The organism is Streptomyces sp. NPDC007901 (assembly GCF_042959465.1).
Taxonomy (GTDB): domain Bacteria; phylum Actinomycetota; class Actinomycetes; order Streptomycetales; family Streptomycetaceae; genus Streptomyces.
This window is the reverse complement of sequence record NZ_JBIBKW010000009.1, coordinates 228,938-285,228: the sequence shown is the minus strand read 5'-3', so window position 1 is coordinate 285,228 and position 56,291 is coordinate 228,938. Positions and strand designations below refer to the sequence as shown.

Annotated in this window: 53 protein-coding genes and 3 pseudogenes (2 of these 56 running past the window's edge); 40 read left to right on the top strand and 16 right to left on the bottom strand. The window is 70.7% G+C overall.

All coding sequences use genetic code 11. The annotated features are described in order from the left end of the window. From ACFZDK_RS28930 to ACFZDK_RS28905, 6 genes are all read left to right on the top strand, one after another. A protein-coding gene (locus ACFZDK_RS28930) for an ROK family glucokinase (protein ID WP_351729869.1) crosses the window boundary here: on the top strand, positions 1–508 show its 3' portion. It extends 638 nt beyond the left edge of the window; 508 of the gene's 1,146 nt are visible here — the last part of the coding sequence; its start codon lies off the left edge, out of view; its stop codon occupies positions 506–508. Further along, entirely contained in the window at positions 505–1,089 is a 585-nt protein-coding gene (locus ACFZDK_RS28925) for a sugar kinase (protein WP_390976836.1), read from the top strand. Before ACFZDK_RS28930 ends, ACFZDK_RS28925 begins: the two co-directional genes overlap by 4 nt. 109 nt (positions 1,090–1,198) lie before the next feature. Next, entirely contained in the window at positions 1,199–4,018 is a 2,820-nt protein-coding gene (locus ACFZDK_RS28920) for an SNF2-related protein (protein ID WP_390976835.1), read from the top strand. Beyond that, positions 4,015–6,252: an SWIM zinc finger family protein gene (locus tag ACFZDK_RS28915; RefSeq protein WP_390976834.1), complete on the top strand. Its 2,238-nt coding sequence runs from the start codon at positions 4,015–4,017 to the stop codon at positions 6,250–6,252. Before ACFZDK_RS28920 ends, ACFZDK_RS28915 begins: the two co-directional genes overlap by 4 nt. Before the next feature lie 55 nt (positions 6,253–6,307). Beyond that, on the top strand, positions 6,308–6,919 hold the full coding sequence (locus ACFZDK_RS28910; RefSeq protein WP_390976833.1) for a hypothetical protein: 612 nt from the start codon (positions 6,308–6,310) through the stop codon (positions 6,917–6,919). Between the two features lie 196 nt (positions 6,920–7,115). Beyond that, a complete protein-coding gene (locus ACFZDK_RS28905) occupies positions 7,116–7,454 on the top strand; it encodes a DUF4333 domain-containing protein (protein WP_390976832.1) in 339 nt (112 codons plus the stop codon). Positions 7,455–7,512: 58 nt separating this feature from the next. Here ACFZDK_RS28905 and ACFZDK_RS28900 read toward each other — a convergent pair whose 3' ends face one another. Together ACFZDK_RS28900 and ACFZDK_RS28895 are read right to left on the bottom strand one after the other, a co-directional pair. Continuing rightward, the gene (locus ACFZDK_RS28900; RefSeq protein WP_390976831.1) at positions 7,513–8,136 is read right to left on the bottom strand and encodes a response regulator; all 624 of its coding nucleotides are present in this window, start codon (positions 8,134–8,136) and stop codon (positions 7,513–7,515) included. An 86-nt stretch (positions 8,137–8,222) separates the two neighbouring features. Next, complete coding sequence (locus ACFZDK_RS28895; protein ID WP_390976830.1) at positions 8,223–9,476, bottom strand: histidine kinase; 1,254 nt, start codon at positions 9,474–9,476, stop codon at positions 8,223–8,225. A 119-nt stretch (positions 9,477–9,595) separates the two neighbouring features. Here ACFZDK_RS28895 and ACFZDK_RS28890 point away from each other — a divergent pair, with 119 nt between their 5' ends. The 3 genes from ACFZDK_RS28890 to ACFZDK_RS28880 all read left to right on the top strand — a co-directional run bounded on the left by ACFZDK_RS28890 (position 9,596) and on the right by ACFZDK_RS28880 (position 13,909). After that, positions 9,596–10,348: an ATP-binding cassette domain-containing protein gene (locus ACFZDK_RS28890; RefSeq protein ID WP_390976829.1), complete on the top strand. Its 753-nt coding sequence runs from the start codon at positions 9,596–9,598 to the stop codon at positions 10,346–10,348. Then, the gene (locus ACFZDK_RS28885; protein WP_390976828.1) at positions 10,345–12,348 is read left to right on the top strand and encodes an ABC transporter permease; all 2,004 of its coding nucleotides are present in this window, start codon (positions 10,345–10,347) and stop codon (positions 12,346–12,348) included. The genes ACFZDK_RS28890 and ACFZDK_RS28885 overlap by 4 nt, the downstream gene beginning before the upstream one ends. 112 nt (positions 12,349–12,460) lie before the next feature. Beyond that, positions 12,461–13,909, top strand: a complete 1,449-nt coding sequence (locus ACFZDK_RS28880; RefSeq protein WP_390976827.1) for an EamA family transporter — start codon at positions 12,461–12,463, stop codon at positions 13,907–13,909. Positions 13,910–13,912: 3 nt separating this feature from the next. On the opposite strand, the gene ACFZDK_RS28875 is transcribed toward ACFZDK_RS28880, so the two are convergent. From ACFZDK_RS28875 to ACFZDK_RS28865, 3 genes are all read right to left on the bottom strand, one after another. Beyond that, on the bottom strand, positions 13,913–14,716 hold the full coding sequence (locus ACFZDK_RS28875) for a LysR substrate-binding domain-containing protein (protein WP_390976826.1): 804 nt from the start codon (positions 14,714–14,716) through the stop codon (positions 13,913–13,915). After that, positions 14,676–14,843 (bottom strand): hypothetical protein, encoded by a 168-nt coding sequence (locus ACFZDK_RS28870; protein ID WP_390976825.1) that lies wholly within the window; start codon positions 14,841–14,843, stop codon positions 14,676–14,678. Before ACFZDK_RS28870 ends, ACFZDK_RS28875 begins: the two co-directional genes overlap by 41 nt. A 216-nt stretch (positions 14,844–15,059) precedes the next feature. Next, the gene (locus tag ACFZDK_RS28865; RefSeq protein ID WP_390976824.1) at positions 15,060–15,995 is read right to left on the bottom strand and encodes a helix-turn-helix domain-containing protein; all 936 of its coding nucleotides are present in this window, start codon (positions 15,993–15,995) and stop codon (positions 15,060–15,062) included. Between the two features lie 372 nt (positions 15,996–16,367). Here ACFZDK_RS28865 and ACFZDK_RS28860 point away from each other — a divergent pair, with 372 nt between their 5' ends. Further along, positions 16,368–16,793 carry an Ohr family peroxiredoxin gene (locus tag ACFZDK_RS28860; protein WP_390976823.1) on the top strand — a complete coding sequence of 142 codons (426 nt, stop codon included), beginning with the start codon at positions 16,368–16,370 and terminating at the stop codon, positions 16,791–16,793. A 601-nt stretch (positions 16,794–17,394) separates the two neighbouring features. Next, a complete protein-coding gene (locus tag ACFZDK_RS28855) occupies positions 17,395–18,621 on the top strand; it encodes an EamA family transporter (RefSeq protein ID WP_390976822.1) in 1,227 nt (408 codons plus the stop codon). A 275-nt stretch (positions 18,622–18,896) separates the two neighbouring features. Here ACFZDK_RS28855 and ACFZDK_RS28850 read toward each other — a convergent pair whose 3' ends face one another. Continuing rightward, positions 18,897–19,139 (bottom strand): hypothetical protein, encoded by a 243-nt coding sequence (locus ACFZDK_RS28850; protein ID WP_390976821.1) that lies wholly within the window; start codon positions 19,137–19,139, stop codon positions 18,897–18,899. A 168-nt stretch (positions 19,140–19,307) separates the two neighbouring features. Here ACFZDK_RS28850 and ACFZDK_RS28845 point away from each other — a divergent pair, with 168 nt between their 5' ends. From ACFZDK_RS28845 to ACFZDK_RS28835, 3 genes are all read left to right on the top strand, one after another. Beyond that, the gene (locus ACFZDK_RS28845; protein ID WP_390976820.1) at positions 19,308–20,582 is read left to right on the top strand and encodes a sensor domain-containing protein; all 1,275 of its coding nucleotides are present in this window, start codon (positions 19,308–19,310) and stop codon (positions 20,580–20,582) included. Between the two features lies 1 nt (position 20,583). Next, positions 20,584–21,243, top strand: a complete 660-nt coding sequence (locus tag ACFZDK_RS28840) for a response regulator (protein ID WP_390976989.1) — start codon at positions 20,584–20,586, stop codon at positions 21,241–21,243. A 73-nt stretch (positions 21,244–21,316) separates the two neighbouring features. Beyond that, positions 21,317–21,535: a hypothetical protein gene (locus ACFZDK_RS28835; RefSeq protein WP_390976819.1), complete on the top strand. Its 219-nt coding sequence runs from the start codon at positions 21,317–21,319 to the stop codon at positions 21,533–21,535. A 293-nt stretch (positions 21,536–21,828) separates the two neighbouring features. Here ACFZDK_RS28835 and ACFZDK_RS28830 read toward each other — a convergent pair whose 3' ends face one another. Beyond that, a complete protein-coding gene (locus ACFZDK_RS28830; RefSeq protein ID WP_390976818.1) occupies positions 21,829–22,548 on the bottom strand; it encodes a DUF4232 domain-containing protein in 720 nt (239 codons plus the stop codon). A gap of 330 nt (positions 22,549–22,878) precedes the next feature. Here ACFZDK_RS28830 and ACFZDK_RS28825 point away from each other — a divergent pair, with 330 nt between their 5' ends. The 4 genes from ACFZDK_RS28825 (at position 22,879) to ACFZDK_RS28810 (ending at position 25,781) form a co-directional block, all read left to right on the top strand. Continuing rightward, entirely contained in the window at positions 22,879–24,246 is a 1,368-nt protein-coding gene (locus ACFZDK_RS28825; RefSeq protein WP_390976817.1) for a DUF4166 domain-containing protein, read from the top strand. Beyond that, the gene (locus ACFZDK_RS28820) at positions 24,239–24,835 is read left to right on the top strand and encodes a hypothetical protein (RefSeq protein ID WP_390976816.1); all 597 of its coding nucleotides are present in this window, start codon (positions 24,239–24,241) and stop codon (positions 24,833–24,835) included. Before ACFZDK_RS28825 ends, ACFZDK_RS28820 begins: the two co-directional genes overlap by 8 nt. Next, the gene (locus tag ACFZDK_RS28815) at positions 24,832–25,260 is read left to right on the top strand and encodes a hypothetical protein (protein WP_390976815.1); all 429 of its coding nucleotides are present in this window, start codon (positions 24,832–24,834) and stop codon (positions 25,258–25,260) included. The genes ACFZDK_RS28820 and ACFZDK_RS28815 overlap by 4 nt, the downstream gene beginning before the upstream one ends. Before the next feature lie 269 nt (positions 25,261–25,529). Continuing rightward, positions 25,530–25,781, top strand: coding sequence for a hypothetical protein (locus ACFZDK_RS28810; protein ID WP_390976996.1), 252 nt, complete (start codon positions 25,530–25,532; stop codon positions 25,779–25,781). A 41-nt stretch (positions 25,782–25,822) separates the two neighbouring features. Here ACFZDK_RS28810 and ACFZDK_RS28805 read toward each other — a convergent pair whose 3' ends face one another. Together ACFZDK_RS28805 and ACFZDK_RS28800 are read right to left on the bottom strand one after the other, a co-directional pair. Next, a complete protein-coding gene (locus ACFZDK_RS28805) occupies positions 25,823–26,038 on the bottom strand; it encodes a transposase (RefSeq protein WP_390976988.1) in 216 nt (71 codons plus the stop codon). 247 nt (positions 26,039–26,285) lie between these two features. Further along, positions 26,286–26,606: pseudogene (locus tag ACFZDK_RS28800) on the bottom strand (transposase family protein); the annotation flags it as partial. 433 nt (positions 26,607–27,039) lie between these two features. Here ACFZDK_RS28800 and ACFZDK_RS28795 point away from each other — a divergent pair. The 6 genes from ACFZDK_RS28795 to ACFZDK_RS28770 all read left to right on the top strand — a co-directional run bounded on the left by ACFZDK_RS28795 (position 27,040) and on the right by ACFZDK_RS28770 (position 35,568). Next, positions 27,040–27,432 (top strand): hypothetical protein, encoded by a 393-nt coding sequence (locus ACFZDK_RS28795; protein WP_390976814.1) that lies wholly within the window; start codon positions 27,040–27,042, stop codon positions 27,430–27,432. 922 nt (positions 27,433–28,354) lie between these two features. Then, positions 28,355–29,527, top strand: a complete 1,173-nt coding sequence (locus tag ACFZDK_RS28790; protein ID WP_390976987.1) for a SpoIIE family protein phosphatase — start codon at positions 28,355–28,357, stop codon at positions 29,525–29,527. 614 nt (positions 29,528–30,141) lie between these two features. Beyond that, positions 30,142–31,497: a solute carrier family 23 protein gene (locus ACFZDK_RS28785; RefSeq protein ID WP_390976813.1), complete on the top strand. Its 1,356-nt coding sequence runs from the start codon at positions 30,142–30,144 to the stop codon at positions 31,495–31,497. Then, complete coding sequence (locus ACFZDK_RS28780) at positions 31,497–32,804, top strand: amidohydrolase family protein (RefSeq protein ID WP_390976812.1); 1,308 nt, start codon at positions 31,497–31,499, stop codon at positions 32,802–32,804. Before ACFZDK_RS28785 ends, ACFZDK_RS28780 begins: the two co-directional genes overlap by 1 nt. Positions 32,805–33,167: 363 nt before the next feature. Beyond that, a complete protein-coding gene (locus tag ACFZDK_RS28775; RefSeq protein WP_390976811.1) occupies positions 33,168–34,190 on the top strand; it encodes a 2OG-Fe(II) oxygenase family protein in 1,023 nt (340 codons plus the stop codon). A gap of 13 nt (positions 34,191–34,203) precedes the next feature. Continuing rightward, a complete protein-coding gene (locus ACFZDK_RS28770; protein WP_390976810.1) occupies positions 34,204–35,568 on the top strand; it encodes a solute carrier family 23 protein in 1,365 nt (454 codons plus the stop codon). A gap of 145 nt (positions 35,569–35,713) precedes the next feature. On the opposite strand, the gene ACFZDK_RS28765 is transcribed toward ACFZDK_RS28770, so the two are convergent. After that, complete coding sequence (locus ACFZDK_RS28765) at positions 35,714–36,307, bottom strand: helix-turn-helix domain-containing protein (protein ID WP_390976809.1); 594 nt, start codon at positions 36,305–36,307, stop codon at positions 35,714–35,716. A gap of 105 nt (positions 36,308–36,412) precedes the next feature. Here ACFZDK_RS28765 and ACFZDK_RS28760 point away from each other — a divergent pair, with 105 nt between their 5' ends. The 12 genes from ACFZDK_RS28760 to ACFZDK_RS28705 all read left to right on the top strand — a co-directional run bounded on the left by ACFZDK_RS28760 (position 36,413) and on the right by ACFZDK_RS28705 (position 48,161). Beyond that, the gene (locus ACFZDK_RS28760; RefSeq protein ID WP_390976808.1) at positions 36,413–36,916 is read left to right on the top strand and encodes a flavin reductase; all 504 of its coding nucleotides are present in this window, start codon (positions 36,413–36,415) and stop codon (positions 36,914–36,916) included. Beyond that, positions 36,913–37,800, top strand: a complete 888-nt coding sequence (locus ACFZDK_RS28755) for an MBL fold metallo-hydrolase (protein WP_390976807.1) — start codon at positions 36,913–36,915, stop codon at positions 37,798–37,800. Before ACFZDK_RS28760 ends, ACFZDK_RS28755 begins: the two co-directional genes overlap by 4 nt. Beyond that, positions 37,797–38,999: an amidohydrolase family protein gene (locus ACFZDK_RS28750; protein WP_390976806.1), complete on the top strand. Its 1,203-nt coding sequence runs from the start codon at positions 37,797–37,799 to the stop codon at positions 38,997–38,999. Before ACFZDK_RS28755 ends, ACFZDK_RS28750 begins: the two co-directional genes overlap by 4 nt. Before the next feature lie 100 nt (positions 39,000–39,099). After that, positions 39,100–39,846, top strand: coding sequence for an ATP-binding cassette domain-containing protein (locus ACFZDK_RS28745; protein WP_390976805.1), 747 nt, complete (start codon positions 39,100–39,102; stop codon positions 39,844–39,846). Then, the gene (locus ACFZDK_RS28740) at positions 39,843–40,853 is read left to right on the top strand and encodes an ABC transporter permease subunit (RefSeq protein ID WP_390976804.1); all 1,011 of its coding nucleotides are present in this window, start codon (positions 39,843–39,845) and stop codon (positions 40,851–40,853) included. Before ACFZDK_RS28745 ends, ACFZDK_RS28740 begins: the two co-directional genes overlap by 4 nt. A 54-nt stretch (positions 40,854–40,907) precedes the next feature. After that, positions 40,908–42,074: a hypothetical protein gene (locus tag ACFZDK_RS28735; RefSeq protein ID WP_390976803.1), complete on the top strand. Its 1,167-nt coding sequence runs from the start codon at positions 40,908–40,910 to the stop codon at positions 42,072–42,074. After that, positions 42,074–43,471: an FAD-binding protein gene (locus tag ACFZDK_RS28730; protein WP_390976802.1), complete on the top strand. Its 1,398-nt coding sequence runs from the start codon at positions 42,074–42,076 to the stop codon at positions 43,469–43,471. Before ACFZDK_RS28735 ends, ACFZDK_RS28730 begins: the two co-directional genes overlap by 1 nt. 2 nt (positions 43,472–43,473) lie before the next feature. Continuing rightward, positions 43,474–44,247, top strand: coding sequence for a creatininase family protein (locus ACFZDK_RS28725; RefSeq protein WP_390976801.1), 774 nt, complete (start codon positions 43,474–43,476; stop codon positions 44,245–44,247). 69 nt (positions 44,248–44,316) lie between these two features. Beyond that, the gene (locus ACFZDK_RS28720) at positions 44,317–44,745 is read left to right on the top strand and encodes a cupin domain-containing protein (RefSeq protein ID WP_390976800.1); all 429 of its coding nucleotides are present in this window, start codon (positions 44,317–44,319) and stop codon (positions 44,743–44,745) included. Further along, on the top strand, positions 44,742–46,358 hold the full coding sequence (locus ACFZDK_RS28715; RefSeq protein WP_390976799.1) for an amidase: 1,617 nt from the start codon (positions 44,742–44,744) through the stop codon (positions 46,356–46,358). Before ACFZDK_RS28720 ends, ACFZDK_RS28715 begins: the two co-directional genes overlap by 4 nt. Further along, positions 46,351–47,103: an isochorismatase family protein gene (locus ACFZDK_RS28710; protein WP_390976798.1), complete on the top strand. Its 753-nt coding sequence runs from the start codon at positions 46,351–46,353 to the stop codon at positions 47,101–47,103. The genes ACFZDK_RS28715 and ACFZDK_RS28710 overlap by 8 nt, the downstream gene beginning before the upstream one ends. Further along, positions 47,100–48,161, top strand: a complete 1,062-nt coding sequence (locus tag ACFZDK_RS28705; protein ID WP_390976797.1) for an acetamidase/formamidase family protein — start codon at positions 47,100–47,102, stop codon at positions 48,159–48,161. The genes ACFZDK_RS28710 and ACFZDK_RS28705 overlap by 4 nt, the downstream gene beginning before the upstream one ends. 431 nt (positions 48,162–48,592) lie before the next feature. Here the strand turns inward: ACFZDK_RS28705 and ACFZDK_RS28700 are convergent, their stop codons facing one another. The 4 genes from ACFZDK_RS28700 to ACFZDK_RS28685 all read right to left on the bottom strand — a co-directional run bounded on the left by ACFZDK_RS28700 (position 48,593) and on the right by ACFZDK_RS28685 (position 51,154). Then, entirely contained in the window at positions 48,593–48,943 is a 351-nt protein-coding gene (locus ACFZDK_RS28700; protein WP_390976796.1) for a hypothetical protein, read from the bottom strand. Between the two features lie 711 nt (positions 48,944–49,654). Beyond that, complete coding sequence (locus ACFZDK_RS28695; protein WP_390976795.1) at positions 49,655–50,278, bottom strand: transposase; 624 nt, start codon at positions 50,276–50,278, stop codon at positions 49,655–49,657. Next, positions 50,164–50,523 carry a transposase gene (locus tag ACFZDK_RS28690; protein ID WP_390976794.1) on the bottom strand — a complete coding sequence of 120 codons (360 nt, stop codon included), beginning with the start codon at positions 50,521–50,523 and terminating at the stop codon, positions 50,164–50,166. Before ACFZDK_RS28690 ends, ACFZDK_RS28695 begins: the two co-directional genes overlap by 115 nt. A gap of 46 nt (positions 50,524–50,569) precedes the next feature. Beyond that, the gene (locus ACFZDK_RS28685; protein ID WP_390976793.1) at positions 50,570–51,154 is read right to left on the bottom strand and encodes a DUF664 domain-containing protein; all 585 of its coding nucleotides are present in this window, start codon (positions 51,152–51,154) and stop codon (positions 50,570–50,572) included. A 281-nt stretch (positions 51,155–51,435) separates the two neighbouring features. Here ACFZDK_RS28685 and ACFZDK_RS28680 point away from each other — a divergent pair, with 281 nt between their 5' ends. Beyond that, positions 51,436–52,083 (top strand): hypothetical protein, encoded by a 648-nt coding sequence (locus ACFZDK_RS28680; RefSeq protein WP_390976792.1) that lies wholly within the window; start codon positions 51,436–51,438, stop codon positions 52,081–52,083. 30 nt (positions 52,084–52,113) lie between these two features. On the opposite strand, the pseudogene ACFZDK_RS28675 reads toward ACFZDK_RS28680, so the two are convergent. Next, a pseudogene (locus ACFZDK_RS28675) lies at positions 52,114–52,215 on the bottom strand (IS5/IS1182 family transposase); the annotation flags it as partial. Between the two features lie 72 nt (positions 52,216–52,287). Beyond that, the gene (locus tag ACFZDK_RS28670; RefSeq protein ID WP_390976986.1) at positions 52,288–53,514 is read right to left on the bottom strand and encodes a SpoIIE family protein phosphatase; all 1,227 of its coding nucleotides are present in this window, start codon (positions 53,512–53,514) and stop codon (positions 52,288–52,290) included. 251 nt (positions 53,515–53,765) lie between these two features. On the opposite strand from ACFZDK_RS28670, the pseudogene ACFZDK_RS28665 reads away from it, so the two are divergent. The 3 genes and pseudogenes from ACFZDK_RS28665 to pcaC all read left to right on the top strand — a co-directional run. Further along, a pseudogene (locus ACFZDK_RS28665) lies at positions 53,766–54,194 on the top strand (transcriptional regulator); the annotation flags it as partial. Positions 54,195–54,321: 127 nt separating this feature from the next. Beyond that, positions 54,322–54,708, top strand: a complete 387-nt coding sequence (locus ACFZDK_RS28660; RefSeq protein WP_390976791.1) for a hypothetical protein — start codon at positions 54,322–54,324, stop codon at positions 54,706–54,708. Positions 54,709–55,395: 687 nt separating this feature from the next. After that, positions 55,396–56,291 carry the 5' portion of a 4-carboxymuconolactone decarboxylase gene (gene pcaC, locus ACFZDK_RS28655; protein ID WP_390976790.1) on the top strand. 424 nt of this gene lie beyond the right edge of the window, so only the first 896 of its 1,320 coding nucleotides appear in the window; the start codon lies at positions 55,396–55,398; its stop codon lies beyond the right edge, outside the window.

Below are 56,291 nucleotides of genomic sequence, written 5' to 3'. Positions count from 1 at the left end.
GCAGTACAGCTCCGGCAACGCGCTGGTCCGCGAGGCCAAGGAGCTGGCGGCGGCCGACTCCCCGGTGGCGTACGGGATCATCGAGCACGTCAAGGGCAACATCAACGAGATCAGCGGCCCGATGATCACCGAGCTGGCCCGCGAGGGCGACGCGATGTGCATCGAGCTGCTCCAGGACATCGGCCAGTGGCTCGGCGTCGGCATCGCCAACCTCGCCGCCGCCCTGGACCCCTCCTGCTTCGTGATCGGCGGTGGCGTCAGCGCCGCCGACGACCTGCTGATCGGCCCCGCGCGGGACGCGTTCAAGCGCCAGCTCACCGGCCGCGGCTACCGCCCCGAGGCCCGGATCGCCCGCGCCCAGCTGGGCCCCGAGGCCGGCATGGTCGGCGCCGCCGACCTCGCCCGGCTCGTCGCCCGCCGGTTCCGGCGCGCCAACCGGCGCCGGGTGGAGCGGTACGAGCGCTACGAGCGGTACGCGGAGGCCCGCCGTACCCGGGACACCGCATGACCGCTTCGCTGCCCCGCCAGGCCGCGCCGCCCGACGAACCGCACCGCCGCCCCTCCGAGACCCCGGGCCACAAAGCCCGCCGCCGGGCGCTCACGCTGCTGATCATCGTGCTGCTCATCGGCGTACCGGCCGGCTATCTGGTGATCTCCGCCAACCAGAGCCGCAACAGCGGCAAGGACAAGGAGTCCAAGTACTCGGCGACCGGCCTCACCGAGGGCTGGCCGTCGAAGGTGCAGCGGCGCCTGTACCAGGTGCCGGTCCCGCACCCGGCCGACACGATCGCGTACTACGAGACGAACAACTGGAAGACCAGCCGTCTCTACGTCCAGTTCCGCACCAACAGCGCCGGCCTGGACAGCTTCCTGGCGGGCATGGGCGTCGACCGGGACGCCCTCAAGAAGGACGACATCAGCATCAGCGCCCGCGACCAGAAGATCACCGGCTGGAAGTTCACCGGTCCCGGCGTCTGGTCGGGCCTGACGCACAAGCAGAAGAACCCGGCGCCCACCCAGGACGTGGTCGTGAACACGGCCGACCCCGACTACCCGATGATCTACGTGGTCTCGCGCACCGTCCCGTAGCACGCGGCCGTGAATGTGACCGCGGCCGGTCGCCGGGGCCGATTGTCAGACCCCGCCCGTACAGTCGGAGACGTCTGATCCGACAACCGGGCGGGAGGTGGCAGAACGTATGAGCGGCACGGTGACCGAGACCCCTCACGGCGTGCCCGTACGCCTCGCCGCGATCTATCTGCCCGCCGACCTCCCACGCCACGGCCGGATGGCCTTCTGGGACCCGGAGGGCGACCCACTGCCCGCCGCCGCGACCGCCTCGACGACCGAGGACCTGACGGTGGTACGACGGCACGGTGCCGGTGTCCGCCGCCGGCAGGTGCCCGCGCTGACCCTGCCGCTCGCCGAGGCCCTCCCACTGCTCGTCCGGGCCCGCCGCGACCCGGCCGCCCACCCCGCCACCGCCTGCTGGGGAGCCGCCGCCCAGCACGCGCTGCGGCTCGCCGCCCGGGGCCGCCTGCTGCCCGGCCTGACCCCGGCCGGTCACGACGCCTGGCGGGCCGGCCCGCTGGAGCCCGCCGACATCGCCCACCTGCGCGCGGTCGCCGCCGCCCTGCCCGCCGAGGGCCACGCCGTCCCGCTGCCCGGCCCGGGCCCGCTGCTGCTGCCCCGGCCCGAGGCGCTGATCCGCTCCTTCCTGGACGCGGTCGCCGACACCCTGCCCCGCACCCCGGCCGCGCCCCACACCTCGGGCAGGCCCTTCGCCGCCCGCGAGGCACAGCGGCTGCCCGACGCCCGCGAGTGGGCCGCGGAGGTCGCCGCCGGCATGGACGCCGGCGTACGGATCTCCCTGCGCCTGGACCTGTCGGCGTACGACCTGTTCGACGACGGCGAGGGCGCGCCCCGCGCGGGAGCGGCGATCGTCCAGGTGCACAGCCTCGCCGACCCCACCCTGATGACCGACGCGGCAGCGCTGTGGGCGGGGCGGTCCGACGCCGCCTTCGGTCCCCGCGCGCGGGTGGACGCGGCGCTGGCCGTCCGCCGGGCCGCGCGGGTCTGGCCACCGCTGGACCGGCTCGCGGAACAGGACGTGCCGGACGTGCTCGCGCTCTCCGAGGAGGAGCTGGGGGAGCTGCTCGGGGTGGCGGCGACCCGGCTCTCGGCGGCCGGGGTCGCCGTGCACTGGCCCCGCGACCTGGCACAGGACCTGACCGCCTCGGCCGTCATCCGTCCCGCCCCCGGGTCCGCGACCGACGGCACCGGCTTCTTCGAGGGCGAGGAACTGCTCCAGTTCCGCTGGCAGCTGGCGATCGGCGGCGATCCGCTCAGCGAGGCCGAGATGGACGCGCTCGCCGAGGCACACCGTCCGGTGGTCCGGCTGCGGGACAGCTGGGTGCTGGTCGACCCGGCCCTGGTCCGCAAGGCCCGCAAACGCGAACTGGGCCTGCTCGACCCGGTCGACGCGCTCTCCGTGGCGCTCACCGGCGAGGCAGAGGTGGACGGCGAGACCGTCGAGGCGGTCCCCGTCGGCCTCCTCGCGGCCCTCCGCGACCGCCTCACCGCCGGCATCCACCCGGCGGAACCGCCCGCCGGACTGCACGCCACCCTGCGCGACTACCAGCTCCGGGGCCTGGCCTGGCTCGACCTCATGACCTCCCTCGGCCTCGGCGGCTGTCTCGCCGACGACATGGGCCTCGGCAAGACCATCACCGTCATCGCCCTGCACCTCAAGCGGGCCCGAACCGAACCGACCTTGGTGGTCTGCCCGGCCTCCCTGCTGGGCAACTGGCAGCGGGAGATCGCCCGGTTCGCGCCCGGCGTCCCGGTCCGCCGCTTCCACGGCCCCGACCGCACCCTGGACGGCCTCGGCGGCGGCTTCGTCCTCACGACCTACGGCACCATGCGCGCCACGGCCGCCCGGCTCGCCGAACAGCCCTGGGGCATGGTCGTCGCCGACGAGGCGCAGCACGTCAAGAACCCGTACTCGGCGACCGCCAAAGCCCTGCGCACGATTCCGTCCCCCGCGCGCGTGGCCCTCACCGGCACCCCCGTGGAGAACAACCTCTCCGAGCTCTGGGCCCTGCTCGACTGGACCACCCCCGGCCTCCTCGGCCCGCTGAAGTCCTTCCGCGCCCGGCACGCGCGTGCCGTCGAGAACGGCGAGGACGCGGAGGCCGTGACCCGGCTCGCCCGCCTGGTCCGCCCCTTCCTCCTCCGCCGCAAGAAGTCCGACCCCGGGATCGTCCCCGAGCTCCCGCCCAAGACCGAGACCGACCACCCGGTCCCGCTCACCCGCGAACAGGCCGCCCTGTACGAGGCGGTGGTGCGCGAGTCACTGCTCGCCATCGAGACCGCGGAGGGCATCGCGCGGCGCGGCCTGGTGCTCAAGCTCCTCGGCGCCCTGAAGCAGATCTGCGACCACCCCGCGCTGTATCTGAAGGAGGACGGCCGCCCGGACACCCTGGCCGCCCGCTCCGGCAAACTCACCCTGCTCGACGAGCTGTTGGACACCGTCCTCGCCGAGGACGGCTCGGCGCTGGTCTTCACCCAGTACGTCGGCATGGCCCGGATGATCACCGCGCATCTCCAGGCCCGCGCGGTCCCGGTCGACCTGTTGCACGGCGGCACACCGGTGCCGGAGCGGGAGCGCATGGTCGACCGCTTCCAGGCCGGCGCGACCCCGGTCCTCGTCCTCTCCCTGAAGGCCGCGGGCACCGGGCTGAACCTCACCCGCGCGGGCCATGTCGTCCACTTCGACCGCTGGTGGAACCCGGCCGTGGAGGAACAGGCCACCGACCGCGCGTACCGCATCGGCCAGACCCAGCCGGTCCAGGTCCACCGCCTCGTCACCGAGGGCACCGTCGAGGACCGCATCGCCGAGATGCTGGAGTCCAAGCGGGCCCTCGCCGACGCGATCCTCGGCTCCGGCGAGGCCGCCCTGACCGAACTGACCGACCGCGAGCTGTCCGACCTGGTCTCGCTGCGGAGGACGTCATGAGCGGGGGCGGCGAGCAGCGGCCCGGGGACGCGGCACGACGGGCACTGCGGGCGGCGCGGGAGCGCGGGGCCACCGGGGCGGCGTCGGACGAGGGCTTGGTGGACGGTGCGGAGCAGGCGCAGGGTGCGGCCGGATCCGGAGAACAGGCGTCCGGTGCCGGCTCGCCGGGGAGCGGAGCCATGTCCCCGGGACCGGCGCCGAGGCAGGGAGACGCCGCGCGTCTGGCACTGCGGACGGCTGCCGCCGCGAAGGGCGTGGCGAGAGCGGAGGGAGCGGAGGACGGGGCCGCCGGCTCCGGCGGCCTCGGCTCCGGGCCGCACGAGACCGACGCCGAGGAGAACGCCACGGACACCACTCCGGGCGCCGCTCCCGGCGCAGCCCGGACCGAGTCCGGTTCCGGCGGCACCCGCCCCGGCCTCGACACCCGTCCCGGCCCCGGCCCCGGTACCCGCCCCGGTGACATCGCCCGGGAGGCGTTGCGTGCGGCCCGCGAGGAGCGGCGGCGGGCCGCAGAGGCCGCGGCAGAGGCGTCCTCGGCGGCTCCGGCCCGTGCGGCGCGCCCGCTGCCGTCGCCGCATGCGCCCGCCGCGACCCGCCACAGCACCGCGCGTGACCTGAAGCAGTTCCTGGCCACCGCGTTCCGGATGCCCCCGGCCGAGGACGAGCCCGAGGCCACCGCGGAGGCCGACCTCCCGCCCACCACCGGCACACTCACCGGCGATCCGGCGGCCACGAGCGCCTCCGCGTCCCCACTGCCGACCGGCGACCCGGCGGCCACGACTACCCCCGTCTCCCCACCGCCCGCCACCTCCCGCCCTCCGGAGACCGACACTCCGAACACCTCCGCGCCCTACGCCACCCCCGCCTCCCCACCGCCCACTACGACCCGCCCCCCGGAGACCGACCCCCCGAACACCCCCGCCACCTATGCCACTCCGGCCACCCCCGCCGCTCCCCACCTCCCCCGCACCATGGCCACCCCCCACCGCGACACCGAACTCCGCCGCACCTTTCCCTCCCTCCCGTCCCGCGCTCGGGCCTCCGCCTCCGGAGCCGACTTCGCCGAAACCTGGTGGGGCAACGCCTGGGTCCGGGCGCTCGAAGAGGGCGCGTTGGACGTCAAGCGGCTCGCGCGGGGCCGGAGTTACGCCGAGCAGGGGCATGTGGACGCCATCACGGTGACCCCGGGACTGGTGCTGGCGTATGTGCAGGGGAGCCGGCCCCGGCCGTACCGCGTGCAGCTTCGCCTGCGCACCTTCGGCGAGGACGAGTGGGAGCGGTTCCTGGAGGCCGCCGCCGACCGCCCCGGAGACATCGCGGCGCTGCTCGACAAGGAGCTGCCGCAGGCCCTCGCCGGCAGCGGGGTCCCGCTGCTCCCGGGCCCCGGCGAACTCGAACCCCGGTGCAGCTGCCCGGACTTCGGCCACCCCTGCAAGCACGCGGCCGCCCTCTGCTACCAGACCGCGCGGCTGCTGGACGCCGACCCGTTCGTGCTGCTTCTGCTGCGCGGCCGAGGGGAGCGCGAGGTGCTCGACGCGCTGTCCCGCCGCAACGCCGCCCGCGCCGCCCGGGAACGGCAGCCGGTGTCCCTGCCCGGCGTCCGCGCCACCGAGGCTCTCCTGCCCCGCAACCTCCCGCCGCTGCCGCCTCCGTTGCCCGTTCCGCCGCACCCCGAGCAGCCCCCGGTCTATCCGGGGGTGCCCGGCGGCCCCGACCCCTTCGCGCTGGACCAGCTCGCCACCGACGCCGCCGCCCGCGCCCACGCCCTGCTCGCCACCGGACGCGACCCGGTCGGCGAACTGACCCTCTGGCAGGACGCGGTGCGGCTCGCCGCCGCCCGCCCCGGTTCCGGCCTGACCGCGTCCACCCGCGCCCTGTACGCGTCCCTCGCGGACGCCGTCGGCCGCACCCCGGGCGACCTGGCGCGCGCGGTCGCCGCCTGGCGCCAGGGCGGCCTGGCGGGGCTGGCCGTCCTGGAGGAGCCCTGGGATCCGCCGGCCGGCCGCTTCGACCGGGCCCGGCCACTGCTGCTCGCCGCCGACCTGCCGGTGTTCCGCCCCTGGCACAACCACCTCACCCACCCCGGCGGCCACCTCCAGCTCCGTCTGGGCCGGGACGGCCTCTGGTATGCCTACGAGTCGGAACCGGGCCACGACGACTGGTGGCCCAGAGGCACCCCGGACCTGGACCCGGTGGGCGCGCTCACCGGCCTCGGCGCGTCGGACGACCTGTAGGAGCAGGACCACAGGAGCAGGACTGATCACGGGTCCGCCGGCGCACATATTGAATGTGGCCGGTTCTCTGCTCCTCTCCTTCATGGGAATGATCGGAACCCTGATCGGCAGTGGTCTGACGGGTCTCCTCGCCCTGCGGTCCGAGCGCGCCAAACAACAGGCTCTGGAACAGCAGGAGGAACGCCAGTCACGGCAGCGCGAGCGGCTCCAGGAACTCGATCTCCGCCTGGAGCACCACCGTTGGCGTCGGGAGCACCGGAAGGCGATCTACGAGGACTTCGCCGAGAAGTCGCAGACCGCCTGGATCGCGGCCCTCGACTATCACCGAAGCTGTCTGTCCGGTGCGTCGGATGCCGCGCAGCGGGAGGAGAGCCGGCTGCGCGGCAGAATGGCGTACCGGGAGGCCCTGCAGACGTCCTACGCGGTCGAGTTGCAGGGGCCCGACGAGGTGGCCGCACGGGTGGGCGACTGCATATCCAGCCTGCGGTCCCTGCTGACCTGCGCCGAGGAGCAGGAGGAGAAGGTCGCGGCGGGGCCGCTGAGCCAGGACGACGCGGTGGAGATGGACCGGCGGATCAATGTGTGCCTCGACGACACACAGCACCGGCTGCGGCTCTTCACCCGCACCGGACGGGACGCACTGGACCGCCCCACGCCGCCCGCCTGACCCGGTGCGGGAGATCTTCGCAAGGCTTCCACAACCTGGTACGGCTTGCACGGGGTTGCGACGCCGTCGTCCTTTCGGCCGGGACCCGGTGGCCACAACCGGCCGTTATGCCGAGGCAGTTGAGCACGCGGGAGAGGAATCTCTGAGGGGAACAGCCGGTAGGGTCCGGCCGTCACGGGAATCGAAGGAGCACCCCATGAAGCGCATTGTCATAGCCCTGGCCGCGGCCGCCGTGCTGGCGGCAGGCGTGGTGACGGCGTGGAACGTCTTCGACAACTCGTCGGTCGCCACCGCGGGCGGAGCGGATCACACGGTTTCGCGTACGGAGGTCGAGAAGCTGGCCAAGGAGAACTACGGCATCCCCTTCGTCCAGGACGGCCCGCAGTCCGTGAGCTGCCCGAGCGGGCTGCACGCGAAGATGGACTACACAGTGAAGTGCACCGCTGTATTCAAGGGCGAGAAGAAGACGATGCTGATCTCCGTGACCGGGGTGAACGGCGACCGGGTGAGCTTCGACTACGGACTGGCGAAGTAGTCGAAGTAGCGGGAAGCGAGGCAAAGTTGGAGATCGGACGGCGTGGTGCGGCGACGGTTCAGCGGTCGCCGACCACGCCGCAGCGCCATGCCCAGGCGGCGATCTCCACGCGGTTCCGCAGCTCCAACTTGACCTGGATGTTGGTCAGATGGGACTTGACGGTGGAGAGCGAGACGCAGAGCTCGTCGCAGATCTCCTGGTTGGTCCGCCCGTCGGCGACCAGCCGGACCACATCCAACTCCCGTTCCGTCAGCGGACCCGAGGACACCTCGCCGGTGGAGGCGGGCCGCTGTTCGCCGATCCGCTTCAGCAGCCGTACGGTCACGGAGGGGGAGATCAGCGCATCGCCGCGCGCCGCCGCGCGGACGGCCTCCACCAGCAGTCCGGGACCCGCGTCCTTCAGCAGGAACCCGCAGGCACCGTTGCTCAACGCCCCGTACACGTAGTCGTCCTGGTCGAAGGTGGTCACGACCACCACGCGCAGCGGATCGACGGCCTTCGGGCCCGCCAGCAGCCGGGTCACTTCCAGCCCGTCGAGTTTCGGCATCCGAATGTCGACCAGGCACACGTCGGGCCGCAGCCGCCGGGCCAGCTCCACGCACTCCGCACCGTCGGCCGCCTCGCCCACGACCTCGACACCGGGCTGTGTCTGGAGGATCAACCGGAAGCCCGTGCGCACCATTTCCTGGTCGTCGGCGATCAGGACCCGTATCGCTGATCCGCCTGATCCGCCTGATCCGCCTGATGCGCTTGATCCGCTGGCGTTGGTCATGCGGGGAATCCTGCCACAGCCCCTCTCACCGGGAATTCCGCCGTCAGCCTCCAGCCGCCGTCCTCGGCCCGGCTCGCGTGGAGCGTGCCGCCGACCGCCTGGGCGCGTTCGGTCAGTCCGATGAGGCCGAGGCCGCCGCGGCCGCCGAGAGGTTCGGCGTTCGGAGTCGCCGGCCGGGGCGGCGGTGCGTTGTGCACCTCGACCCGAAGCCGCCGAGTGGCCACGCTGTCGACCTCACCACCGTCGTCGTCCGACAGGGCGACTCGTACGGAGACGGACGGAGATCCCGGCGCATGGCGGCGTACGTTCGTCAGCGCCTCGCGCACGACGTTCCGCACGGAGGTCTCCACCTCGGGGGCCGGCCGCGCCTGCCGGGCCTCGGCGGCGACCTGGAGGGTGGCGGGGGCGTCGCGTTCGGAGAACGTGGCGACCAGTTCGCCCAGTTCGGCGTACAGCTCTCCCGGCCGCACCACCCGAGTGGTGTCGTCGCGCAGCACGCGCACCAGCTTGCGCATCGACTGCAGCGTCTCGCCCCCGGCCTTCTCGATACCGCGCAGCAGCGGCTCCACCTGATCGGGCGCGATCTCGCGGATCGCTTGGGCCGCCTGGGCCTGGACGACGATGCCCGTGACGTGGTGGGCAACGAAGTCGTGCAGTTCGCGGGCGAGTTCCAGGCGTTCATTCTGGCGTGTGTCGGCGACGGCGCGGCTTCTGCGGTCGTCGAGGCTGCGGAGGTAGGAGCCGATGCCCACGGCGCCGCCAGTGAAGAAGATCAGGAGGAAGGAGAAGTAGACGTTGCCGCTGTCAAGCATCCGCATCGGTGCCGCGATCACGGCGGAGGCGAGTGCGGTGCCCAGCGTGGCGGTCAGCCAGGGCTGCGGTGTGTCTCTCATGGTGCGCACCAGCAGGAGCAGCAGGGACAGCGTCTCCAGCAGGCCCCAGTCGGCGATCAGCCACGGCTTCACGGACGTGAAGAGGGCGAGCGTCACCGTCCAGGAGAGGAGCACCGCGGCACCCGTGCCCCAGGCCGTCGCGAGACGTCTGCCGGGCAACAGCAGCACGACGGCCGCCACGAGGCCCGGGGCAAGCCTGAACCATGCGCTGCCGCCTTCGAGTCCGGCGTCGGACGCGACGCCGGTCACGTCGACCACCCACAACAGCGCCATGACCACCCCTAGTGCGGTGAGGGCGGTGCTGTGGGGCAGCGGGGAGTTCCGGGTGTGACCGTCTGTGTCTCTCGCGTCTCGCACATCCCGCAGCGTAGAGGCGTCCCCGGCCGTGCGGCCTCGGTCAAAAGGACGACGCGGTGGCTCCCAACCGGTCGGCCGGCCGAGGCGACGGGCCCTCACAGAGGCGGAAGTTGGAGCACATGACCAACAACATCTCCTCTTCGCCGCCCGTGTTGAGCGGCATCGGACTGTCCAAGTCCTTCGGGTCCACCCACGCGCTCGACGGTGTGGACATCGCCGTGCGAGCGGGCGAGTCGCTGGCCGTGATGGGCCCCTCCGGGTCCGGCAAGTCGACGTTGCTGCACTGCCTGGCGAACATCGAGCGCCCGGACAGCGGCCAGGTGCTGCTGAACGGCGAGCGCATCGACCAGTTGCGCGAGCCGCACCGCAGCGAGCTGCGCCGTACCCGCTTCGGGTTCGTCTTCCAGTTCGGGCAGCTGCTGCCCGAACTGCCGGCGGTGGAGAACGTGGCGCTCCCGCTGATGCTCGGCGGTACCTCGCGCCGTGAGGCGGAGCGGCGCGCACGCCGGTGGTTCGCGCCGCTGGGCCTGGAGGGCAAGGAGGACAGCCGTCCCGGCCAGCTGTCCGGCGGCCAGGCACAACGGGTGGCGCTCGCACGGGCGTTGGTCGCAGGTGCCCAGGTCGTCTTCGCCGACGAGCCGACCGGTGCGCTCGACCAGGCCACCGGGCAGGACGTGATCCGGATGCTGACGAAGGTCACCAGGACGCAGAACACGGCGTTGGTCGTGGTCACCCACGACCGGACGGTGGCCCGCTGGTGCGACCGTACGGTGCAGGTTCGGGACGGGCGGATCGTACCGGACGCGGAGGCTGACGCGGGCCCGGCCTGGACCGGCGCAACGGCCGACGTGACCGGCGGAGTTGCACGATGAGGACTGCGAGGACCCTGGACCGCACCACCTGGACACTGACCTGGCGGCTGCTGCGCGGCGGCGGCAGGCATGGCCGGCTCGGCGCCGGACTGTCCGTCGGCGCCGCGGCGATCTGCACCACGCTGCTGCTCCTGTGCGTCGGCGCCAACCTCGGCTTCGGCTCACGCGCCGCGCACGCCGACTGGCGTACCCCCGTCAAGGCCGAACTCTCGCGCGCGGTGGCCGTCGAGGCGGTGGGCACCACCTTCATCGGCGGTGAGCCCGTGACCGTCGTCGATGTCGCGGCGCTGCCGGGCCGGAGCGGCGAGGCACCCGCGCCTCCCGGTATGCCGCACTTCCCGAAGCCGGGCGAGGTGTGGACGTCGCCCGCGCTCGGCAGGCTGCCCGGCAGCAGGAACACCACCGGCACGCTCGGCCGCGCCGCGCTGGTCAGGCCCGGCGAGAAGGTGGCCGTCGTCGGGCACCGCGCCCATGACCCGGCGATGACGGTGAAGCGCGGCACCGACCCGCGCCGTCCGGGGGACATCGTCACGCCCACGCCCGTCGCGGGCTTCGCGGGCAAGCGCACGGCGGACGGCCTCGGTGCGCAGTACCAGGCTCTGGTGAAGATCGCCACGGTGCTGCTGATCGTGCCGCTGCTCGTGCTCGGCGCCTCCTCGGCCCGCCTGTCCGTCTCGCGTCGCGACACACGGCTGGCCACGCTGCGGCTGCTGGGCGCGGCGCCGGGCTGGATCGCGGGGATCGCGGTGGCCGAGGCGACGCTGACCGGCACGGCGGGCGCCGTCGCGGGTGCGCTGGGTTATGCGCTCCTCCTGCCCCTCGCGGCCAAGGTCCCTCTGGCAGGCGGTACTTGGTATGTCTCCGACCTCTGGGTCGGTACGGGAGTCCTGCTCGCCGTACTCGCCGGCGTAGTGCTGATGGTGGCGGCCAGCGCGCTGGCGGGACTGCGGCAGGTGGTCGTGGGCCCGCTCGGCGTCGTACGCCGCTCGCGCACACCCCGTCTGAAGGCCGTACGCGCCCTGCTGTTCGTGGCCGTGCTGGTCGGCTACGGGCAGCTCTCCAAGGGCAGGCCGATGGACATCGACGCGGTGGTGTACTGCTGTGCCGCCGTCTTCGCCGCGCTGTCCGTCATCGGCCCCTGGGTGGTCGGCGTGCTCGGCGCTCTCGTCACCGGGTCGGCGCGGCGACCGGCGACGCTCCTTGCGGGGCGCCGCCTGCTCGACGATCCCAAGTCCGTGTGGCGGGCGGTGTCGGCGCTGACGCTGGCGGCCTTCGTGGCCGGTTTCTTCGCGTTGTTCAGCCTCGGTGGCGACTCGCCATGGGGCAGCGCGGACCAGCTCGCGCTGTCCGTACCGAAGGAGCACGTCGCCGCCGTACGACAGGAGGCCACCGCCCGCCTGGAACGCGCCGGCATCCACGCCACCGTCGGCGCGAACGACGACTGGGTCGCCACCGGCACGGGCGGAGGCGGCGAGCGCCAGGTCACCGCGACCGTCACGGACCCGGGCCGACTGGACGCGGCGCGCGGTGTGCTCACCGGCCTCGTGCCCGGCCAGTACCCGGTCACGGGCCCGGACGTCGACTGGCAGTCGCGGCAGTTCGACCGCGACTTCCACCTCGTGACGCTGACCGTGCTCGGAGCGAGCTTCGCCATCGCCATCGCCTCTACGGCCATCACGGCCGCCTCCTCCGTCCTGGACCGCCGCCGCACGTACGGCCTGCTGCATCTCGCGGGCACCCCGCTGCGGGTCCTGGACGCGGCCAGGCGCACGGAGTCGGTCCTGCCCGCCGCCGTGCTCGCGGGCGGTGCGGTGCTCACGGGGCTGTTCTGCGCGGCGCCGCTGACGCTCGCCGGGGGTGCCCCGCAGTTCGACGGCCGCGGCACCGCGCTCCTCGCCGGCTGCCTGGCGCTGGGCTTCGCGGGCCTGGCCGGTGCGAGCGCGGCGAGCCGCCCGCTGCTGCGCACGGTCGCGAGGGAAGCGGGCCCACGCCCGGACTAGCCGGGCCTGTATCGCCGACCTCGACCTCGACCTCGCCCTCGACCTCGCTGAAGCCAATCCACCTGTCGTGGACAGGTGTTGAACCCCTATCACCAGAAGGTTCCTCCGCGCCATGCGCACCAAGCTTGACGCCATCTCCATCACCGCCGTGCTGGTGACGGTCGGCGCGTTCTCCGCGACCGCGCCGCTCACCGCGTTCGCCACCGGCTCCGCGCTCGCGCTGGCGCTGGGCCGCAACGCGCTGGGGCTCCTGACCCTCGGGCCCGTGGTGGCGCTGATCCGCCGGCGCGAGTTCAGGAAGGTCTTCCGCGGCGAGCGCTTCCTCGTACGCAAGGAGCAACGCCGAGGCGCTCTCCTGGGCGCTCTCGCCGGAACGGCGCTGGCCGCACACTTCGCCACCTTCATGTCCAGTACCCGGATGACCGGTGTCGCCATGGCGACCGCCCTGGTCGCCACCCAGCCCGTCTGGCAGGCTCTCATCTCGACGCTGCAGGGCCACCGGCTGCCGCGCGCGACCTGGGCCGGCCTCGGGGTCTCCGTGGCCGGCGCGGCGATCGCCAGCGGCATGGACGGGCGGGCGGGCACCGAAGCGGTCGTCGGTGACGCGCTCGCCCTCGCGGGCGCGATCGCACTCGCCGGCTACACGGCGCTCAGCGAACAGGCCCGCCCCGATGTCAGCACGATGGTGTACTCGGTGCTGTGCTCCTCGGTGTGCACGGTGGAGCTGCTGATCCTCTGCCTCGTCACCGGAACGCCTCTGTTCGCCTTCAACGCCGGCACCTGGCTCGCCCTGCTGGGTCTGCTGCTCTTTCCTCAGCTGCTCGGCCTGTTCTCCCTCAACTTCGTCCTCGGCCGGGCGCCGGCCACGGCGGTGAGCATATTGCTGCTGCTGGAGGCACCCGTGGCCGCGCTCATCGCCTGGCTGTGGCTCGGCCAGCTGCCCGCCGCGACAGCATGGCCCGGACTGCTCATGATCATGCTGGGAGTGACCGCGGTGGTGGTCGCGGACGCGCGACGCGCGAATCCGGCGACACACACGGACACTGTCACGGACATGGACACCACAGGCGAGATACGTGGTCTCGTCGCCTTCCCGCAGCATCCGCTCCTCGCCCTGAACCACATACCCGGCGGCGACATCCACGCCTTTCTGTGGCGCGAAGCGCACAGGGGACGCTTCAGGGCGGTCGAGGACACCATAAGAAGGCTGGAGAGCGAGGCCGTCCGCGTCCACGGCGCCAAGTCCGCCGAGGCCACGCACTGGATCGAGGTACGCGCCGTCGTCGCCCGTATCGCCGCGGACCACGCCCTCTCCGCCCGGCTGTGGCTGACCGCCGCCCGGTTCCACTCCTCTTCGGCGCGCCGGGATCTCCCCAGTACGCGCACCTGCCTCGACCACGCCTACCAGGAGTGGTGCGGCGTGGCGGACGAAGACGTCATCGACGAACTGGCCCCAGCTCTACAGGCGTTGTGCCGGGAGGATCCGTACTACAGCACGGAGATGCTTGCCACCCTGGACAGACGCCTGCTGCACAAGACCGCTCACTTTTCTCAGGAGTGAGCGTCATGGCGCCGCACGAAGGTGTGCGGCCTCGTGGCGCAGTGCCCCCACGGTGGCCGTCACCTCGGGGGAGCGGTCGCGGACCGTGACGGCGACGACGGCCCGGCCGAGCCAGGCGGGGTCGTCGGCCTGGACGGTGCGGACTGCGGTGGGGACCGCGGCCGCGGCCACTTCGGGGAGTACGGCGATGCCGAGGCCGGTGGCGACAAGGCCGAGTCGAGTGGGCCATTCGCGGGCGGCGTAGGCGATCCGCGGGTGGTCGAGGGTCGGCCAGGCGCCGAACTGGGGGTCGTCACGCAGGCCCTTGCCGACGATCCAGGGTTCGTCCCTCAGTTCGGTCACCGGGATGGTTCCGCGGCCGGCGAACCGGTGGTCGGCGGGGACGGCGAGGAGAAGGCCGCCGTCGAGGAGCAGGTCGCGGCGCAGGCCCTCGACATCGTAGGCGGGCAGGTCCGGTCCCATGCCGATCACCGCGATGTCGATGCGGTGGGCGCGGAGTTGGCGAAGCTGCGTGGGCGAGGACGCCTCGCCGAACTCGACGATCAGCCCCGGGTGGTCGTTGCCGAGGCGGGCCAGTGTCCTGGGGACGAGCTGACCGAGACGGCCTATCGAGAGCGCGCCGCGGAGCCGGCGGCGGAGTACGCCGGCACGACGCGCTGACCGCGATCCACGAAACCGTGACCGAACTCGGCCGGCAGACGGAGCGTTTTCAGCACGGCCACTGATCGCGGTGCCGGAGATCCGCAGCGGACTACCTACGACACGATCACCTGCCCACGGAGAACGCGAACGGATGAGCGACGACACCGGCGGCGGACCGGGAGCCGGAGTCCATGGCCGAGGCCGGCGCGGTGGTGGCGAGGGCGGCAGACGCGCCTACGCTGCTGGAGAGGACGCCGAGGGTCAGCGGTGCCGTGGCGGTTGCACCGGCCATGAGGATGCGGCGGTTGATTGTGCGGCGCGGTCATCACTTCCGCGACAGGCGCCTAGTGCTGTGACCGGAAAGGTTTGCCGGGAAGCTTGCGGCGTCCGGTGCGGTGCATCGCAAGGCGGAGCATCGCCCGCGTACTGGACGTACTCGGGTGATGCGACAACGCGGCGAGGTGCCGTGCCGGGCGTCGCGAGCCGGTGAACCTTTCCGGTCGCAGCACTAGCTCCGGCTGTCCGCCCCGTCCCGTGAGGATCCCGGCGCCTCGGTGCGCCCCGCCTGCCGCGAGGTCGGAACAGCGGTCGGAACGCCGGCCTGGGCGAGGAGACACAGCGCCGCCGCTGACGTGGTACCGGCGTCGGCGGTCGCCACGACGATGCGCTGGCCCTCCTCCTGTGGGACGTTCAGGGTCTGGAGGTTGAGCTGCATGCGGCCTACCAGCGGATGGTGCATGCGGTACGTCGCGAGGTCCCACTTCCTGACCCGGTGCTCGGACCACATCGTGGTGAACTCCTCGCTCTTCATGGCCAGTTCACCGATCAGCGCGGCCAGCCGGGGATCGTCCGGATGCTGTCCGGCGGCGAGCCGCAGCTTCCCCACCACGTCCCTGGCCTTCTTCGGCCAGTCCACGTCGTACAGGTCCCGGGTGTGCGCGTCCAGGAAGACCAGGCGGGCCGTGTTCGGGCGCTGGTCGGGCTGATCGGGGATGTGCGGGTCCAGGTGCCCGGCGAACAGTGCGTGTCCCGTGCGGTTCCAGGCCAGTACGTCGCTGCGGCGCCCGAGCACGACCGCGGGTGCGTCGCCGAACGCGCCGAGCAGCTGCCGGGTCGTGTCACCCGCCCGCTCCGGCGCGGGTCTGCGCCGGGTGCCGGTGCGGCGCGAGGCGCGGGCCAGGTCGTGCAGATGGGCCCGCTCCACCTCGTCAAGACCCAGGGCACGGGCCAGCGCGTCCAGTACCTCCGGAGACGCGTTGAGCGAGAGCCCCTGTTCCAGCCGCGTGTAGTAGGACAGGCCCACCCCGGCGAGCTGTGCCAGCTCGTCGCGGCGCAGACCCGGCACGCGACGGCGCTCTCCGAAATCCGGGAGTCCCACGTCCGCCGGCTGCAACTGCGACCGGCGGGTCTTGAGGAACTCCCCCAACCGCGGCTTCTTGTCCATGCGTCGAGTATCGAGCACCGGGATGCCACGCAGCCTGCCCCTGGCAAGGGCAGGCTACGAGCGGACGGCGCCAGCACACTCGGAGCCACGAGCAGGGCGCAGGGCGGGCCCCGGACCGGAACACGGGCGGGGACCGCGACGGCGTCACCGGCCCGGAACCCGGTACGGCGGCTTCGCCGTCCACGCGGCGCCGGCTCCGACTCGGCCCGACTCAGCTGGACACGGCATCCCCGCCCACCACGTCCCGGACGCGCTGTCCGGCGTACCAGCCGGACAGCGACTTGGAAGGAAGCGCTACCCGGGCGGGCCCGCCGAGTCGGCGCCTCTCTCCCCGTGCCGATTTCGAAGAAACACCCATGAAAGGGAAACAACATGACCGCGCTCTACACCACCGAGGCCCTGTCGACCGGTGACGGCCGCAACGGCGAAGTCCGGTCCCTCGACGGCGTCCTGGACGAAGCCCTGGCGGTCCCGAAGGAGATGGGCGGTCCCGGCGGTGACAGGACCAACCCGGAGCAGCTCTTCGCCGCCGGATACGCCGCCTGCTTCCACAACGGGCTCCGCCTGATCGCGAGCGGGCAGGGGGTCGAACTGCGCGCCTCGACCGTGCAGTCGAAGGTGAGCCTGCTGACGCGGGAGGCCGGCGGTTTCACCCTGGCCGTGTCGCTGACCGCGCACCTGCCGGGCCTGGAGCAGTCCACCGCCGATCAGTTGATGAAGGCCACCCATGAAGTGTGCCCGTACTCCAACGCCACCCGGGGGAACATCGAGGTGACCCTCACGGCCACGGTCCAGTAAGGGACGTCCCGAAGACACTCAGCCGTGCCCACCGGTCCCGTTGGACACCACGATCGGAGGCCGTTCGACCGGTGGGACTCTCCCCGTCGGGCCACCGCCATGGTCCCGGCGGGCATGATCCCTGTCCTGCGGGGCGCCTTCGCCCGCTGGTGCTTGCGCGACTCCAGTACAGGCCGTGGAGTGGGACCTGCGTCGCGTGACCTCGTGGAACGTGGTGCAACTGCGCCGCTCGCGTTCCGTGGCACAGAAGGTCCCCCACAGATCGAGCCGCTCGGCAACCCCGGCACTTCACTCTCCCTGCCGCGCTCCTGGCACCTACAGCCTGCCCGAACGACGAGGACACGTCGGCGCCGAACGATCTCACCTCAGCGGGCGAAGCCCTGAGCCGCCCGCCGCCCCCACCTCCCAGCACAGAAACCGCGTATCCAGTGACCAATATCGGATATACCGCCGACGTCGTCGATCGCGGCCGCGGCGGGACGGACGCCGCGGAGTACCGCCGTGCGAACGCCCCTGTTCCGCGGCCGCGTTCCCCGCGCGACGGCATCGGAACCCAGGCATCCGCCGTCGCCCGGTCGACCGTGAACGGCGGTACGAACGCGTGAAGTTCAAGCTCGATCCGCTGTCCACTGCGGCGATGGCGGTCACCGTGGTCTCTGTCTCGGCCACCGCGCCGCTCACCGCCGCCGCCTCCGCCTCGCCGCTCGCCATGGCCTTCTGGCGCAACTGCCTGGGCTTCGCCGTACTCGGGCCGCTCCTGCTGTTGCTGCGCCGCCGCGAGGTGGTGCGCGTCGCCCGGGGCGAGCGCGGCATCCTGCGCCGGGAGCAGTGGCGGCCCCTGGTCTTCGGCTTCCTCGCGGCCACTGCGCTCGCCGTGCACTTCGCGGCCTTCATGACGAGCACCCGACTGACCTCGGTCGCCATGTCCACGGCACTCGTTGCCACCCAGCCCGTCTGGCAGGCCCTCATCGCCGCGGGCCAGGGTGTCCGGGCGCCCCGCCGGACCTGGGCGGGTCTCGTGCTCGCCGTGGTGGGAGCGGCCGCGGCGGGCGGTCTCGACATCAGATCCGGCGGTACGGCGCTGCTGGGGGACCTGCTCGCCCTCGTCGGGGCCGTCGCCCAGGCCGGGTACACCGCGTTGAGCGAACGGTCGCGCGCGGATGTGAGCACACCGCTGTACTCGACGTTCACTTCGCTGGTCTGCGGTCTGGAACTCCTCGCCGTCTGCCTGCTGGCCCACATCCCGCTGACGGGCTTCGACAGATCCACGCAACTGTCGCTGCTCGGGCTGCTCGTCCTTCCCCAGATCCTGGGACTCGGCTCGCTGAACTTCGCCCTCGGCAGGACATCGGCGACGACGATGAGCGTCCTGCTCCTGCTGGAGACCCCCGTGGCGGCGCTGGCCGCGTGGTGGTTCATGGGGCAGGGCATCAAGCCCGCGACCATACCCGGGCTCCTGTTGATCATCGTCGGCGTCACGGTCGTGGTGACCAGCGGCAGCGCGGCACAAGCCACGGCAGAACAGGGCAGGCACCCCAGTACGGGCACTGCGGAAATACCGCCGTACCCGTCCTACGCCCCGTACACGCCCCAACCCCTGCCCATACGGCGGCGCCTGACGTTCCCGGACCCCGCCGGACGAGATCCCAGAGTGGACTGGGCGAGGCACACCGGGGACGACAGCCCTACGGTCACCCTCGCCCTCCCCACCTATCACGGTGCGGGGGCGTTCGACACCCTGTTCTTGCGCGTGCCACGCATGGAGGAAGGGGAGCCGAACCCCGACAGTCCCGCTGAGGCATTGGCGGACCGCGGTCCGCGGCGGTAGACCGCCCATCCGATCGCGGCCCGAGCACAGTCGTGTTCCGGACCCCGCCCCGGCCATCGTTCTTTTGGCCGAGGTTCGGGAGTCGCTACCGGCCGTTGTGCCGAGGCAGTGGAGCAGGGCGCGAGAGGAAGCTCTGACGAGAACAGCCGGTAGTGACCGGGCGGCGGGGCATGGGGGATGTCGACATGGCAGTCACGGCGGACGGCGGACTGCGCCTGGTCGGCCCGCTGCCCCCGCCCGCGGGCCGTCGGTCGGCGCGCCGGCGAAGGCGGACCTCATCGACGGCCCCGCAGGTTGCGCACGACGAGGATTCCGCCGCAGAGCACGGTGACCGCGCCGCAGGCCAGGTGCACCCAGGTGTTCGCGTCGCCGTAGGAGGCCGCCATGTTGGCGACCGCGCTGATCACCACCAGGATCCAGAGCAGCGAGCGGGCGATCTCCCCGCGGGTGAGGGCGGGCGACGGTGTGCCGGGGGCGGCGTCGGCACCGGTCAGGCGGTAGGGGTCGTTGTTCGGCATGGGTTCCTCCCGAGGTCGGCTGTCGTCACCGACGCTATGGATCGCGGCCCCCCTCGGCCGATCCCGTAGCCCGCCCGGTTCGAGGTACAGCAGGCTGTACTCCTCGGCCCCCGGGCGGACGGCGAACGGGCCTCCGGCATAAGGTCCTTCGCGACGAAGGGAGGACGTATGGCCATCCACCAGGACGCCGCGGCCGGTGACCGGAGTACGGGGCTCAAGGACAACGTCGTACGGGCCCTGAGCGCCGCCGGCATCGCGATCGCGCAGCTCGCATCCGGACTCAATACCGCGTTCCTGGCCGTTCTCGTGCTGCTCTGGCTGGCCGTCACCGCCATGACGAGCCTGGTCGGCGTGGGGCTGCTCATGGTGCCCGCCGTGCTGCGCGCCCTGCACTCCCTGGCCGGACAGGAGCGCGAACGGCTCGGCCGCTGGGGCCCCGAGGTCGTCGCCCCCGAGCCTCCGCCGACGCAGCTGCGGGCCGCACTCGTCGACCCCACCACTCGGCGGAACCTGCGCTGGCTGGTCCGGCACGCCACCCTGGGGTTCCTGCTGGGGCTGCTCGGCGTCGTCCTGCCGATCTCCGCCGTGCGCGACAGCGCCTTTCCGCTGTACTGGAAGCTCCTGCCCGCGGACACGACCGCCTCGTCCGTGGGGATAGGCCACGCGCACTCCTGGCCGGACGCCCTCGCCGTCGCCCTGCTCGGCGTGGGCTGGATCGCGATCATCCTGGGGCTCGCCCCTGGCATGGCGCGCCTGCAGGCCGGGCCCGGACGCCGGCTCCTCGCCGCCGGCCCCGACACCGATCTCTCCTTGCGGGTCGCGGAGCTCACCGCCACCCGTGCCGCCGCCCTCGACGCCCACGCCACCGAACTGCGCCGCATCGAGCGCTCGTTGCACGACGGCACCCAGAACCGGATCGTCAGCGTCACCGTCCTGCTCGGTGCCGCCCGCCGCATGGTGGCCCGCGACCCGGCCGGCGCCGACGAACTCCTCGAACGCGCCCAGTCCGCCGCCGAGCAGGCCCTGTCCGAGCTGCGTACGGTCTCCCGGAGCATCCTGCCCCCGGTGCTGGACGACCGCGGGCTCGCCGGAGCGCTGTCCGGGCTGGCCGCGGAGTGCGCGGTGCCCTGCCGCGTCGACGTGGACGTACCCGAGCGGTGCGCCGCCTCCGTCGAGGCGACCGCCTACTTCGTCGTCGCCGAGGCCCTGACCAACATCGCCAAGCACAGCGCCGCCGGGCAGGCCGCGGTGACCGTCCGCGCCCGCGGGGGCCGTCTCCACCTGTGCGTCGAGGACGACGGCCGGGGCGGGGCCGACGAGGACGGCGGATCCGGCCTGACCGGCATCCGCCGCCGGATCGCCGCGCACGACGGCGCCCTCTCCCTGTCCAGCCCGCCCGGCGGCCCGACAACCCTGAAGGTGGATCTTCCCTGTGGATCGTGAACTGCGCCTCGTGATAGCCGAGGACGACCCGTTGCTGCGCGAGGGGCTCGCCCTGCTGCTGCGCGCCGAGGGGCTCGACGTGGTGGCGACCGCGGGCACCCCCGAGGAGGCACTGGACGCCATCGACGCACACAGACCGGACGTCGCCATCCTCGACGTCCGGATGCCGCCGACCCACACCGACGAGGGGATCGTCGCGGCGGTCGAGGCCCGGCGCCGCCGCCCCGACCTCGCCGTCCTGGTGCTGTCCGCGTACGTCGAGCAGAGCTTCGCGACCGAACTGCTCGGCGGCGGCGTCGGCGGCCTCGGCTATCTGCTCAAGGAACGGGTCGGCCGAGTCGAGGAGTTCCTCGACGCGCTGCACCGGGTGGCGTCCGGAGGCACCGCCATCGACCCCGAGGTCGTCGCCCAGCTCTTCACCCGCTCCCGCCAGGACACCCGCCTCGAACGGCTCAGCCCGCGCGAACGGGACGTCCTCGCCCTGATGGCCGAGGGACTGGGCAACGGCGCCATCGCCGAACGGCTCGTCGTCACCGACGGCGCCGTCCACAAACACATCCGCAGCATCTTCGCCAAGCTCGACCTGTCCCCCGCCGACCAGGTGGACCGGCGGGTCGCCGCCGTCCTGCGCTACCTGGAAGACCTGCGCCGACTGGCTTGAGGACGGCGCCGCGGAGCGCTCAACGGCGTCGAGCAGCGCGGCATCAAGAGACGGGTCCCCGGCGCGGGCGGCGATGACGCGGGAGGACCATCAACGGGCGTTCACCACGTTCGCGACATCGTTGATGACGGATTTCGGCCGCTATCTCGCCTACGAGGATGCCGATCCCCACTCTGACGGCGTGGTCTACCGGCAGGCAGCGGTGTGGCTGACCAAGGAAGAACACGGTGTGATGGTCGAGGAGATCGAGCGCGCTGTCCTCGCGCGGGTCGGCCACGACCGGGATGACTGACTGAACTGTTCCAGAGCCGCTCGCCGAACTGCGGGCCGCTGCCCACCGTATGCGTGGGGATGAACGGGTGCGGTGGGGCTGGGTGACAACAACTGACCCGGTCGGCGATACGTGATCGCCGTCCGGCCGTGTGTGCAATGTCCTACGAGCTCGCCCGGCCCCTCAGTTCCTCGGCGCGGGGTTTGATCAGGCGGTTCGCCACTCCGGGCCTACGCGTCTGCGTGTAGATCATGATGGTTCTTCAGGAATTCCGAAGGACCATCGTGATCCGCACAGACCCGTGGCTGCTCGGTCTACTTGCCGTAGCCGACGTGGTAGCCGACGGGGTCGACGATGACGTCCGGCACGCTGCCACTGGTGGCGGAGACGGTGATGGTCAGGTCGTTGAGGTTCGCGATCTGGGAGATCGTCTCGTTGGGCGGGGTGACGTCGAGGCGGGTGTAGGTCTTGCCGGAGCCGCTGGTGTCGGGGCTGAAGTGGAGCAGGAAGCGGGTCTCCTCGCCGGGGCCGACGGTGACGGTGGAGGGCGTGGCGTCGGAGCGGGCGGCGTCGGGGCCCGTGTCGCCCAGTCCGTCGGGGCCCACGAGCTGGACGCCGGGGAAGCCGTGCATGCTGCACGTGCGGGAACCGACGTTCTTCATGTTGACGACTATCTCGTCCTTCACTCCGGAGGCGGTGACGCTGTAGGCGAGATGGTCGGTCGTGCACTTGGAGCCCGACGACGAGGACTGGGCCTGGGTGGTGGTTCCGCTGCCCTTGCTGGAGCCGCTGGAGCCGCTGGAGCCGCTGGAGCCGGACGAGGAGGAACCCGAGGTCGAGCCCTGGCCGCTGGTGGAGGTGGCGGCGGTGGTGGAGCTGCTCGCGCCGGTGGAGCTGCTCGCGGCGATGGAAGCGCTGGTGGACGGGCTGGTGCCGGCGGAAGCGCTCGATCCGTCGCTGCTGCTGCATGCGGTCAGCGAGAGGCCGGCGGCAGCGACGACGAGGGCGAGGGCGGACATCTTCTTGACGCGCATCGGTACTCCTGGGAAGCGGTGTCGTATCGGCCGCTCGCTCCGGCTGAGCGGCCACGGTTGATTCATAGGAGGCCGGTGCCGGGCCATGCGTTGCCGTAGGAGTTGCACCAAGACACCGCTGTGACATGGGAGTTGACGCGCCGTTACGGCAGGGCGGAGAAACGCGGGCAGACGGGGCGTACTGCAACGGCCGGCCGGGCCCTGACGGCACACGCGGTGAAGTGCGCGACATCCCACGGGTTCATCCTGGCTTCATCTCCAGTTACCGCAGGCCGGTCCGGTAGACGGGGGTGGCGGGTCCGTGCGGATCACGATGGTCCTTCGGATGAGGTGCTGGATGCGCTCGCCCGAGCCCTGCGCCCGGCGGGTGTGGAGCGACTGCATCCGCACGACCTCGCCAGTGCCACCCAAGCAAACTGGTGCATGCACGCCTTCGGTGACGCCCCTGCGGTCGTGCTGGCCGCCGCAGCGAGGTACTGGCCTGGAGCCGCGTCGGGCACGCTCTGTTCGCCGGACACGTCGAGCCCGACAGCGCTGCACATCCGGGGCGGCGCCCGCACACCACCGCACGTGGTGTTCCAGGACGCCCCCCGCGGCCTCTTCGTGCGCCGGCACAAGAAAGCCCGCGACGTGGCGGGCAGACTGCGCCTGGCCGCCAGCCGGCACCCGGAGGACCCGGACCTGGCCGCCCTCATCGGCGAACTGACCATGAAGAGCCCGGAATTCGCCGCGATGTCGTCCGAGCACAAGGTCAGGAAGCGGGACTTCGCGACCTACCGGATGCACCACCCGCTGCTCGGCCCGATGTACCCGACCCCGCCGATCCCGCAGGAACCGGACCAGCGCATCGTGGTCGCAACTGCCGAAGCCGACTCGCCCTTCCAGGCCGCACTACTCCCGGAAGAATTCGCCGTAGCCACAGTGGTTTTGGTGCATGTGCGTGAGGACCTTCTCGGCGCCGTCGCGTTGGGCGAGGCCGGCGCCCATGCCAGAGAACGGGGGCATCAGGTGCGAGGCGTCGCCGAGGAGGGTGATTACCCTTGGCCGAGGCCACCGGGAGGCGTGGTGAAGGAGCGGTCCGATTGGGTTCTCCGGTTCCACCTCGGTGACCACGGCGTCCGCGGTCGCGGTGTTTTCGACGTCCACCGCGGGGAGCGGTGGACAGGCCGGGTGGCCGGCAGGCTGATGCGACTACCGGCGACGGCGGCGTGCGTACCGGTTCAGGTAGAAGTACTGCGCGACTGCGAGCCCCGTGAAATCGAGTACCGACGTACCAGTGACCCGAGACCGGGATCTGCCGCGGGATCGTGCCGCGACCCCGGATGGGGTCCGGGACAAGGCCGGGAGGAGAGGTGGATCCGGCAGATCGGGCGGCGGCGGGTGACAAGCCTGGTAAGCCGCCACTCGCGCGACGCGGACCGCGTCAAAGAGCGTTTCGGGCCGTTTGAACTGCGCATGCGGTTGCTTGCTGACGACACTGAGCTTCGATGGGCCCCCGATGGTGCGGCGCTGTGCCTGGGCCGACATCGGCTGCGCCTTCCCGCCCGGCTCGCACCACAGGCGTCCGCGTCGGCCCGCAGCGAGCAGGACGACGGCACGGGAGCGCCGCGGTTTCGTCTGCGGGTGTGCATACGGGCGCCGTTGACGGGCCTGCTGCTTTCCTACACCGGCTATATCGAGGAGTACGTCGATGGCTGACGCTCTGTGGCTGCTGGCTGTACTGGGCCTGCTGGGCGGCTTTGACACCGTCTACTTTCACGAGATCCGCGGCCGGCTGCCGGCGCACCTGCCCGGCCTGCAACCGGAACTGACACTGCACGCGGGACGCAGCTTCATCTACGTCGCGGTGTTCGGCACCCTGCCGTGGATCGCGTGGCGGGGCGCATGGGCGGTCGTCCTCGCCGCGCTGCTCCTGTGCGAGATCGCGATCACCCTGGCCGACTTCGTCGTCGAGGACCAGGTGCGCAAACCGATGGGCGGACTGCTGCCCGGCGAGCGTGTCACCCACACGATCATGGCGATCGTCTACGGGGCGATGCTGGCCCATCTCATCCCGGTGATCCTGCAGTGGCGGCACCTGCCGAGCAGGCTGGCCATCGACTTGGCGCCGGTGCCGTCGTGGCTGCGACTGGGCCTGTCGGCACTCGCTGTGGGCACCTTCGTCTCGGCGACACGCGACGCGTACGCCGTCATCGGATTTCCGCGCCCGCTGGCGCGCTGGCCGTGGCACGCACCCGGGGTAGGCCCACGCACGCCCGGGCCGCCGCAGAGCGGGGCCGCCGAGTGAAGTCCGCACGGCTGCACCGGACGACCTTCGTCGCGGCGGGGATATACAACATCGCATGGGGCTGCTACGCCGTGTACGACCCGCAGTGGTTCTTCCACCTCACCGGCATGGCCGCATCGAACACCCCCCAGATCTTCGCGACGCTCGGCATGGTCCTCGGACTGTACGGAATCCTGTATCTGGAGGTGGCCCGCGTTCCGGCCCGCGGCTGGCTCATCGCGGCGGTCGGGATGACCGGCAAGGTCCTCGGCCCCATCGGTCTGCTCTGGCTGATCGTCACGGGAAAGTGGCCGGTGGACTCGGTCGTCCTCGTCTCGACGAACGACCTGATCTGGTGGATACCATTCGGTCTCTACCTCAAAGACGCCTGGCCGTGGTTCCGCCGCGATCTCCGGACACCTGAGCGGGATTCCTCAGCAGCGTGACCCGGGTGGGCAGGATCGAACGCACGGGAAGGGGATCGTTGCGGTAACGGGCTTGGCCGCTGCGGACGTATCGCGGGCCACGGCCCGGGCCCGTCGACGATGGCGGTCCAGCTGGCCGACGCCGCTCGCGCGTGCTCCTACGCGCTGCTGCAGCACGTCGCCAGGAGCCGGCCCGGCACTGCGGGAGGGCAGCTACCGGCCTCTTCCGGCACGCCGGGTGTTCATGGCCGCAGCTGGGAGGCGTGCTCGGCGAAGGTGGTGTCGCGGACATGGTGCAGGGCCTCGAACTTCCAGTGGTCGCGGGCGAGTTCGGCGAGCTGGGCCGTGGTGCCCGCACGGCGGTCAGGCTGGTGACGGCGTGGACCGCCTTGACGGTGGTCCTGCCGGTCTTGCGGTCGGTGCGGCGGCGCTTGATCTGGATGGCCTTGCGGGCTCCGGGGAAGAGGAAGCTGTTCACGCCGGCGGCCTTGGTCCGGCGGATCTCCGAGCGGCCGTGGCCGATGCCCCAGGTGCGTCCCTGAAGCGGGATGTCCTTCCAGGGAAGGAACTTGAGCTGGCGGCGCTACTTCTTCTGGTTGCCCTTGACGATCACGATGTAGTGGGCGCAGCGGACCAGAAGGTGGTCGGCGTGCTCGCGCTGGGTGTGCATCGCGTCGCTGATGACGACAGTTCCTGCCAGGTCGGCGACGGTGTCCAGCAGCGGCCGGAAGCAGATGATCTCGTTGGTCTTCTCGCCCATGTCCAGCCGGGCCAGGACCAGGCCGGTGGCGTGCTCCAGTGCGGCGACCAGATGGATCTTGCGGCCCTCGCCCTGGCCGCGCCGCGCAGGCTTTTGCCGTCCACTGCGAGGCCGTGCAGCCCGGTCGCTTCCGGTCGGCGGTCGGCGTCCGACCGCTCGGTCCAGCGCGTCGCCGTCGATATGGGCCAGCGGCCGCCGGACCGTCGTTTCCGCAGGCAGGAGCCGCTTCGGGAACAGTGGGCCGAGGCGTGCCGAGGCGTTCCAGGATGTGCGGCGGGGCGTCGGCGATCCACTCGCTGATTGCCGGCACAGAGGCCGCCCCCGTCGGAACCGCGCACGCGGTCAGTGCGAGCACGGTGACCAGAGCGTGCCGTACGCCGCGTGGGTCTCGCGGGTCGGGCACCTCGACCAGCTGCTCCAGCAGGCGCGGGACCTCTTCGGATACCACCTCGGGATGCTTGCGGAGCTGGTCAAGGGCGCACGGGAGCAGCGACGGTGCGTCGGCAGGCACGGTCTTCCACTCGGATTTCGGGACGTGGAGAACTCCATGATCTTGGAAGCCGTGCCTGTCACGTTCCGGGCACCGCCGGAACCGGCAGACCGCCATGAACCGGGCACCACGTGACTACGCCGAAGCCCTGGGCTGATGGCCGGGGTGTCGACGCTTGCCAGGGCGCGGGGCAGAGTTCCGGCGCGGGTGCGGGTGTTGTCTTCGCCCATCGCTGATGCCGAGGTCATCGCCGGGTGCGTCCGGCAGCCAGTGGGGTACTGGAACCCCGCACCACATCCGTGACGTCACCTACCTCGCGGGGCGTGCCCAGTGCACTCGCGTGCCGGAACTCAGATCCTCGGGACAGGTTCCGGAATGCGGTCGGGCACCCCGGCCGACGGGAGCCACCAAGCTGCAGCGTTCAGCCACGTGCGGCAGGCGGCTCGTCGCCGACAGCTACCCGCCCGGAGGGCTCATGTTCTCGCTTATTCGCACGCGCCGGTTCGCCTTCGCTGCTGCCACCGCTGTCGGGGTCGCCGTGCTCGGAGGCGTGGCCCTGGCGGTGACGCCCGTCTACGGCCACGGCGATCCGGATCCTCAAGCAGACAGTGATGTCGCCGTCTGCTCGGACGTCCCGGTCCACGCGTGGGTCACCATGGACGTCGGGACCGGGACCCGACCTGACAACAGGAAAGTCGACTACGAGGTCGAGTCCACCGGCCATGATCATGATCCATTCGGGCTTACCGCGGCCCGAGGTTGCGAGATAGCCGGCGGAGCCTTCGGGTCCCGGGTGGACTTCAAGGCGCCCGGCCTGAACGACGGTCAGCCGTTCTCGGTGACCGCGCCGGCCGATCGCAAGCACGTCCTGGTCGTCCGTTTTGCAAAGAACGCCGACGACACGGTCACCGGGACGCAGAAAGTGGTCCTTGCGCATGGATGAGCACGACCATTGAGGCAGGGCCGATGCGTTCTCGAGCTTCCACGATAATGATCTTGAGGTCTATGAGGAGATGGAGCATGCTCTGGGCCGTGGATCCGCGTGGGTGGGTGGGTCCAGTACGCATGGATTCCGAAGTCGGCGGCCGCCTATTCGATCGGTGAGGTAGCCGACGAGGGCGGCGCCATTGTGCTCGGCCGGGATCAGGTTCGGGGGGTTGGTTGAAGGGGATTGAGCATGTCCTGCGGTTCCCGGGCGGTGGCGAGACGGGGGCGGGAGGATGGGCGGGTGCTGTCCCGGGCCCATGGTCTGACTCATGATCTTTCTGACCCAAGTTTCTGAGTCATACGGTGTCGGCCGGTGGCCGGGGATGGTGCGTTGCCGGTGCCGGGCCGGCGGGGTGTGTCCCGATAGGGGCCTGTCGATAGTTGTGGCGTCCTCACGATCCTGACCGTCTGACGCGGCCCGGTACCGGCAACGCGACGAGCGCCGGATCAAGGAGGGCAAGCCCCGACGTGAAATCGTCCGTTGCCTCAAGCGCTACGCGGCCCGGGAGGTCTTCCACCTGGTCGAACAGCTACAGCCAGACCCCCGCTCATAGGGGCTGTGTGACAGGACAGGCGATGCCGAGCCCCGGCTGGCGCGCGTCAGCCGGGGCTCTGCCGCGTGATGAGCCGCGGTGGGCCCAGCGCATCAACGAGCGACTCCGCATCCAGGGCGGGGCGCAGCCGAAGACCTCAGCCTGACTCGAGCACGCCGGAACGAGGCCGTCGCCTGATCGCGGTGGTGCAGTCGAAGCATGGCCCGTGATGGGCCGCGGTTGACGCTCGGCGTGGCAGCTTTCACCCTGATAGGGGGCGGTGAAAGGACCGCGGTCGTGAGTGGTGGGCGCAGTGGGTATCCCGAGCTGCTGACGGCTGCGGAGATGGCGGCGCCGGTGGAGGCCGTCGACGTGTTCGCGGAGGAGCTGCGGCGGCGCTTCGGCGCCACGAAGGTGTCGTTCCTCATCGTCGATCTGACGGGGAAGGCAGTGGCGCGGCTCTCCACAGCCGGGGCGGTGGAGGACGGGCGGGAAGCGGAGCGGATCCCTCTCTTCGGCAGCGTCTACGAGGTCGTGATCCGGACCCAGCGGCCGTATCAAAGGGCGACAGACCAGGGGCAGCAGGTGATCGTGCCGGTCACCAACCGCGGAGACGCCATCGGACTGCTGGAACTGCTCCTGCAGGCCACCCCCGACCCGGACGTCCTGGAAGCGGTCGGGGAAGCCGCCCACGTGCTGGCGTACGTCGTGATCGCCAACGGGCGCTTCACCGATCTGTACACCTGGGGCAAACGCTCCCGGCCACCCACCCTGGCAGCGGAGATCCAGTACCAGCTGCTGCCGCCGTCGCTCTCGTGCGAGGCCGCCCAGTTCACTCTGTGCGGGAGTCTGGAGCCCTCCGCAGCCCTCAGCGGCGACACCTTCGACTACGCCCTGGACCGCGGCACCCTGCACATATCGGTGACCGATCCCATGGGCCACGACATCGACGCCGCCCTGGCCGCCACGGTCCTGGTGGGCGCCCTGCGCGGCGCCCGCCGCGCAGGAGCCGGTCTCGCGGAGCAGGCCCACCTGGCCGACCACAACCGCGGCCACGCCACTGGGCAGCTGCTGCGCATCAACCTCCACACTGGGCGGGCCAAGCTCGTCAACGCCGGCCACCCCTGGCCCCTGCGCATGCGCGACGGGATCGCGGAGACGATCACCTGCGAGGTGGACCACCCCTTCGGGCTGTCCGTGCGCGTACCCCACCCCTACCGCGTCCAGGACATCGATCTGCGCCCCGGTGACCGTCTGCTCATGCTGACCGACGGCATGCTCGAACATCACGGAGCCAAGGTCGACCTTGCCGACCTGCTGGAGAGGACCCGGGATCTGCACCCGCGGGAGACCGCGCTGATGTTGACCTCCGCAGTCCTCGACGCGGCGGGCGGCCGCCTGAAGGACGACGCCACCGTGATGTGCCTGGACTGGCACGGCCCCCAGCACACCCAGCGACACGTCAGCTCCGGCGCGGACACCCGGCAAGCCTCAGCCGCCCGTACGAAGCATCCGTGACCGCGGGCGCTCTCGGGGAGGCCGCATGGTGGCCGCGGACCCGAATGACGTGAGGGCCGGTCAACGCTCTGTCGAAGTCTGAGGCGGTCTCAGCCTGGCCGAAGCATTGGTGATCAGGGCATGAGACTACCTGGCCCAACCTCACCTGCTGATCTCCTACGACGGCCGGCGCGGCATCGTCGACGACCTCCTGGAAGCACGCGGACTCGACCGCCGGGTGATCGCCTCCACCACCCACTTCGCCGGAGCCGCACTCCAGGTCGCGACCCTGCCCGCCCTGGCCACCCTCCCCCGCCCACGCGGCCACCGTCTACGCCGACACCGTGGGCCTGACGGCCGTCGCGCCGCCCCTGCCGATGCCCGAGTACACCGTCAGCTCGATCTGGCATGCCACTGTGACCGACGACCCCGCTCACGTCTGGCTCCGCAACCTGGTCGCTGCGCGGCCGTAGACACGGGCCCGAAGGGCACCCCCGGTCGTAGCCTGGCCGACATTCCTGCGAAACATACCCTCCCTAGGGTCGCCCGCACGTCGGTCATGGCTGCAACGGCCGACGGGTGACCGGCAGTCCGGCGCTAACCAGCCACCTTTCACCGCGTTCTGAGGAGGAAGGATGGCTGTGCAGCCTCCTGCCGACACGCGCGCCCCAGAAGCCGCCACACACCCCGTCGACGTACGACCGCCCCTGCACCGCATGGTGCCGCTGAGCCTGCAGCATGTGCTCGTCGCTTACTCGGGCCTGGCCACCATGCCGCTGCTCGTGGGCGTCGCGCTGCATCTGCCGGACGACCGGATCCGGCTGCTGATCAGCGCGAACCTTCTGGTCAGCGGTCTGGCGACGCTGCTGCAGACACTCGGTTTCAAGTGGTTCGGGGCGCGGTTGCCGATCGTGATGGGGTCGACGTTCACCGCGATCACTCCGGCCGTGCTCATCGGCCAGGACTACGGCCTGGCCGCAGTGTTCGGGGCGACCATCGTCGCCGGGCTCGTGACGGTGGCGGTCGCACCATGGTTCGGGCGGATCCTGCATCTGTTTCCGCCGCTCGTCACCGGCTCGGTCATCGCGGTCATCGGGTTCTCCCTGGTGCCGTCGGCGGCCGGGCTCATCACCGGAAGCGGGAACGAGGACGGCAGCGGCGCGCGAGGGCTCGCCGTCGCCGCCGTCACCGTCGTCCTCGTCGTCCTCGTCGAACGGCTGGCGCCCCCCGCCATGGCCCGCTTCTCCGTGCTGGTCGCGATGGCCGCTGGAGCGCTTCTGGCCGTACCCCTGGGCCTGTTCGACGGTTCGGCCATCGGTGAGGCGCAGGCCCTGTCGGTGCCGGATCCGACCGCGTTCGGGGCGCCCACGTTCGTCGTGCCGGCGATCGTCGCCCTGCTCGTCGTGCAGGTGGTCAACATGGTCGAGTCGGTGGGCGACACCCTGGCCGTGGGACAGATCGTGGAGCGCGGCGACGACCCGGGGACCGTGGTGAGGGCACTGCGCGCCGATGGGGCGGCCACCGTGCTCTCCGGCGGTTTCTCGTCCTTCCCGATCGTGACGTTCGGGCAGTCCGTCGGTCTGTTGAGCGTGACGCGGATGATGAGCCGTCATGTCGTTGCGCTGTCCGGCGCGTTGATGGTGCTGCTCGCCTTCGTTCCCGTGCTCGGGGCGGCGGTTGCGGCGGTACCGGGACCTGTGCTCGGCGGGGTGTCACTCGTGACGTTCGGCACCGTCGGCGCGGTCGGGCTGCGGATCCTGAGCCGCGCCGACCTCTCCGACGGGCGCAATCTGCTGACGGCGGCACTCGCGTTCGGCCTCGGCATGATCCCGGTCGGCGCGCCCGACTTCTACGGGCCGCTGCCGTCGTACCTGCGCACCGTCCTGGACAGCGGCATCGCGGTGACCGGGATCGTCGCCTTCACGCTGAATCTGCTGTTCCACCACACGAGCCACACCCGTCGCGTCCTTCGTGGCAAGGAGCAAGCCTGATGTACATCGACACGATCACCGACGTCTGTGTGTGGAGCGGCGGGCGGTGGCTGGACACCCGGGACGTGCACGTGGCGGACGGGCGGGTGACGGCAGTCGTCGGGGCCCGCGAACTGCCCCGTGGACAGCGGGTATTGGCGGCGGCGGGCGGGCATCTGATCCCGGGTCTCGTCAACACGCATACCCACCTCCACCAGGCGCGCATGCGCGGCATCGGCGAAGGCGAGCCGCTGTTGTCCTGGCTGCGAACCGTCGGCGAGGAGACCGTCGCGCTCACTCCCGAGCGCGCCTACGCAGCGGCCGCCGCCGCGGCGACGGAAGCCCTGCGCAGCGGCACCACCACCCTGGTGGACCACATGTGGCCGAACCCGTCCGCCGAGATCCACGACGCGGTGCTGCGCGCCCTTCATGACTCGGGGATCCGCGCGGTGCTGTGCCGCGGCGTGGCCGACCGGGCGGACCCGTCCCGCAAGTGGGGCTTCGACCCACGTCTCATGCAGCAGCTGGACAGCGCCCTCGCTCACACCGACGAGTTGGTGGACGCCACGGCGGGCAGCCGCGTCTCGGTGGGGCTCGCCGTGCCCAATCCGCGCAGTCTCACTCCTGCGGGAATGCGGCAGGTACGGATGTACGCCGAAGAGCGGGACCTGCCGGTGTCGATCCACCTCCTGGAGACGGCGACGGACGACTTGATGTGCCGGGAGCACACCGGTCAAGGAGCCGTGGAATATCTGGAGGCGGCCGGATTCCTGTGGGAGCGGCTGCTCGCCGTGCACTGTGTGGAGCTGGACGCGGCGGGCCGTGCGGCGCTCGCCCGGCACGGAGTCGGCGTCTCCTACAACCCGCTCAGCAATATGCGGCTGGGCAGCGGCATCGCCCCCGTGATCTCCATGCGGGAGGCGGGACTTCGGGTAGGGCTCGGGGTGGACGGGGCCGCCAGCAACGACACCCAGGACATTCTGGAGGCCATGCGGATCGGGGCATATCTGCAGCGTGCCGCGCACCGGCAGGCCGATCTGCTCGGTTTCGCGGAGATGCTGGCCATCGCTGCCGGCGGCGCCAACGAGGTGCTCGGGCTCGATTCCCGGGCGGACGGTGTGGTGCCCGGTGCCAGGGCCGACCTCGTGCTGCACCGCTTCGAGCGGGACTACGCGTGCCTTCCGGTGCGTGATCCGGGCGCCACGCTGCTGACCTGCGCGAGCAGCCGGACCGTGGACACGGTCCTGGTGGCGGGAGAGGCGGTGGTGTGGGACGGGCGCAGCGCGCGCCTTTCCGAGGCGTTCCTGGTGGACCTGTTGTCGCGATAGCGGCCACCCTCTGGTGAGGGCCCTTCGCACAGGGTTGGCGGCGCCGAGCGCACAGCATCGGGGGATGGTCCCGATTTCGGCCCGTACCGCCGCCACACCCACGTCGTCGTTCGTCGTGGACGTGCTGTCGCAGTAACAGAACTGGTTCCGGGACGAAACATGGTGCCGCCAGGCTGGCCTCATCGCGCATGGCCCCTGACGACGGGGCGTATGCCAGCCCACGGCGCCGGGCCCACGGACGGGTCCGAGGCCGACCGTGCCCGCGGACCTCTGTGTGTCCGCGGTGGGGGTGCAGGGGCGGTGACTGCACCTCGTAGGACTTCGGAGAACACCACTCCGACGTACTCAGGAGTGCTTGCCGCGATGACTGACATCACGACGCGTGCTGTGCCGCACACGACGCCTCGATCGACGTACGGCCTCGCCGAACTCGACAAGGAAACCCGCATGGGCGGGGCCGGAACCGAGACCACGGCGCGCGAGATCCGCCGCATCGACCTCTCCGCCTTCGAGGCCCGCAAGGCCGAGATCACCGAGGAGCTGTGGGCGGCGGCCACGGACATCGGGTTCTTCCAGCTGGTCAACCACGGCATCGAACAGGACCTGGTGGACGAGGCGTTCACGAACGCCAAGGGATTTTTCGCGCTGCCCGAGGCCCACAAGGCCCGGCATGCGCTGAAGAAGGGCCTCAACTCCGGGTGGGAGTCCATGACTCAGGTCAGGCCGTCCGTCGGGACACCGGACCAGAAGGAGTCGTACCAGGTCACCCGCCCTCACATGGAGGGGCTCTGGCCCGACGACGTCCTGCCCGAATTCCGGCTGCGTGCCCTCGACTTCGAGACACGCTGCCGCGAGGTGGCGATGCGGGTCCTGTCCTGCTTCGCCGACAAGCTGGGCTTCGACGGCGACTTCTTCACCCGCGCCCACGACCCTCAGAGCATGCGCTACCAGTCCACCCTGCGGATGCTGCACTACTTCGCGATCCCCGAGGACGCCGAGCCCCACCCGAACGTGTGGCGGGCCGGTGCGCACACCGACTTCGACTGCCTGACGCTGCTCTTCCAGCGGGACGGGCAGGGCGGGCTGCAGGTGTGCCCGGGAAAGGAGGCCGAGGCCCAGGAGTGGACTCCCGTGGTGCCCTCGGCCGACGCCATCACCTGCAACATCGGCGACATGCTGATGCGGTGGAGCGACGACCGGCTTCCGTCCAACTTCCACCGGGTCAAGTCCCCGGGCCCCGGCGAGGACCGGGGCGCACGCTACAGCATCGCCTTCTTCGCCCAGGCCGACCGTGACGTGGTGATCGAGGGGCCGGACGGCCGGTATCCGCCGATCACGGCGGAGCAGTACATCCAGCAGCGCATCGCTGCCAACTTCGCACGATAGAGGTGCGGTTGTGATGATGTCCGCGAAGAAGCGGGCGCCGTTCGGGCGGCTCGCGGTGCTGGGTCTCCAGCACGTTCTGGTGATGTACACGGGCTGTGTCACGGTGCCGTTCGTCTTCGGCGCGGCGGCCCGGCTCGATGCCTCGACCATCGCTCTGCTCATCAACGCGGACCTGCTGGTCGCGGGCGTCGTCACGATGGTCCAGGGCGCGGGCGTCGGGCGGGTGCTCGGCGTCCGCATGCCCGTGATGGCCGGCGCGGCCTTCACCGCCGTGGCGCCGATGATCCTGATCGCCGGTGAGTACGGGCTCCAGGCCGTATACGGTTCGATGATCGCCGCCGGGATCTTCGGCCTGCTCGCCGCCTGGCCGTTCGCCAAGGCAGCGCGCTTCTTCCCGCCGCTGGTGAGCGGTGTGGTGATCACCGTGGTCGGCCTGGCGCTGATCGGTGTCGGCGTCAATCTTGTCGTCGGCAGCGACCCCAAGGCGGCGGACTACGCGGCGCCGTCGCGCCTCGCCCTCGCCGCCTTCGTCGTCATCGTGATCCTGCTGGTGGCGAGGTTCGGCCGGGGCTTTCTGGCCCAGACCGGCGTCCTGCTCGGGCTGCTGGCCGGTACCGCGGTCGCGGTACCGCTGGGTCTGGTGGACCTGTCCGCCGCCCGTGGCGCCGACTGGATCGGGGTGAGCGCTCCGTTCCACTTCGGCGCGCCCGAGTTCCCGCCGGTCGCGGTCATCTCCATGTGTGTCGTGATGCTGGTCCTGTTCGCCGAGTCGACCGCGGACCTGATCGCGGTCGCCGAACTCACCGGCAAGGAGCTGACGACCGGGGACATGGCGCGCGGGCTGGCCGCCGACGGACTGTCCGGGGTGCTCGGCGGAGTGATGAACGCCTTCATCGACACCGTCTTCGCCCAGAACGTGGGCCTGGTGTCGATGACCCGGGTACGCAGCCGGCATGTGGCCACCGTCGCGGGCGCCGTCCTGGTTGCCCTGGGCCTGGTTCCCAAGCTGGGGGCGGTGGTGGCCGGGCTGCCCGGACCGATCGTGGGCGCGGCGGGACTGGTCATGTTCGCCACGGTCGCTGCCGTCGGCATCAGCACACTGCGGAAGGTCGAGTTCGAGGGAACGCAGAACCTGCTGATCGTCGCCGTGTCGATCGGCGTGGGCATGGCGCCCGACGTGGCACCGGACCTCTACTCCCGTTTCCCGGACGGTGTGCGCATCGTGCTGGGCTCACCGGTGACGAGCGCGACCCTGATCGCGTTCGGGCTGAACCTGGCCTTCAACCGGACCCGCCCGGCACGCACGGCGGACGACGAGGCAGAGGCAGAGAAGCCGACTCGGCCGACGTCCACCACTGCGGCGGAATACGTCCCATAGCGCGGGTGTAAGGCTGTCGCCCGGCCCAGGCGTTCGAGAGGCGGGCCGGACGGAGTCTTCAGCTCGACTTCCCTCTCGCCGTCCACCACCTGGTCGAACTCGTCACCGGGGTGCCCTCTACCCCTGTCGCTCTTTGTTCGGCGTTCTAGCGAGGGGCGTTCTGTACGGTGAGGACGTGGACCCCGGAAGGGTCCTGATTGTCCGTCAGAACTCGCCAGCGGTGCAGGGTTCCGCCAGGGTAGAGCAGGCTGTCACCGGCGTGGAGGCGGTGCAGTTCGCGGCCGCCGCGGCCCACTAGGTCGACCTCGATCGCGCCGTGCACCACGTAGAGGAACTCATCGCCCGGGTGGTCGTAGTACTCCTCGAAGCCGGTGGGTCCTCCCGTGTATTCGACCGGATGGACGGCGAACTGGGGTGCCCCGAGCATCCGGGCCGAGCCGCCGCTGTTGGCGACGGGGGTGCCGGTCCCTCCCCGTACGACATGGATGTCGGCGGAGGAGGTTGCCGAGTACGCCAGCAGGGCCTGTTGGGTGGTGCCGAGGGCCTGGGCGATCCGGTGCAGCGAGGGCATGCTCGGGCGGGTCAGCCCGCGCTCCAGCTGACTGAGGAAGGGGTGCGAAAGGCCTGCGCTGCCCGCGAGTTGGACAAGGGTGAGGCCGCGCTTCTTGCGTAGCCGACGGATCGCGTTACCGAGCTGCTGGTCCGGATCGGCGGGGGTTTCGGTGGGGCGGTCTGCCATGGCGGAAATCCTAAGCGATCACTTCGGAGTGGGATTTACTCCCACGAAACACATGTCTCCTACGCTCAATGTTGATGTGACGAACATTCTAAGCGAGGAGCCCGAATGACCGCGACCACCGCCGACCGGCCCGCCACGGCCGGATTCCTCGATGCCATGGCCGCCCTCGCAGGCGGTGTCTGCGTGGTGACCGCCGCCGCGGCCGATGGCACACCTGCCGGATTCACCAGCACCGCCGTGATGAGCCTCAGCCGTACGCCGCAGCTGATAGCGATCGGCGTCCAGCGCGGCAGCCGCACCCTGCCGCTGCTCCGGGACGGCGGCAGGCTCGCCCTCAACATCCTTGCCGCGGACGGCGAATCCGTCTCGCGGCGGTTCGCCGATCCGGCCGCCGACCGGTTCGCCGGGCTGGAGTGGACGACGGGAGAGGGGGGTGTGCCGCTGCTGCTCGCGCAGAGCACGTACACCGTTCTGTGCCGCGTACGGGAAGAGGTGGCGGCCGGGGACCACCTGCTGCTGATAGCCGACATCGAGGAGATCATCCCTGGCCAGGGCGGGGTCAGCGCTCTCGTCCACCACGCCCGCCGCTACCACGGCATCGGCGCGTGAGCGGGCGCGACTGGTTCTCCGTACGGGAGACCGGAACTGGGACCTTCCTCATAGCCGAGCCCGGGCACGTCAACAGCTATCTCGTCGTGGGCGACGACCTCGCCCTGCTGTACGACACCGGGATGGGCATCGGGGACATCGGGCGCGAGGTGCGCGCGCTGACCTCGCTGCCGCTGCTCGTCGTCAACTCCCACCACCACTACGACCACCGGGGCGGCAACGCCTCGCTTGTGGGCGAGGCCAAGGACTTCGCCGTCCACGAGGCGGGAGCAGACCTGCACGGCGAGCCCGCACCGCGCGAGTGGCTCGAGACGTACGAGCACATCGCCCATGACATGCGACAGCGCTACATCGAGCTGAGCGCACTCTCCGCCGAGGGGTTCTTCGTCACGGACTCGCGGATCGAGGTGCGGCCCGTCCCCGAGCTGACCCAGTGGCGTATCGACGCGGTGCGACCTACCCGGCTGCTCAGGGAAGGGGAGCAGCTCGACCTGGGCGGGCGGAGGCTGCACGTCCTGCACACCCCCGGGCACTCGCCCGACGGCATCTGCCTCTGGGAGCCGGAGAGGGGCCTGCTTCTCGCCGGCGACACCCTGATCAGCGGCACGTTCTTCGCCCATGTGCCGGGCGCCGATGTACCCGCCTTCGCCGCATCGACCCGGCGACTGGCCGAACTCCCGGTCAGAACTGCCCTGCTGGGGCACAGCCTCCGCCACCGTGAGGACCATTACTTCGTGGGACGGGTCGCCGAAGCTTTCGACCAGGTGGTACGCGGACGGACCCGCCCGGTCCGCCGCCAGGACATGTTCGGCGCGCCCGCGATGTGGCACGCCTTCGACGGCTTCGCGGTACTCACGGCACCGGAGAACGGGGACGTACGATGACGGCGACGGCACTGCTGCTGCGCGGGGCGCGGCTGCCCGAAGGGCAGGTCCGGGACGTACTGATCGAGGACGGGCTGGTGTCGGCCGTTGCGCCGACCGGTCAACTCAACTCCTTGTGCGAGGAGATGGACCTCGCCGGCTTCATACTGTTGCCCGCCCCCGCCGAACCCCACGCCCACCTCGACAAGGCCCTCACCTGGGATCTGGCCGGTGCACCGCCCTGCGACCTGCCAGGGGCGGTCGCTGCCTGGCACGGCTATGCCGAGCGGGTAACGGAGGAGGATGTGCTGGTCAGAGCCCGCCGCGCGCTGCACGAGCTGGTCGCCAACGGTGCCACCGCCGTCCGCACCCACGCCGACGTCCTGCCCGGCCCCGATCCGCTCCGGGGGCTGCGGGCGCTGCTGCGGCTGCGCGCGGAGCTGAGCGAGCGGGTCGCACTGCAGATCGCCGTACTGCACGTTGAGGCGCCCGACGAAGTCCTCGACGAAGCACTGGAGTTGGGAGCCGACCTGCTCGGTGGCTGCCCGCACCTCTCCGACGACCCGCAGGCCGCTGTCGCCCGCGCCCTGGCCATCGCCGAGCGGCACGGCGTAGGCGTCGATCTGCATGCGGACGAGCATCTCCGTCCGGACCCGAAGGATCTGCTGCTGCTCGCCCAGGCGGTACGGGAGCGGGGCTTCGCCCACGGCGTGACCGCCAGCCACTGCGTGGGACTGGGCGGGCTGGACCCGGCCGAGGCCGCCCGAATCGCCAAGGAGGCGGCGGCATCCCGGATCGGGGTCGTCGCGCTGCCGCTCACCAACCTCTACCTTCAGGGCCGCGATATGCCTGCCCGCACCCCGCGCGGTCTGACCGCCGTACGCGCCCTCCTGGACGCGGGCGTGCCCCTGGCCGGGGGCGGCGACAACATCCGCGACCCCTTCAACCCGGTAGGCAGGGCCGACCCCCTGGAGACCGCCGGACTCCTCGTCACGGCAGGTCACTTGACGCTGACCGAGGCCGTCCACGCGGTGACCACCGGCGCCCGCACCGTCCTCGGGCTACCCGCCGCAGGGACTTACGAGGGTGCGGTCGCCGACCTCCTCGCCGTACGGACCGACTCGCTCTCCGAGGCTGTCGGGGCCTCGTACCCGGACCGGATCGTCTTCAAGGGCGGGCGAGCGGTGAGCCGTACCACGGTGATCCGCGAAACGCTCTGACTGGTCCAGGGCGTAAACGCCCGGGACATCCCCTCGAAACAATAAATGTTGATGCTACGAACATCGGTGAACGCATCACAGGCCCACGGAAGGAGTTGACGTGGCGACAGCAGTGCAGACGGCGCTGAGCTTCGTAGCCGTCGACAAGCGTTTCGACAGCGGGACCACCGCGCTCTCGGGAGTGGAACTCCACGTCGGTACAGGGGAGTTCGTCGCAGTTGTCGGCCCCTCCGGTTGCGGCAAGTCCACCCTGCTGCGGCTCGCCTCCGGTCTCGATGCCCCCAGCGCGGGCGAGATCAGCACCCCGGGCGGGGACATCGGTTACGTCTTCCAGGACGCCACCCTGCTGCCCTGGCGCAGCGTCCTCGCCAATGTGGCGCTGCCGGCCGAACTGGCCGGCCGTCCCAAGGCCGAACGGCACGAGCGCGCCATGGACGCCATCCGTCTCGTTGGCCTCGACGGCTTTGAGGAGCAGTTGCCCGGACAGCTCTCGGGCGGGATGCGGATGCGGGTCTCGCTGGCCCGCGCGCTGATGATGCGCCCCGCGCTCTTCCTCTTCGACGAACCTTTCGGCGCGCTGGACGAGATGACCCGGCTTCGTATGCAGGAAGAGCTCCAGCGGATCTTCGGCGAGACGGGGTTCGCGGGTCTCTTCATCACGCACTCGGTGACCGAGGCGGTCTTCCTGGCCAACCGGGTCGTGGTGATGTCGGCCCGACCTGGACGCATCACCGCCGAATTCGAGGTCCCGTTCGCCCACCCCAGGCCCGCTTCCCTCCGCTACGAACCGGAGTTCGCCGCGATCGCGGGCGCGGTCTCCGGGGCCCTGCGAGGAGCCGCCCAGTGACCACGAACACCCCGGCCGCCGACGCGCCGACTGCCCACGCAACCACGGCCGCCTCGGTCACCGTCGGCCCGAGCGGCGAACCGTCCGCCGCGTCCGAACCCGCCGTCACCGGTTCGAGCGCTGCCGCTCCGGCCCACGAGGGGAAGACCCCCGTGCACCAGTGCGATGCTGCCGCCGACTCCACGGTCGAGACTTTCCCGGCCGTCGAGGCGTCCGTCCGTACACGCCGCAGCCCTGTCGCCCTGCTCGCCCCCATCGGCTCGCTCGCCGCCGCCATCGGCCTCTGGTACGCGGTGAGTTACCTGCTCCTCGCCCCCGCCCGCCGCTTCCTCGTACCGCCCCCGCACCAGGTCCTCCAGGTCGCCGTCCTCGACTGGACCCACCTGCAGCCCATGCTCCAGGCCCTCGCCCTCACCGCGCAGGTCGCTCTCGCCGGGCTCGCCATCGCCGCCGCCCTCGGCATCACCGGGGCCGTCGTGATGAGCCGCGCCCGCTGGCTGGAGCGCTCCCTCTATCCGTACGCCGTCATCCTGCAGACCGTCCCGATCCTCGCCATCGTCCCCCTCATCGGCCTCTGGTTCGGCTTCGGCTTCACCAGCCGGGTCATCGTCTGCGTCCTCATCGCCCTGTTCCCGCTGATCGCCAACACCCTCTTCGGACTGCAGTCCGTGGACCGCGCCCACCACGACCTCTTCACCCTCCAGAAGGCGAGCCGCTGGGACCGCCTGCGCAAGCTCGAACTGCCCGCGGCGCTCCCCGCCATCTTCACCGGGCTGCGTACCTCCTCCGGGCTCTCCGTCATCGGCGCGATCGTCGGCGACATGTTCTTCAAGCAGGGCGCACCCGGTATCGGCACCCTCCTGGACGTCTACCGCTCACGGCTCCAGTCCGAGGACCTCTTCGCCGCGATCATCCTCGCCTCCCTCTTCGGGGTCGCCGTCTTCGCGCTCTTCACGTTCCTGTCCCGCCTCGCCGTCGGTTCCTGGCACGCGTCCGGCCGCAGCTGAGCCGGCCCACCCCCCTCTCCGCCTCCTCGTCAGAGCCCCTCCCGGGAGACAGCCATGCCAATTTCCTCCAGAAGAAGCCTTGTCGCGGGACTGAGTACCTCACTCCTCCTCGCCGCCACCGGCTGCGGCGCCGGCGCCACCACAGCCGGGTCCTCTGCCGATCTCAAGCCCGCCCCCGCCGCCCAGCGCCTCGACAAGGTCTGCCCCGCCACCGTTGTGGTCCAGGCCGACTGGGAGCCCGAGGCCGAACACGGTCCGATCTACAACCTCGTCGGCCCCGGCTACACCGTCGACACCGACAAGAAGCGGGTCACCGGCCCCCTCGTCATCGGCGGCAAGGATACCGGCGTCGAGATCCAGGTACGGGCGGGCGGTTCGGCCGTCGGGTTCCAGAGCCCCGCCTCCGAGATGTACATCGACCAGTCCATCACCCTCGGCATGGTCACCACCGACAGTGCCATCCAGGCGGCCGGCAAGCAGCCCGTCACCGCGGTCGCCGCGCTGATGAAGAAGAGTCCGCAGGTCCTGATGTGGGACCCCAAGACCCACCCGGACTGGCAGTCCGTCGCCGATATCGGCAAGAGCGGCGCCAAGGTCGTGTACCGCGACGGCGAGGTCTTCGCTCCGATGCTGGTGGCGAAGGGGCTCATCAAGAAGAGCCAGCTGGACGGGAGTTACGACAGCTCACCGTCCCGATTCGTCGCCGATCACTCCATCGCGCAGCAGGGCTTCGCGACCGCGGAACCGTACCTCTACGAGCACGAGATCGCCGCCTGGAAGAAGCCGGTCAAGTTCCAGCTGCTGTCCGATGTCGGCTACACCGTCTACCCGCAGGCACTCTCCGTGCGCACCGGTGCGCTGAAGAAGCTCAGCCCCTGCCTGAAGAAGCTGGTCCCCGTCATCCAGCAGTCGGCCGCCGACTTCGCGGCCGCACCGGACACCGCGGTCACGCTCATCGACGACATCGTCAAGCAGTACGGCACGAGCTGGGTCTACTCCAAGGGCACCGGCCAGTACGCCGCCAAGGAGATGGTCAAGCTCGGCATCCTCGGCAACGAGGCCGACGGATCGATCGCGAGCTTCGACGAGAAGCGGGTCGCCGACTCCCTGAAGACCTTCGGGCCGATCCTCGCCAAGGGCGGCGTCAAGATCCCGGCCGGGCTGAGCGCCGACGACCTGGCGACCAACGAATTCATCGACACCAAGATCGGAATGAAGTGATGGCCGTCGACCCCAAGAGCACGACCCTGTCCGCCGCCGAACTGCGCCGGATGACCGAACTTGTCGCAGACGACGCGCTGTTGGACATCGACCCAGGTGCCACGCACCGCACCCCCGGCATCGACGCATTCTGTACAGAGGCCGCCGCACTGCTGGGTGAGGATGCCGTCGTACGCGAGGACTCCGCCCTCGACAAGGCGTCCCGCGACTGGGCGCACATGTCGCCGATCCTCGCCGCCAAGCTCCCCGCCGGTCGCGCCGAGGTGGTGCTGCGCCCGTCGTCGTACGAGCAGGTCCAGCCCCTCGTCGCCCTTGCCCACCGCCTGCGCATCCCGCTCACCCCGCGCGGCAAAGGCACCGGCAACTACGGCCAGGCGATCCCGCTCCACGGTGGCGCCGTCCTCGACCTCACCGGATGCGGACGCATCCTGGGCGCGGGCGACGGGTGGATCAGGGCCGAGGCGGGCGCGAAGATGTCCGACCTGGAGGCGCACGCGCGCACGCTGGGCCAGGAGCTGTGGATGTTCCCCTCCACTTTCGGGACATCGCTCGGCGGCTTCCTCTCCGGTGGGAACGGCGGCACGGGATCGCTCGCCAACGGCACCAACGGGGACGGTTTCGTAAGGGAGTTGACCGTCGTCCCGTGCACAGCGGAGGCCGAGCCCTTCACCGTACGCGGCGAGGAAGCACTCCCGTACATCCACGCCTACGGCACCACCGGCATCATCACGACCGCGACCGTCGCCCTCCAGCCGGCCCGCGACTGGACCGGCCTCTTCGCCTCCTTCGACACGTGGACCTCCGCCACCGCCGCGCTCGGCGATCTCGTACGCCTGGAGCCCGCCCCGCGCCTGGTCTCCCTCGACGAGCCCGGCCTCGTCGAGACCTTCGAGGCCGACCCGGCCCTCGACCCGGCCGCGCTGAGCGTCCGCGCGATCATCGAGGAGCAGGCCGGGGACGACGCCCGCGCGATCATCGAGAAGCACGGCGGCCGGGTGACCGAGGTACGTCCCGCGCCGCGCGGTCCCGCCCTCATCTCCTCGCTTTCCTTCAACCACCCCACCTACCACCTGATGAAGGCCAAGCACGGCTACTTCCACCTGGAGATCGGCGGCGACGTACTGCTGGGCGACCCGGCGGCGGTCAAGGCCGTCTTCCCCGGCACGGTGCTGCACCTGGAGGGGATGCGCACGGGGACCGTCGGCATGCTGATGGCGCACTACCAGGACGAGGCCACCGTGTACGAGGGGATCGCCGCCCTGGAGGCACTGGGCGTCGGCGTCCACGACGTCCACAACTGGTACGTCGACCGGCGCCTCGATCTCGTCCGTGCCACCGCCCGCACCGCCGACCCGCTGGGGCTGCTCAACCCCGGCCACCTCCTGGGAGCGCACTGACCATGGCCTTCACCCGCTTCACCGACCTCAGCGGACCGTCGGTCACCGACCTGTCCGCCGACACCGTGGCCGTCCTCCCCGTCGGCGCGATCGAACAGCACGGGCCCCATCTTCCCGTCGCCACCGACTACTTCATGGCGGAGGCGATAGCGGAGGGCGCCGCCCTGGCCGCGTCCGACAGCTGCGACATCACGCTGCTGCCCGGCCTCGCGTACACCAAGTCCGACGAACACGCCTGGTCGCCCGGGACGCTGTGGCTCAGCGCCTCGACGCTCTTCGCGGTACTGGACGACCTGGGACGCTCTCTCGCCACGGGGCCCGTCCGGCGGCTCGCGTTCCTCAACGCCCACGGCGGCAACAGTGCGCTGCTGGGAGTCGCTCTGCGTGAACTCCGCACCAAATACGGTCTGTTCACCTTCCTGCTGCACGCCGCGCTCCCCGCGGACCAGGGCGGCGCGTCCCCGTCCGGCGAGCTGGGTCTGGGGGTGCACGGCGGGCTGAACGAGACCGCGGCGATGCTCCACCTCCACCCGGAGACGGTGGACATGTCGCTGGCCGAGCGGAGTGTCCCCGAGCACCTGATCGCCTACGAGCACATCGGCTTCGGCAAGTCCGTCTCCTTCGGTTGGACGAGCGACGACTTCGGTACGGGCAACGGCGTCATCGGCGACCCCACCGGAGCCACCCCCGAACTCGGCCGCAAGCTGGTCGACACCGCCATCGCCAACAACGCGGCCGCACTGCGCGAATGCGCCCGCTTCCTGCCTTCCGCCTGACCGCCATCTCTCCACCACCATCCGTCGGACCGTCACCCGTCCGACCGCCTGACGTCGAGGACACCCGCCATGGCCATCCCCCCGCTCCACAAGCCGCTCAGCGAGATCACCGCCCACCACATCACCGCGGGCGACACGGTCAAGCTCGCCGTCCTCACCGGACCGGCCGACGGCTCACCGACCACCGTCGTCTTCGAGGTGTGGGAACCGGGCGGCGCCCAGCCGCTCAACTGGCACCCCGAGTCCGTGGAGACCTTCGTGGTGCTCGCGGGCGAGGGCCGCGCGGTCAGCGACGAGCACGAACGCGACCTCGCACCGGGTGATGTCCTCGTCCTGCCCCTCGGCTCCAAGCACCGGATCACCAACGCCTCGGCCACCGAGCGGCTCTACACCCTCACGGTCATGTCCCCCGACGAGGGCTTCGCCGACCTGATCCAACGCGGCCCCTTCGCGGTGCTCGACGACGCGGACCTGGCCGTCCTCGGAGCCGCCCGATGAACACTGTGCCTTCCCGGGAGGCAACCCCCGGACCCCCGGCCGGACAAGCAGACCGGTCTGCCACGCCCCACCGCCCTCGCAGGGCGAACCGCAGCGAACTGCTCGACGCCTTCTGGTCGTACGAACAGGCCCTTGGCGCCAATGACGTGGCGGGCCTCGACCACTGGTTCCTGGACGCCCCGGACACGGTGCGCGCCGAGGGGTCCATGGTGCTGAGCGGGCATGCGGCCATCTCGGACTTCCGTCGCGGCCGCAGCGGGGGAGCCCCGGCCCGTACGGTCGAACGCGTCCATGAGGTGCGGATCGCCGAGGACGTCGCTGTACTGACCGCCGAAACGCTGCGGGCCGGCGGGGCGCGCGGGATGCAGACACAGGTGTGGCAGCTGACGGGGGAGGGCTGGCGGATCGCGGCCGCGCACGTCAGCGCGGTGCCGGATCCGGTGGCGGACGAGGCTTCGGACCCCGCGGTGTGGCGGGTCGTGGGCGAGCCGCTGGTCGCCGGGGCGCAGGAGGGGCCGCTCGCCGGTGTACGTACCGCAGTCAAGGACCTCTTCGCCGTTGCCGGACAGCGGATCGGCGGGGGCAACCCGCAGTGGCTGGCCGATGCGCCGATGGAGCCCCACCATGCCGACGCAGTAAGGGAATTGCTCAGGGCGGGCGCCCAGCTCACCGGGATCGCCCAAACCGACGAACTCGCCTTCAGCCTGGCCGGGACCAACATCCACTATGGCACCCCCGCCAATCCCGCCGCCCCCGGCCGCATCACCGGTGGCTCCAGCAGCGGCCCGGCGGCGGCGGTCGCCCGCGGTTGGGCGGATCTGGGGCTGGCCACGGACACCGCGGGCTCGATCCGGGTTCCCGCCTCCTACTGCGGCCTCTACGGCTGGCGCCCCACCCACGGAGCCGTCCCCACCGGCGGCCTGCTCCCGCTGGCCCCGTCCTTCGACACGGCGGGACTGCTCGCCCGGGACCCCTACCTGCTGCGTACAGCGGCGAAGGTGCTCCTGCCCCGGAACGATGAAGCCCCGATGACCACGCTTCTGGTCGACGACGCCCTCACCGCGCTCGCCGAACCCGAGGTCCAGGCATCCTTCGAGGCGGCATGCCGGGCGCTCTCCCTCCGCACCGGCCTGGAACTCGTACGGACCGACACCGGCATGACCCCACACCTGGAGGAGTGGTTGCCCGCCTTCCGTACCGTCCAGGCGGCCGAGGCGTGGGCCGCGCACGGGGAGTGGATCGACAAGCACCCCGGCGCGCTGGGAGCCGACATCGAGGCCCGGTTCGCCGGAGGGAGCCAGGTCGCGGAGGGTGAAGTGCGTGACGCCACCTCCGGGCTCCTGTCCGCCCGTTCGGTCATCGTCGAAGCCCTCCCGCCCGGCACCGCGCTCCTTCTCCCCGCCACGAGCAGCCCGGCCCCCCGAGCCGCTGCGACTCCGGCCGAGGTCGAGACCGTACGAGCCGCAACCCTCCGCCTCACCTGCCTTGCCTCGCTCGCCGGGCTGCCCGCCGTCACCATGCCCCGGCTGCGGGTCCGCGACCTCCCGGTCGGCCTCTGCGCGATCGGCGCACCGGGCACGGACCACGCCCTCCTGGAGCTGACCCATGCATGAGATCGGCCCCAACTCCCGCAACTCCTGGCGCGCGGACGCCACACACGTCGACCTTCGCCGCCCGCAGCGCCCGGCTCGCCCCGTGACCGTGGAGGCTCAGCCCCAAATCCTGACGCTCGACCTGGCCTCAACGGCGATCGTCGTCATCGACATGCAGAACGACTTCTGCTCGCCCGACGGCTGGCTGGCCTCGATCGGCGTGGACGTGTCCCCGGCTCGCACCCCCATCCCCGTACTCCAGCGGCTCCTCCCCGCCCTCCGGGCGGCCGACGTCCCCGTCGTCTGGCTCAACTGGGGCAACCGCCCCGACCGCGCGAACCTCCCGCCCGGCGTCCTCCACGTCTACGACCAGGAGGGAACCGGAGGCGGCCTCGGCTCCCAACTACCCAACGGGGCCAGGGTCCTGGAACGCGACAGCGCGTCCGCCGCTGTCACCGCACCCCTCTTTGCGGCACCCGGCGACCTGCACATCGCCAAGTACCGCATGAGCGGCTTCCAGGACACCGAACTCGACAGCGTCCTGCGCAATCTGCGCGCCGACACGCTCCTGTTCGCCGGAGTCAACGCCGACCAGTGCGTCCTCGCCACCCTCATGGACGCAGCGAGCCTCGGCTACGACGTGCTGATGCTGGAGGACGCGGTGGCCACCACCTCACCCGCGTACTGCATGGACGCCACTGTCTACAACGTCCGCCAGTGCTTCGGCTTCACCCTCACCGCCGCCGACCTCCAGGAAGCCTTGTGACCCTCCTCCAGCCCCACCGGGGCCCCGTCGACGGCGACCACTACCTGCCCGCGGACCCAGCCGCGGTCCACTGGGGCCTGCTTCCCAACGCCCTTTCCAAGCCTTCCCTTTCGGTGCCTTCAGGCGCGAGCGTCACCCTCGACACGATCAGCCACGAGGGCATCCTCGCCGACCAGGGCCGCGACCCGGCCGCCTTCTTCGCCGCCGCCGGCATCCACGGCATCCTCCGCGACACGGCCGAACTCGCCGCTTCCACCCGCCTTCACGACCCCGCCGCCCACGGCCCGCACGTTGTCACGGGACCCGTCCACATCCAGGGGGCCGAGCCCGGTGACGTACTCGAAGTGGAAGTCCTCCGCCTGCGCCGCCGCGCCCCCTACGGCGTGATCAGCAACCGTCACGGCAAGGGCGCACTCCCCGGCGAATACCCTCAGGGCCCCGGCCCCGACCCGGTCAGCCTGGTCGCCACCGTCGACGACGACGGCCGTGGCCGCCTCCCCGTGGGCGACGGTCGCGACATCCGCTTCCCGCTCCGTCCCTTCCTCGGCATCATGGGCACCTCCCTCGACACCGAAGTCCCGGTCCACTCGGTGCCTCCCGGCCCGCACGGAGGCAATCTCGACGTACGCCACCTCGGCGTCGGCGCCCGCCTCTTCCTCCCCGTTGCCGTCGAGGGCGCCCTCTTCTACGCCGGCGACCCGCACTTCTCCCAGGGCGACGGCGAAGTGGCCCTCACCGCCTTCGAAGCCCCGCTGCGCGCGACCCTCCGCCTCACCGTCCTCCGCGACCCCGCCCTACGCCGACTCGCATCCCGCCTGCGCGCCCCCTTCGCCGAGACCGATACCGAGCACATCGTCATGGGCCTGGACACCGACCTCGACGAGGCGATGCGCCATGCCGTACGCGACGCCCTCACCCTCCTCGACGAGCGCTTCTCCGTCCCTGGCCCGGTTGCCCTCGCCTACCTCAGCGCGGCCGCCGACTTCCAGGTCTCCCAGGTGGTCGACATCGTCAAGGGCGTCCACTGCCGCATTTCCAAGGCGGACCTGACCTTCTGACGGCACACGGCTCGCGCTCTGCCAGGGGGAGCGAGCCTGGGTCTCAGGTCTCGACTTCTCCCGCCCGGGCGTCCGACGGGACTGTCCTGATCAAGACACTCCCATGGACGACAGCGACGACCCCCGTAGCCCGTGGGCCGAGGCATTGCAGTTCGTCGTCAGCGGTCTACCGACGCCCGGTGTCGCAGCACTGGCAATACGCTTTCGGTGGCGCTTCGCGCCAGTCGGCGGCCATCCTGCCGCGCTGTCGGTAGGTCCAGCCTTCCGGCGACAGTGGCTACTTGCACGCTCCGGCGGGGCCGGCCCCTCTCGACCGTTTACGCTCATTTGACGCTCCGGACACCCGAGAGGTCGCCTGCCAAGCCGAGAAACCGGCTCTGGCCTGCGGTTTCTCCTGGCATCGCTGCCTGTGACGTTTTTTCGATGACGCATCATGTGCAGTGCGTGGCCATCCCCGAACTGACAACGAAGGGTGAGTTCGTTGCGGGCCAGTTTCGGGTCTTGTCGATGATCAGGCCGATCGACGTGGTCGCAGGGTCGCCGGCCAGGAAGTCGACGTAGTCGGCGAGATGGGTGACGGCCTCGTTGCCCGCGGAGACGATGAGGTTGATGCCCACGCCGTCATAGGCCCACACGGCCCTGCTCACGCCCAGGAGCATGCCGCCGCTGTAGGAGACCGCCGAAATGCCGCCGGCGCGACGGTCGTAGCCGCTCGACATCATGAGGGACAGAGACCGGGGAACGTTGACGTAGCCGAGACCGTTCGGGCCGACAACGGTCATGCCCGAGCCGCGGGTCGCTTCGCCGATCCGCTGCTGGAGTGCGCGGCCGTCCTCGCTGAACTCCGCGAACCCGCCGGCGCCCGTCCATGCCGGTCACGAGTGGGTGAAGAGTAAACTCATTGTCAGCCCGTCCAGGCCGCGTTGAGCGCCGGTTCGGGCGAAGCCGTCCGGGAGTGATCGGGCCGTGCCGTTGTGCCGGGATCAGTGGGACTGTTGCGCGACATCGTTCCGGACGGGGGTCCGACTCATGACACCTTTGACCGAAGTGTCTTGTGCTGGACTTGTCGACTGCCGTTGCGGGATGGTGCCTGCTGTCACCGAGCCGCAGGGCGTGTCCCCATAGGGGCCGTCTATCAGGCGCCATCACGGTTCAGACCGTCCGACCGGGCCGGTGCCGGCCACCCAGCACGTCACCATGGGGGAGGCGGACCACCATGACACCCAGACAGCGCGGCACCCGCTCCACCAGCACAGCCCGCCCGCTTGGGGCGAGGTCGTCCTGGGGGTGGACACGCACGGCAAGGTCCATGTCGCCGCAGTGGTCTGCCCGCTGGGTCGGATCCTGGGTACGAAGTCCTTCCGGCCACGGCGGTCGGATATGGGCGGCTGCTCGCCCGGGCCCGCAGGCTGGGGACGGTGCGTCGGGCGGGTGTGGAGGGTACCGGCACCTTCGGCGCGGGCCTGGTCCCGCTACTTGCCGGCGCAGCGCGTTCAGGTGTTCGAGGTGAACCGGCCAGACCGCTCGGCGCGTCGTCTGCTCGGGAAGTCGGACCCGCTCGATGCGCAGGCTGCTGCGCGGGCTGTGCTGAGTGGTCGCGCCCGGGCGCGGGCCAAGACCGGCGACGGTCCGGTGCAGAGCGCCCGGATGTTCAAGCTCGAAGAGCCAAGCAATCGACCGCTCGATCTTCCAGCGGTGCCGCCCAAGGCGTTCGCCGGACTCGATGCCTGGCCGCGCGATGCGCGCGACGAGCCCCGCTCACGCAGCCAGCTGAGGTGTTCGGCGGAGAAGTACGCCTTGTCCGCGCGGAGTTTGACGGGCCGGCGCCGCCGCGGACCCCGGCGGGACCAGACCGCGGGGATGCCGAGGATGAGCGGCTTGAGGGCGAGACTGTCGTGCATGTTCGCACCTGACACGGCGACGGCGAGCGGGACTTCCTCGGCATCGGACAGCACGTGCAGCTTGCTGCTCATCTTGCCGCGATCGACCGGGTTCGGCCCCGTCAGAGATCCCCCCTTTTGGCGCGCACGGAGGCCGCGTCGACGATCGCCGAGGTCCAGTCCACCTCGCCCCGGCCTCCGAGTTCGTCCAGCACCGCCCGATGCAGCCGACGCCACAGGCCGACCCCGGTCCATACCGTGAAGCGGCGATGCGCGGTGGCGGAGGACGTGCCGAACGTCGGCGGCAGATGACGCCAGGCACAGCCGCTGGTCAGCACGTACACCACTGCGGTGAACACGGCCCGCTCGTCACGCGGAGCGGTCCCACCACCTTGCGGTCGAGCCGCGAACGTCGGCAGTAACGGGGCGACCAGCTCCCAGAGCTCATCAGGAACCAGACGCTTCGACAGATCAGCACTCACGGTCGGCATCGTGCCGCTCGAACATCAAGTCACGTGGCACAGCCTTCTATGCCTTGCCTGATGCGGCCGATCTGGCGGCCTGCTCGATCTTCGCGCAGTAGGCGGCGCGAGCTTCTTCATCGATCTGCATCTCGTGCTCGGGGCGCATCCCGGTTCGGCCGTCGACGCCTTCGCGCAGGATGTCGGCGTGCCCGGCATGCCGGTTGGTCTCTCCGAGGACGTGGACCAGGATGGCGAACAGGTTCGTGTTCTGATAGGGCTCCGGCCACCACGGCACGAGGCCGGGGGCATCAAGGGCAAGCTCGTCGATCGTCGCGTCTGAGTGCTCCCACGTGCGCCGGTAAGACTCGATGATCTGATCCCGCGCCTCGTCCTCAGTCGCCCAGAGATCGCTGCCGTCGTGGTCCTGCCACCGGGGCAGCGGTTCCGGGGAAGGCCGGTCGAAGACTTCACCGAAGTACCTGGCCTCGACGCTGGCCACGTGTTTGACCAGGCCGAGGAGGTTGGTCCCGGTCGCCGTCAAAGGTCGGCGGGCGTCGTATTCGGACAGGCCGTCGAGTTTCCAGAGCAGCGCCTTGCGGTCCCGCCGCAGTCTCCCGTGCAGGGTGTCTTTCGCGAATTCATCGATCATGCGGCATGAGCCTGCCATGGGCTACTCGTGGCCTCAAGATCCCGTACGTGGACCGGAAGAGCCGAAGCCTGGCCATGGCCACCGCCCTGAGCTGCCGCAAGAAGCTCGCGAAACTTGCCACATGAGACAACCTCTTACTCGCTCCCACCGCAATTGAGCGATGCCATCGATCGCTTGCCAAGTCCGAACTTCTTCATATCGTGCGAACTCCACAGTGCCGGGGTACGGCAACGCCGCCGCAAAGACGGCTGAAGTCCGAGCTGACGCGATGGCTTGCAAGCTTGTACCCCGACCAGGTCATCGCCGACCATGAGCGCAAGGTGCCGCTTCCCAGTCACACGTGGCAAGAGGCCGGCTGGTGCCTCACGTTTGAAGCGATCCCCCGCAGCCCAGGCAAACGCGGCAATCCATCCAGCAGGACAATCGGCGTCTACCCCTCGGCATGGACGGCCGAGGACGGATCGGAGCGAGTGCTCGACGCCGTCACACACAAGGGCGGGAAGTACGGTGACCTGGAGCTGCCATTCATCGTGGCGGTAGGCCATGCAGCCGACTTCCCCGAAGACGAGGACATCGAGAGAGCGCTGTACGGGAGTACGGTTCAGTACGCCTACGACAGTGGGTCGACCTTCAGTCGAAAGCCCGACGGCTACTGGACTGCCACCTACGACCATGCCCACAGCCGTGTCAGCGGCGTGCTCGTCGTGAACAACCCAGCACCCTGGACCTGGACGAAAAACACTCCCGTTCTCTGGCAAAGCCCGGATCCCGCCTCGCTTCCTGCCCCCATCTTCCCTGTCTGGGCAACCGCGCAACCGGCTGGGATCCAGGTCGAGCGCCAGCCCGCGATTCGCTCCGTCCACACCGCTCTCGGTCTGCCGGAACGCTGGCCGACCGGTGACGCCTTCCCCCGGAGCGACCCGAGATGACGGCAGCGGCGCCGTCCTTCTGGACGTCATGGCCAGGTGGATCATGGCTTCGGAGCGGTGTGGGTGGGTTTCATAGTCGCGGACCAGGCGGCGGTGCAGCATGCGCCATCCGTAGGTCCGCTCCATCGACCAACCACACTACGCTTATGGATAGTCAGAAGCTGCTTCTGATCTCCTGGGCTTCCTCGGGCGAGGTTGGGGTGTTCAGTCGAGGGCTGCGAGGTGGTCGGCGGCGCCTCCGCGCCACTCGATCATGAAGAGGGTGGCGTCGTCGCTGGTGCGCCCGCCCCGTTCCTTCTTCAGCGTGTGGGAGAGCAGGCGCAGATCCGCCCGCATCCCGTTCGACGGCTCCTGGCCCAGGCGGTTGACGCAGCGGATGAGGCGTTCCTCACCGAACGGCTGCCCACCATCGACACGTTCCTCGATGATGCCGTCGGTGTAGCAGAGCACCCGGTCGCCCCGCTGGAGTGTGTGCTCTCGGATGCGGGGCGTCTCGCCTCCGATGCCGACGGGCAGCGTCGTCGCGCTCTCCAACTGCCGCAGGACCTGGCCCTCGCGGATCAGCAGCGGTGCGGGGTGGCCGGCGTTGACCAGCTCCAGCTCACCGGTGGCGATGTTCAGGTGCATCAGTTGCACGGTGACGAAGTGGTCGGTCCCGAACTGCCGGGAGATGGCCTGGTCCATGAACGCGTACTTCTCGGCCAGGCTGACGAACACGCGCCGGGCATGACGGTAGGCGCCGATGGCGATGGTCGCCATCGCGGCGGCGTCCAGGTCGTGGCCCATCGCGTCGATCACGGCCATGTGCAGGATGTTGTCGTTGAGGGCGTAGTCGAAGCTGTCGCCGGCGACGCGGTAGGCGGGCTCCAGGATGCCTGCCACCTCGACCTGCGGCACGGTCATCGTCAGCGGCGGCAGCAGGCCCCACTGGATCTCCGCGGACACGCTCATCGGTTCCCGGCGCCGGGCCAGGAAGAACTGGTCGGTGTAGGCGTTCTTGGTGACCAGCATGTCGGCGACCAGGCCGGAGAGCCGGCGCAGCAGGCGCCGGTCATCGTCGCCGACGGTCTCCAAGGTCAGGGCCAGCACGCCCACCTGATCGCTTCCGTCCAGCAGCGGCAGATACATCCGCACGCCGCCGCGGGCCTGTGGCACCTCGACGACGTCCGCGCTCTGGAAGGCCCGCCCGGCCGGGGAGCCGGTCACCGGCTCGGGCTGGCCCACGTGCAGCTTCTTGCCCGGAAGCGGCACCAGCAGCTCCTGGGCGTAGTCCTGGAGCAGGATGGACACGTCACGGCCGCCGATCCTGGCCACCTCTTCCGCGATCAGCGGGGCGATCAGCTGCGGCGGCAACAGCCGTGCCCGATCCAGCAGCACCCCGAGCAGCCGCTCGCCGAAACCCTCGGACCGGTCCACGCTCTCCCCGCTCATGGCCCGGTTCGCCACCGCTTTCCTGCCGCCCGCTCCGGTCGCTGTCTGCGCACAATTTGCCTGGTCAAGCCGCTGGAGCGGCTCATTACGCCATGCGCGGCATGTCAGCGGTGAACTTGGGGCCGTGTTCGGCACCCGATCGACCTCTGACCGCCCCCGCATCAGGGGCGGCGCCGGCCTCGATCGGCAGCGTGCCGCCCCCCGTTCCAGGCGGACGTAGTAGTCGACGCTGACCACGCCCCCACCAGTACCGCAACCTCGCCCGCTTCGTCTTCCTCGACGAGGCCGCCCACGCGCTGTACGCGAACTGGGAGAAGGCTGCCGGCGAGTGCGTGGCCACGCTCCACCTGTACGCCGGACGCCACGCCGACGACCCCCAGCTCACCGAACTGATCGGCGAGCTGGCCCTGCACAGCGACACCTTCCGCCGCATGTGGGCCGACCACGACGTCCTCGCCCACGCCACCGGCACCAAGCACCTGGTCCACCCGCTCGTCGGCGAGCTCACCCTCGACTACGTGACCCTGGCCGTCGAAGGCGACCCGGACCAGTCCCTCGTCATCATGACCCCCGAACCCGCCTCCCCTTCCGCCGAAGCCCTCAGCATCCTCGCTAGCTGGACCAGCACCTCCACCACCGCACCGCACTCCCATGACGAGGCGCAGGACCCAGCCCGCTGACACACGCTCATGGTCCTCTCCAGCTCGACGGACCATGATCCCGCCAGATGGACCAGCCGGTGCGCGACACGCCTCCTCACAGAGCTACCGCGCCGTTGTTCGGCACCGGCAGCGCTGTCGAAGGGGCATGACACCCAAAATCGACGCAGGCAAGCCCTTCGCTCACCTGACTGTCGAGAGCTCGGAGACGCAGCCGGAGCCGCTTTCTGTTCGCCGTCGCCGAAGGAGCGTCCTCCAGGACTCGATCCGGATCTCCGCCCTCGCCTATGAGTACCTTGGCGACAGCGGTGCGGCGTTGGAAGCCGGCTACCAGATGCTGCGGACGATCCAGAGCCTGCTCGGCCCGGACGACTTCAAGAAGGCGCCGGCCTTCTTCAACGCGGCCTTCGGGCCCCTGACCCCCGAGCAGAATGAGCGGGGCTCCATCTTTGATTACACGCCGCACCGCGAGATGCGAGCCTTCACCAAGCATCTCGGGGAAGAACTCAGCGAGGAACTGATAGGACTCCGTTAGGTCTCGGGCTCCGTCGCGTCAGGCTCTACGACGCACGCTCGTCGTGCTTCATCTTCCTGGCCAACAACGGTGTCCCGGACCACATCCTCGCGCGATGGGCCGGACATACGAACGTAAAGACGACCAAGCGGTGGTACGTCAAGCCGGATGTAGAAGAACTTCGCGGAGCCGCCACCACTTGGGATGGCTTGCACGGGGGTGCGGCGGAGGGGCAAGACTGACCCACGCGGACCATCAGCCGAGCGACTTGCGAGCCGTATGGCCAGCAGGATCGGGGCGACGCGGATTCGGGGTGTCGCTCGCTGGTCTGGACCAGTGGCTGCAGCTGAGAGCATGCGGCTACGGCCAAGCCTTCTACCAAGCGTTCACCGTACGGTGTTCAAGCTGCTGTTGGGCGGGATTCCGGAAGGTTTCGAGGTGAGTCACGCCGAGCCTCGTCCGTGCCACCACACTTGGCGCTGCAACGCGAACCGCCTGGAGGCCGTGATCAAAGAGAAAAGCGTTGCTCGTAGCGACTGAAGGAGGGCACGTGCCCGCAGGGCCCACCGCCGACACGGCCACGAGTACATGCCGGAGAACGTATACCTGGGCTCTCGTCGGCAGGTCCGGCAGTGCCGGCGCGGGGCGAGGCCCGCTCCGTCCACCCCGGCGATGTGACATCTCGTGACAGATGAGAGGCTCAGGCGGGTGAGTGAGACACCGATGAACACCCTGCAATACCGCTTTGACGGGCCAGAAGACGCTCCTGTCCTGATCCTCGGTCCCTCACTGGGTACCACATGGCACATGTGGGACCGGCAGATCCCGGAGCTGATCCAGCAGTGGCGGGTGTTCCGCTACGACCTGCCCGGGCACGGCGGCGCCCCGGCGTATCCGGCCGGTTCCGTCGCCGAGCTGACCGCGCGGCTGCTGGCCACGCTCGACTCCGTCGGCGTGCAGCGCTTCGGCTACGCGGGCTGTGCGCTCGGCGGTGCCGTCGGCATCGAGCTGGCCCTGCGGCACCCGGAGCGGATCGCCTCGCTCGCGCTGGTCGCCGCCTCGCCCCGGTTCGGGACGGCGGACGAGTTCCGCCAGCGCGGAGTGATCGTGCGGACGAACGGCCTCGACCCGATCGCCCGGACCTCCCCCGACCGCTGGTTCACCGGCGGCTTCGCCGCCGCCCAGCCCGCGATCACGGAGTGGGCCGTCCAGATGGTCCGGACGACCGACCCCGGCTGTTACATCGCCGCCTGTGAGGCCCTGGCCGGCTTCGACGTACGGCACGAGGTCGCCCGGGTCGGGGTGCCCACGCTCGTCCTGGTCGGCTCGGACGACCAGGTCACCGGACCCGCCGAGGCCCGCACCCTGGTCGCCGCGATCCCGGACGCCCGGCTCGCGGTGGTGCCCGGCGCCTCCCACCTGGTCCCGGTCGAGCAGCCCGCCGCCGTCACCGACCTGCTGGTCCGGCACTTCTCCACCGCCTGGCAGCCCGCCTACGACTCCACCACCGGCCAGATGGCCATCCCGGCCGCCCCGGTGAAGCCGGTGCTGTCCGCCGCGCCCCTGGCCGTGCCGCAGGTCGCTCCCCAGGTCACGCCGATCGC

Excerpts from the sequence above, each read along its gene's own strand:
- ACFZDK_RS28925 (WP_390976836.1), top strand. The coding sequence starts at position 505 with ATGACCGCTTCGCTGCCCCGCCAGGCCGCGCCGCCCGACGAACCGCAC.
- ACFZDK_RS28920 (WP_390976835.1), top strand. The coding sequence starts at position 1,199 with ATGAGCGGCACGGTGACCGAGACCCCTCACGGCGTGCCCGTACGCCTC.
- ACFZDK_RS28915 (WP_390976834.1), top strand. The coding sequence starts at position 4,015 with ATGAGCGGGGGCGGCGAGCAGCGGCCCGGGGACGCGGCACGACGGGCA.
- ACFZDK_RS28905 (WP_390976832.1), top strand. The coding sequence starts at position 7,116 with ATGAAGCGCATTGTCATAGCCCTGGCCGCGGCCGCCGTGCTGGCGGCA.
- ACFZDK_RS28900 (WP_390976831.1), bottom strand. The coding sequence starts at position 8,136 with ATGGTGCGCACGGGCTTCCGGTTGATCCTCCAGACACAGCCCGGTGTC.
- ACFZDK_RS28890 (WP_390976829.1), top strand. The coding sequence starts at position 9,596 with ATGACCAACAACATCTCCTCTTCGCCGCCCGTGTTGAGCGGCATCGGA.
- ACFZDK_RS28885 (WP_390976828.1), top strand. The coding sequence starts at position 10,345 with ATGAGGACTGCGAGGACCCTGGACCGCACCACCTGGACACTGACCTGG.
- ACFZDK_RS28880 (WP_390976827.1), top strand. The coding sequence starts at position 12,461 with ATGCGCACCAAGCTTGACGCCATCTCCATCACCGCCGTGCTGGTGACG.
- ACFZDK_RS28870 (WP_390976825.1), bottom strand. The coding sequence starts at position 14,843 with ATGGCCGGTGCAACCGCCACGGCACCGCTGACCCTCGGCGTCCTCTCC.
- ACFZDK_RS28865 (WP_390976824.1), bottom strand. The coding sequence starts at position 15,995 with ATGGACAAGAAGCCGCGGTTGGGGGAGTTCCTCAAGACCCGCCGGTCG.
- ACFZDK_RS28860 (WP_390976823.1), top strand. The coding sequence starts at position 16,368 with ATGACCGCGCTCTACACCACCGAGGCCCTGTCGACCGGTGACGGCCGC.
- ACFZDK_RS28850 (WP_390976821.1), bottom strand. The coding sequence starts at position 19,139 with ATGCCGAACAACGACCCCTACCGCCTGACCGGTGCCGACGCCGCCCCC.
- ACFZDK_RS28845 (WP_390976820.1), top strand. The coding sequence starts at position 19,308 with ATGGCCATCCACCAGGACGCCGCGGCCGGTGACCGGAGTACGGGGCTC.
- ACFZDK_RS28835 (WP_390976819.1), top strand. The coding sequence starts at position 21,317 with ATGACGCGGGAGGACCATCAACGGGCGTTCACCACGTTCGCGACATCG.
- ACFZDK_RS28830 (WP_390976818.1), bottom strand. The coding sequence starts at position 22,548 with ATGCGCGTCAAGAAGATGTCCGCCCTCGCCCTCGTCGTCGCTGCCGCC.
- ACFZDK_RS28820 (WP_390976816.1), top strand. The coding sequence starts at position 24,239 with ATGGCTGACGCTCTGTGGCTGCTGGCTGTACTGGGCCTGCTGGGCGGC.
- ACFZDK_RS28810 (WP_390976996.1), top strand. The coding sequence starts at position 25,530 with ATGGTGCAGGGCCTCGAACTTCCAGTGGTCGCGGGCGAGTTCGGCGAG.
- ACFZDK_RS28790 (WP_390976987.1), top strand. The coding sequence starts at position 28,355 with ATGGCGGCGCCGGTGGAGGCCGTCGACGTGTTCGCGGAGGAGCTGCGG.
- ACFZDK_RS28785 (WP_390976813.1), top strand. The coding sequence starts at position 30,142 with ATGGCTGTGCAGCCTCCTGCCGACACGCGCGCCCCAGAAGCCGCCACA.
- ACFZDK_RS28780 (WP_390976812.1), top strand. The coding sequence starts at position 31,497 with ATGTACATCGACACGATCACCGACGTCTGTGTGTGGAGCGGCGGGCGG.
- ACFZDK_RS28775 (WP_390976811.1), top strand. The coding sequence starts at position 33,168 with ATGACTGACATCACGACGCGTGCTGTGCCGCACACGACGCCTCGATCG.
- ACFZDK_RS28770 (WP_390976810.1), top strand. The coding sequence starts at position 34,204 with ATGATGTCCGCGAAGAAGCGGGCGCCGTTCGGGCGGCTCGCGGTGCTG.
- ACFZDK_RS28765 (WP_390976809.1), bottom strand. The coding sequence starts at position 36,307 with ATGGCAGACCGCCCCACCGAAACCCCCGCCGATCCGGACCAGCAGCTC.
- ACFZDK_RS28760 (WP_390976808.1), top strand. The coding sequence starts at position 36,413 with ATGACCGCGACCACCGCCGACCGGCCCGCCACGGCCGGATTCCTCGAT.
- ACFZDK_RS28750 (WP_390976806.1), top strand. The coding sequence starts at position 37,797 with ATGACGGCGACGGCACTGCTGCTGCGCGGGGCGCGGCTGCCCGAAGGG.
- ACFZDK_RS28735 (WP_390976803.1), top strand. The coding sequence starts at position 40,908 with ATGCCAATTTCCTCCAGAAGAAGCCTTGTCGCGGGACTGAGTACCTCA.
- ACFZDK_RS28730 (WP_390976802.1), top strand. The coding sequence starts at position 42,074 with ATGGCCGTCGACCCCAAGAGCACGACCCTGTCCGCCGCCGAACTGCGC.
- ACFZDK_RS28725 (WP_390976801.1), top strand. The coding sequence starts at position 43,474 with ATGGCCTTCACCCGCTTCACCGACCTCAGCGGACCGTCGGTCACCGAC.
- ACFZDK_RS28720 (WP_390976800.1), top strand. The coding sequence starts at position 44,317 with ATGGCCATCCCCCCGCTCCACAAGCCGCTCAGCGAGATCACCGCCCAC.
- ACFZDK_RS28715 (WP_390976799.1), top strand. The coding sequence starts at position 44,742 with ATGAACACTGTGCCTTCCCGGGAGGCAACCCCCGGACCCCCGGCCGGA.
- ACFZDK_RS28710 (WP_390976798.1), top strand. The coding sequence starts at position 46,351 with ATGCATGAGATCGGCCCCAACTCCCGCAACTCCTGGCGCGCGGACGCC.
- ACFZDK_RS28700 (WP_390976796.1), bottom strand. The coding sequence starts at position 48,943 with ATGACCGTTGTCGGCCCGAACGGTCTCGGCTACGTCAACGTTCCCCGG.
- ACFZDK_RS28685 (WP_390976793.1), bottom strand. The coding sequence starts at position 51,154 with ATGATCGATGAATTCGCGAAAGACACCCTGCACGGGAGACTGCGGCGG.
- ACFZDK_RS28670 (WP_390976986.1), bottom strand. The coding sequence starts at position 53,514 with ATGAGCGGGGAGAGCGTGGACCGGTCCGAGGGTTTCGGCGAGCGGCTG.
- ACFZDK_RS28660 (WP_390976791.1), top strand. The coding sequence starts at position 54,322 with ATGACACCCAAAATCGACGCAGGCAAGCCCTTCGCTCACCTGACTGTC.